Origin of the sequence: Ruegeria sp. PrR005 (assembly GCF_010500245.1) — a bacterium.
Taxonomy (GTDB): Bacteria; Pseudomonadota; Alphaproteobacteria; order Rhodobacterales; family Rhodobacteraceae; genus Ruegeria_B; species Ruegeria_B marisflavi.
The window spans coordinates 1-57671 of the sequence record NZ_JAAGOX010000002.1; the positions used below are offsets into that span (position 1 = coordinate 1).

The 57671-nt window shown below is 61.6% G+C and carries 50 protein-coding genes (1 of these 50 running past the window's edge); 17 read left to right on the forward strand and 33 right to left on the reverse strand.

The annotated features are described in order from the left end of the window. Positions 1-107: 107 nt before the first annotated feature. The gene (locus G0P99_RS00990) at positions 108-2198 is read right to left on the reverse strand and encodes a 4Fe-4S binding protein (RefSeq protein ID WP_164126876.1); all 2091 of its coding nucleotides are present in this window, start codon (positions 2196-2198) and stop codon (positions 108-110) included. A 125-nt stretch (positions 2199-2323) separates the two neighbouring features. Here G0P99_RS00990 and G0P99_RS00995 point away from each other — a divergent pair, with 125 nt between their 5' ends. After that, on the forward strand, positions 2324-2911 hold the full coding sequence (locus G0P99_RS00995; RefSeq protein ID WP_164126878.1) for a PQQ-dependent catabolism-associated CXXCW motif protein: 588 nt from the start codon (positions 2324-2326) through the stop codon (positions 2909-2911). Positions 2912-2917: 6 nt separating this feature from the next. On the opposite strand, the gene G0P99_RS01000 is transcribed toward G0P99_RS00995, so the two are convergent. From G0P99_RS01000 to G0P99_RS01015, 4 genes are all read right to left on the reverse strand, one after another. Continuing rightward, a complete protein-coding gene (locus G0P99_RS01000) occupies positions 2918-3871 on the reverse strand; it encodes a quinoprotein relay system zinc metallohydrolase 1 (protein WP_164126880.1) in 954 nt (317 codons plus the stop codon). Further along, a complete protein-coding gene (locus G0P99_RS01005) occupies positions 3871-4653 on the reverse strand; it encodes a quinoprotein dehydrogenase-associated SoxYZ-like carrier (RefSeq protein WP_164126882.1) in 783 nt (260 codons plus the stop codon). The genes G0P99_RS01000 and G0P99_RS01005 overlap by 1 nt, the downstream gene beginning before the upstream one ends. A 75-nt stretch (positions 4654-4728) precedes the next feature. Further along, positions 4729-7941 carry an efflux RND transporter permease subunit gene (locus G0P99_RS01010; RefSeq protein ID WP_164126884.1) on the reverse strand — a complete coding sequence of 1071 codons (3213 nt, stop codon included), beginning with the start codon at positions 7939-7941 and terminating at the stop codon, positions 4729-4731. Further along, positions 7934-8872 carry an efflux RND transporter periplasmic adaptor subunit gene (locus G0P99_RS01015; protein ID WP_370462676.1) on the reverse strand — a complete coding sequence of 313 codons (939 nt, stop codon included), beginning with the start codon at positions 8870-8872 and terminating at the stop codon, positions 7934-7936. Before G0P99_RS01015 ends, G0P99_RS01010 begins: the two co-directional genes overlap by 8 nt. Between G0P99_RS01015 and G0P99_RS25010 the strand changes: the two genes are divergently transcribed. Beyond that, positions 8775-9239 carry a hypothetical protein gene (locus G0P99_RS25010; RefSeq protein ID WP_370462678.1) on the forward strand — a complete coding sequence of 155 codons (465 nt, stop codon included), beginning with the start codon at positions 8775-8777 and terminating at the stop codon, positions 9237-9239. The genes G0P99_RS01015 and G0P99_RS25010 overlap by 98 nt on opposite strands. Here the strand turns inward: G0P99_RS25010 and G0P99_RS01020 are convergent. Next, positions 9159-10901 (reverse strand): GMC oxidoreductase, encoded by a 1743-nt coding sequence (locus G0P99_RS01020; RefSeq protein ID WP_164126888.1) that lies wholly within the window; start codon positions 10899-10901, stop codon positions 9159-9161. The genes G0P99_RS25010 and G0P99_RS01020 overlap by 81 nt on opposite strands. Positions 10902-11009: 108 nt before the next feature. Here G0P99_RS01020 and G0P99_RS01025 point away from each other — a divergent pair, with 108 nt between their 5' ends. Beyond that, the gene (locus G0P99_RS01025) at positions 11010-12140 is read left to right on the forward strand and encodes a DegT/DnrJ/EryC1/StrS aminotransferase family protein (protein ID WP_164126890.1); all 1131 of its coding nucleotides are present in this window, start codon (positions 11010-11012) and stop codon (positions 12138-12140) included. Here G0P99_RS01025 and G0P99_RS01030 read toward each other — a convergent pair. The 8 genes from G0P99_RS01030 to G0P99_RS01065 all read right to left on the reverse strand — a co-directional run bounded on the left by G0P99_RS01030 (position 12109) and on the right by G0P99_RS01065 (position 21882). Further along, on the reverse strand, positions 12109-12936 hold the full coding sequence (locus G0P99_RS01030) for a sulfotransferase family 2 domain-containing protein (RefSeq protein ID WP_164126892.1): 828 nt from the start codon (positions 12934-12936) through the stop codon (positions 12109-12111). The genes G0P99_RS01025 and G0P99_RS01030 overlap by 32 nt on opposite strands. 69 nt (positions 12937-13005) lie before the next feature. Beyond that, positions 13006-14301, reverse strand: a complete 1296-nt coding sequence (locus G0P99_RS01035; RefSeq protein ID WP_370462668.1) for a lipopolysaccharide biosynthesis protein — start codon at positions 14299-14301, stop codon at positions 13006-13008. After that, the gene (locus G0P99_RS01040; protein ID WP_239059637.1) at positions 14291-15313 is read right to left on the reverse strand and encodes a glycosyltransferase family 2 protein; all 1023 of its coding nucleotides are present in this window, start codon (positions 15311-15313) and stop codon (positions 14291-14293) included. The genes G0P99_RS01035 and G0P99_RS01040 overlap by 11 nt, the downstream gene beginning before the upstream one ends. After that, complete coding sequence (locus G0P99_RS24630; RefSeq protein WP_239059627.1) at positions 15195-16343, reverse strand: sugar-transfer associated ATP-grasp domain-containing protein; 1149 nt, start codon at positions 16341-16343, stop codon at positions 15195-15197. The genes G0P99_RS01040 and G0P99_RS24630 overlap by 119 nt, the downstream gene beginning before the upstream one ends. A 7-nt stretch (positions 16344-16350) precedes the next feature. Then, positions 16351-17598 carry a lipopolysaccharide biosynthesis protein gene (locus G0P99_RS01050; RefSeq protein WP_164126898.1) on the reverse strand — a complete coding sequence of 416 codons (1248 nt, stop codon included), beginning with the start codon at positions 17596-17598 and terminating at the stop codon, positions 16351-16353. A gap of 5 nt (positions 17599-17603) precedes the next feature. After that, the gene (locus G0P99_RS01055) at positions 17604-18875 is read right to left on the reverse strand and encodes an O-antigen ligase family protein (RefSeq protein WP_164126899.1); all 1272 of its coding nucleotides are present in this window, start codon (positions 18873-18875) and stop codon (positions 17604-17606) included. A gap of 74 nt (positions 18876-18949) precedes the next feature. Then, positions 18950-21148, reverse strand: a complete 2199-nt coding sequence (locus G0P99_RS01060) for a polysaccharide biosynthesis tyrosine autokinase (RefSeq protein ID WP_164126901.1) — start codon at positions 21146-21148, stop codon at positions 18950-18952. 47 nt (positions 21149-21195) lie between these two features. Next, on the reverse strand, positions 21196-21882 hold the full coding sequence (locus G0P99_RS01065) for a sugar transferase (protein WP_239059628.1): 687 nt from the start codon (positions 21880-21882) through the stop codon (positions 21196-21198). Positions 21883-22181: 299 nt separating this feature from the next. On the opposite strand from G0P99_RS01065, the gene G0P99_RS01070 reads away from it, so the two are divergent. Next, complete coding sequence (locus tag G0P99_RS01070; protein WP_164126904.1) at positions 22182-23276, forward strand: glycosyltransferase family 4 protein; 1095 nt, start codon at positions 22182-22184, stop codon at positions 23274-23276. Further along, positions 23269-24165: a sulfotransferase domain-containing protein gene (locus G0P99_RS01075; protein WP_164126906.1), complete on the forward strand. Its 897-nt coding sequence runs from the start codon at positions 23269-23271 to the stop codon at positions 24163-24165. The genes G0P99_RS01070 and G0P99_RS01075 overlap by 8 nt, the downstream gene beginning before the upstream one ends. Here G0P99_RS01075 and G0P99_RS01080 read toward each other — a convergent pair whose 3' ends face one another. Then, the gene (locus tag G0P99_RS01080) at positions 24166-25371 is read right to left on the reverse strand and encodes a glycosyltransferase family 4 protein (RefSeq protein WP_164126908.1); all 1206 of its coding nucleotides are present in this window, start codon (positions 25369-25371) and stop codon (positions 24166-24168) included. Positions 25372-25524: 153 nt separating this feature from the next. Between G0P99_RS01080 and G0P99_RS01085 the strand changes: the two genes are divergently transcribed. The 7 genes from G0P99_RS01085 to G0P99_RS01115 all read left to right on the forward strand — a co-directional run bounded on the left by G0P99_RS01085 (position 25525) and on the right by G0P99_RS01115 (position 34401). Next, positions 25525-26628 (forward strand): glycosyltransferase family 4 protein, encoded by a 1104-nt coding sequence (locus G0P99_RS01085; protein WP_164126910.1) that lies wholly within the window; start codon positions 25525-25527, stop codon positions 26626-26628. After that, positions 26625-28130 carry a hypothetical protein gene (locus G0P99_RS01090; RefSeq protein WP_164126912.1) on the forward strand — a complete coding sequence of 502 codons (1506 nt, stop codon included), beginning with the start codon at positions 26625-26627 and terminating at the stop codon, positions 28128-28130. Before G0P99_RS01085 ends, G0P99_RS01090 begins: the two co-directional genes overlap by 4 nt. A 157-nt stretch (positions 28131-28287) precedes the next feature. Continuing rightward, positions 28288-28890, forward strand: a complete 603-nt coding sequence (locus tag G0P99_RS01095; RefSeq protein WP_370462669.1) for a TetR/AcrR family transcriptional regulator — start codon at positions 28288-28290, stop codon at positions 28888-28890. Next, positions 28887-30485 (forward strand): acyl-CoA carboxylase subunit beta, encoded by a 1599-nt coding sequence (locus G0P99_RS01100; RefSeq protein ID WP_164126914.1) that lies wholly within the window; start codon positions 28887-28889, stop codon positions 30483-30485. The genes G0P99_RS01095 and G0P99_RS01100 overlap by 4 nt, the downstream gene beginning before the upstream one ends. A 9-nt stretch (positions 30486-30494) precedes the next feature. Next, on the forward strand, positions 30495-31286 hold the full coding sequence (locus tag G0P99_RS01105) for a crotonase/enoyl-CoA hydratase family protein (RefSeq protein WP_164126916.1): 792 nt from the start codon (positions 30495-30497) through the stop codon (positions 31284-31286). Then, complete coding sequence (locus G0P99_RS01110; protein WP_164126917.1) at positions 31283-33259, forward strand: biotin carboxylase N-terminal domain-containing protein; 1977 nt, start codon at positions 31283-31285, stop codon at positions 33257-33259. The genes G0P99_RS01105 and G0P99_RS01110 overlap by 4 nt, the downstream gene beginning before the upstream one ends. Next, positions 33256-34401, forward strand: coding sequence for an acyl-CoA dehydrogenase family protein (locus G0P99_RS01115; RefSeq protein ID WP_164126919.1), 1146 nt, complete (start codon positions 33256-33258; stop codon positions 34399-34401). The genes G0P99_RS01110 and G0P99_RS01115 overlap by 4 nt, the downstream gene beginning before the upstream one ends. 228 nt (positions 34402-34629) lie before the next feature. On the opposite strand, the gene G0P99_RS01120 is transcribed toward G0P99_RS01115, so the two are convergent. The 15 genes from G0P99_RS01120 to G0P99_RS01190 form a co-directional block, all read right to left on the reverse strand. Further along, positions 34630-35757: a mandelate racemase/muconate lactonizing enzyme family protein gene (locus G0P99_RS01120; RefSeq protein ID WP_164126921.1), complete on the reverse strand. Its 1128-nt coding sequence runs from the start codon at positions 35755-35757 to the stop codon at positions 34630-34632. Next, positions 35754-36359 carry a LysE family translocator gene (locus G0P99_RS01125; protein ID WP_164126923.1) on the reverse strand — a complete coding sequence of 202 codons (606 nt, stop codon included), beginning with the start codon at positions 36357-36359 and terminating at the stop codon, positions 35754-35756. The genes G0P99_RS01120 and G0P99_RS01125 overlap by 4 nt, the downstream gene beginning before the upstream one ends. Then, positions 36353-37351: a Gfo/Idh/MocA family protein gene (locus tag G0P99_RS01130; RefSeq protein WP_164126926.1), complete on the reverse strand. Its 999-nt coding sequence runs from the start codon at positions 37349-37351 to the stop codon at positions 36353-36355. Before G0P99_RS01130 ends, G0P99_RS01125 begins: the two co-directional genes overlap by 7 nt. Beyond that, on the reverse strand, positions 37344-38381 hold the full coding sequence (locus G0P99_RS01135) for a Gfo/Idh/MocA family protein (RefSeq protein ID WP_239059630.1): 1038 nt from the start codon (positions 38379-38381) through the stop codon (positions 37344-37346). Before G0P99_RS01135 ends, G0P99_RS01130 begins: the two co-directional genes overlap by 8 nt. Beyond that, positions 38378-39280 (reverse strand): sugar kinase, encoded by a 903-nt coding sequence (locus G0P99_RS01140; RefSeq protein ID WP_164126927.1) that lies wholly within the window; start codon positions 39278-39280, stop codon positions 38378-38380. Before G0P99_RS01140 ends, G0P99_RS01135 begins: the two co-directional genes overlap by 4 nt. Next, positions 39277-40170 carry a DMT family transporter gene (locus G0P99_RS01145; RefSeq protein ID WP_164126929.1) on the reverse strand — a complete coding sequence of 298 codons (894 nt, stop codon included), beginning with the start codon at positions 40168-40170 and terminating at the stop codon, positions 39277-39279. Before G0P99_RS01145 ends, G0P99_RS01140 begins: the two co-directional genes overlap by 4 nt. Before the next feature lie 3 nt (positions 40171-40173). Further along, on the reverse strand, positions 40174-41061 hold the full coding sequence (locus G0P99_RS01150; protein ID WP_164126931.1) for an NAD(P)-dependent oxidoreductase: 888 nt from the start codon (positions 41059-41061) through the stop codon (positions 40174-40176). 1 nt (position 41062) lies between these two features. After that, positions 41063-41956 carry a phytanoyl-CoA dioxygenase family protein gene (locus G0P99_RS01155; RefSeq protein WP_164126933.1) on the reverse strand — a complete coding sequence of 298 codons (894 nt, stop codon included), beginning with the start codon at positions 41954-41956 and terminating at the stop codon, positions 41063-41065. Then, on the reverse strand, positions 41956-42795 hold the full coding sequence (locus G0P99_RS01160) for a shikimate dehydrogenase (RefSeq protein WP_164126935.1): 840 nt from the start codon (positions 42793-42795) through the stop codon (positions 41956-41958). The genes G0P99_RS01155 and G0P99_RS01160 overlap by 1 nt, the downstream gene beginning before the upstream one ends. Further along, positions 42792-43793 carry a Gfo/Idh/MocA family protein gene (locus tag G0P99_RS01165; RefSeq protein ID WP_164126937.1) on the reverse strand — a complete coding sequence of 334 codons (1002 nt, stop codon included), beginning with the start codon at positions 43791-43793 and terminating at the stop codon, positions 42792-42794. The genes G0P99_RS01160 and G0P99_RS01165 overlap by 4 nt, the downstream gene beginning before the upstream one ends. Beyond that, positions 43790-45295, reverse strand: a complete 1506-nt coding sequence (locus G0P99_RS01170; protein WP_164126939.1) for a UxaA family hydrolase — start codon at positions 45293-45295, stop codon at positions 43790-43792. The genes G0P99_RS01165 and G0P99_RS01170 overlap by 4 nt, the downstream gene beginning before the upstream one ends. A 14-nt stretch (positions 45296-45309) precedes the next feature. Beyond that, positions 45310-46245: a phytanoyl-CoA dioxygenase family protein gene (locus G0P99_RS01175; RefSeq protein WP_164126941.1), complete on the reverse strand. Its 936-nt coding sequence runs from the start codon at positions 46243-46245 to the stop codon at positions 45310-45312. Between the two features lie 12 nt (positions 46246-46257). Further along, positions 46258-47880 carry a TRAP transporter large permease subunit gene (locus tag G0P99_RS01180; RefSeq protein WP_164126943.1) on the reverse strand — a complete coding sequence of 541 codons (1623 nt, stop codon included), beginning with the start codon at positions 47878-47880 and terminating at the stop codon, positions 46258-46260. Next, positions 47880-48725, reverse strand: coding sequence for a TRAP transporter small permease subunit (locus G0P99_RS01185; RefSeq protein ID WP_164126945.1), 846 nt, complete (start codon positions 48723-48725; stop codon positions 47880-47882). The genes G0P99_RS01180 and G0P99_RS01185 overlap by 1 nt, the downstream gene beginning before the upstream one ends. Before the next feature lie 92 nt (positions 48726-48817). Next, entirely contained in the window at positions 48818-49834 is a 1017-nt protein-coding gene (locus G0P99_RS01190; protein WP_164126947.1) for a TRAP transporter substrate-binding protein, read from the reverse strand. 269 nt (positions 49835-50103) lie between these two features. Here G0P99_RS01190 and G0P99_RS01195 point away from each other — a divergent pair, with 269 nt between their 5' ends. Continuing rightward, complete coding sequence (locus G0P99_RS01195; protein WP_164126949.1) at positions 50104-50742, forward strand: GntR family transcriptional regulator; 639 nt, start codon at positions 50104-50106, stop codon at positions 50740-50742. Here G0P99_RS01195 and denD read toward each other — a convergent pair. The 3 genes from denD to G0P99_RS01210 are packed head-to-tail and all read right to left on the reverse strand — an operon-like array spanning position 50739 to position 53363. Next, positions 50739-51710: a D-erythronate dehydrogenase gene (denD, locus tag G0P99_RS01200; RefSeq protein ID WP_164126951.1), complete on the reverse strand. Its 972-nt coding sequence runs from the start codon at positions 51708-51710 to the stop codon at positions 50739-50741. The two genes, G0P99_RS01195 and denD, sit on opposite strands and share 4 nt — an antisense overlap. Then, the gene (locus G0P99_RS01205; RefSeq protein WP_164126953.1) at positions 51707-52588 is read right to left on the reverse strand and encodes an NAD(P)-dependent oxidoreductase; all 882 of its coding nucleotides are present in this window, start codon (positions 52586-52588) and stop codon (positions 51707-51709) included. Before G0P99_RS01205 ends, denD begins: the two co-directional genes overlap by 4 nt. Before the next feature lie 13 nt (positions 52589-52601). Further along, positions 52602-53363 (reverse strand): SDR family oxidoreductase, encoded by a 762-nt coding sequence (locus tag G0P99_RS01210; protein ID WP_164126954.1) that lies wholly within the window; start codon positions 53361-53363, stop codon positions 52602-52604. Positions 53364-53458: 95 nt separating this feature from the next. Here G0P99_RS01210 and G0P99_RS01215 point away from each other — a divergent pair, with 95 nt between their 5' ends. The 4 genes in view from G0P99_RS01215 to G0P99_RS01230 are tightly spaced (at most 17 nt apart) and all read left to right on the forward strand, a layout consistent with a single transcriptional unit that may run on beyond the window. Then, the gene (locus G0P99_RS01215; RefSeq protein ID WP_164126956.1) at positions 53459-54490 is read left to right on the forward strand and encodes an L-idonate 5-dehydrogenase; all 1032 of its coding nucleotides are present in this window, start codon (positions 53459-53461) and stop codon (positions 54488-54490) included. Beyond that, positions 54487-55230, forward strand: coding sequence for an SDR family oxidoreductase (locus G0P99_RS01220; protein WP_164126958.1), 744 nt, complete (start codon positions 54487-54489; stop codon positions 55228-55230). Before G0P99_RS01215 ends, G0P99_RS01220 begins: the two co-directional genes overlap by 4 nt. A gap of 17 nt (positions 55231-55247) precedes the next feature. Further along, complete coding sequence (locus G0P99_RS01225; RefSeq protein ID WP_164126960.1) at positions 55248-57029, forward strand: IlvD/Edd family dehydratase; 1782 nt, start codon at positions 55248-55250, stop codon at positions 57027-57029. Between the two features lie 15 nt (positions 57030-57044). Continuing rightward, positions 57045-57671, forward strand: the 5' portion of a protein-coding gene (locus tag G0P99_RS01230; protein ID WP_164126962.1) for a fumarylacetoacetate hydrolase family protein. The gene runs 219 nt beyond the window's last position; only the first 627 of its 846 coding nucleotides appear in the window; its start codon is at positions 57045-57047; the stop codon falls past the right edge of the window.

The window sequence follows — 57671 nt, forward strand, 5'->3', positions numbered from 1 at the left end:
GCACGGCTCAAAACCATACCGCGCACACCTCGTCAACGTCATGACAAAACGCGCCGTAATAGCGGCGGCGTAAAGCGAGTGCACTTTGCAAACAGCCCCGCCACGGATCATCCCTGGCGGGGCTGACTTGTCTCCAAGGCGGACCGGATGCGGGTGTTTCCGCGCGACTTGAGGACAAGAGGAACACAGTGTTCGGTCGAGTCGTGGATGGTGACGCAATCGAGGCATTGGAAGCATTCGTCAAAGTCGATTTTTCCCGAGGGGCGGATTGCCCCATACTGGCATCGGACGCGGCACAACTGGCAGGGGCTGCCGCATTCCGGGCGTCGTGGTATCCAGTGGCGCAGCCGCAACAGCCCAGCGATTGCCATCAGAGCGCCCAGCGGGCAAAGGTATCGGCAAAAGCCCTTGAAGCTGATCATCCCGATCAGCACCAGCGATACAGCATAAGCCGTATAGGCCCACTCCCGCAGGAAATAAGTGGTGATCGCGGTCTTGAACGGTTCGATCTCTGCCGCGGTGTCGATCTGATCGGGGGCCAGAACCGCAACCAGGACAAGCCCGAGCAGCACAGCATATTTCAGCCATTTCATCCGTTTATCCCATTGGTCGGGCAGGTTCCACTGGCGCAGGCCAAGGCGGCGGCCCAGATGATGTGCAAACTCCTGGAGTGCACCGAACGGACACAGCCAGCCGCAGAACAAGCCACGTCCCCAGAGAAAGAAACCCAACAGGGCTGCCAACCAGATCACCAGTGAAAATGGATCGTATGCCAGAAAGGCAAGGCTGCCGCCTGTGGTTATCGTGTGCAAGGTCGCAAGGGGGGTTACGATCGACAGCTGCCCTTGTCCCCACCAGCCGATGAAGCCAAGCACAAAGGCGAGGACGCCCAGTCGGATCGGTGTGAACAGACGCAACCCGGCGAGCCAGCTTTGCCGGAACAGGAGGATGGGCAACAGGACTGCCAGAAACAGGAGCAGAACCAGAACATCAGGCAGTCTGTGTTCCAGGGCCGCGCGCCACGCCGGTTTGTTCCCGGGGCTTTGCGGTGTGATAAAGAAGCGTCCAGGCGTGCTGTGCTGTGCCGTGAATTCGGCGGACCCGATAACCGGGCGGAAGCTGCCATGCTCTCGCAGGACCTTGAGCGACAAGATCCATTCCGAAGCAGGATCAAACCCCAGGCGGCGATCCGCCCGAAGGATCATTGCGGCCCCCTGCGGCAACTCTGGAGCCAGCTCGACAAAAAGATCCGCATCCCGCAGGGCAACGGGTAAACCGCCCTGTTGGGCGGTCAACAGATCCGGTGCGGTGTTGCGAACAAAATCCTCATCCACCAGACCGTGGCGCGCGGTCTCGATCAAAAGGAGGGGTTCGTCATGTGGTGACAGTGTCAGAAAGTCACCGAGCTCTTGCAACGTCTGAGGAGACAACACGGCGGCGGCGATGGATCGAGGACCTATGTCAACGATCCAGAGGTCGATATAGTGGGCATCTGGCTCTGCCTTTGCCAGCGGATCGTCATCTGCCCAGAGGGTCTCTGAGAAGGCCGCTTGGACCTGTTCATTTGTCACCACGTGATGCGAAGCGATGCCCAGATTGACCAGCGCCACCCAGTCGAGGTCCTCCTGGTGTTCGGGATCGGGCCGCGATGGCTGTCCGATCTTCAGCCCCTGCATCTTGTCCCGCGCAACCGTAAGGGTGGCCGCCAAGATGCTCTCGTGCGCGATCCGGACCGAAGCGGTCGCCTTGGTCACACCGTCCAGGTAGACGAGTGAAGAGCTTTCGGACCCGCTGTTGCCATAGGGGGTTCCGACGACCATGGGGCTGGCGATGTTCAATCCCTTGTACTGCTCGAGAAAGGCTTTGAACGGCGCAACACCTAGGCCGGAAACGAAAATCGGTTCATTCTGTTCGATCAGGTCGACGTCGATGAAGTTTCCCGCGCGGTCCAGTTGCACCAACAGGTTGATAGGTGCACCCGAGAACCCGGGCAGGGGCGCCAATGGCTCGGTTTCGAAGACATAGCCCGCCTCGGCGCCATAGACATCGACCAGGCGATAGACCTCGGAACCGTCAAACTTTTCGCCCAGCAGCAGCGGAGGTTTGACAAAAGGTTCGATCTGCGCCGGGGACAGCAGATCCGCTCTGGCCGCCACCGAGAGGCAAATCGTGATCAGGCAGAAAAGCAACGCGCGCATGCCCGAAAGCTAGGCAAACCCGCGAACCGGCGACATTGGACAAAGGTCTAATCCGGTGCCTTGCATCTTGACAGGTCGTCCCGTCGGAACGCCAATCTGGGTCGGAAACACCGGAGGAACTGGCAATGCGCAGGATCGCTGCGGCAACCGGTCTTTTGCTCGCCTGGCTGACCGAAACCGCCGTGGCGGAGAGTTACGGCAGTATTCGCGAACGGCGGCCCGATCTGTTCCATCCCGAGTCCGGATACAGGATCGCCCGTCACCGGGCGCCTGTGCCGGATGACATTCCAATGCCTGTGCGCCGTGTTTCGGCCCTTTGGGCGAGGACGCTGCTGGACCGTGGGGCGCTGGCGCTGGATGTGTTTGGAGCTTCCCAATCCCGTTTCGACGAACTGGATGGCACCTGGCTGGTGTCCGAGCCGCGCATGAGCCTGCCTGGGGCGGTCTGGCTGCCCGAGGTAGGGCGGGGGGTGCTTGAACCAGTGATCGAACGCTACTTGCAACGGGAACTTGAGCGGGCGACCGTCGGCAAGAAGGCCCATGCCGTTGTTGTGTTCTGTGTGGCCGATTGCTGGATGAGCTGGAACGCGGCTCAGAGGATCGCGGCCCTGGGGTACTTGCAGGTTCATTGGTATCCGCACGGAACCGACGGTTGGGCGGACCTAGGCTGGCGGTTAGAGCCGGTTGAGCCGGTTCCTGTCTGGCTGGACTGACGCCGCTCAGTTCGCGCGTGGCAGGATCATCCGTTCAATCTCGGGATACAGATGGCTGACCGAACGGTGAAATTCTTGCGGCTGCGCCCCCATGGAAGCGAACTCGTCGGGGAGGGGCGTTTCCATGATTTCGATCATGTCTAGGCCCATGCCAGCCGCCGCGACCAGCCTGTCATTCAGCCAGGTCAGGTAGGCGCTGGTCTTACGGATCGCGATGCCGGCGCGGTCGAGCGGACCATGGCCGGGCAAGACCGCCGGTGCCTGTACCGCCGCAAGAGTTGTCAGAGCCTCTTGCCAGCGTGCCAGATCCGCATGTGGTGTTGTGGGCGCGCGGTCGAGAAACACCAGATCGCCCGTGATCAGCAGGCCGGTTTCGGCGTCGATCAAGGCAAGATCGCTGGCGGTATGGCCGCCAAGGGGCAGGGCGGCCAGGCGACGGCCGTCCACGACGATGTCGCCTGTTCCAATCTCGATGCTCGGGGGCACCGGTTCGGTTCCGCGCATCCAGTCGCCCAGCAGCCGATACATGTTGTCCGAAAACCCGTCGCCCTCGGTGCGGGCGGCGGCAATGGTGCCGCCAAGCGCCAGGATCGGTTTATCGGCAAAGACCTGGTTGCCAAAGTAATGGTCCGGATGGTGATGGGTGTTGATCACTGTCGACACGCCGCGCAGGTCCAGTTTGCGCAGTGCCAGATTCAGTGCTTCGCCGTATCGGCGGGATGACCCGCTGTCGATCAGGATCAGCCCGCTCTTACCTTGCAGGATGGCGCAATTGACGATGGCGCCGCCATTGTCGCGGGAAAAATACTCGGTCGCGCCCTTGATCATCCAGACCCCGGAGAGGATGGGAACTGGGCGCAGGTCGTAGCTGTGTCGCGCCTCTGCCCAGAGCGGCGAGGTCTGGGTGACATGCGCCACACCGCCCGCCAACAGTCCAAGCGCCGCCCGGCGGGTGGTCATCAGTTCACTTCCTCGTCGGTCAGAATGCCCTCGATCTCATTGCCATTGTTGTCGCGGCCGCGCACATGCAGCAGGGACGGCATGGTTTCGGGATCGAAATAAAGGGTAAAGGCAGGATCCTCGTTCACCGGTTCGCTCAACGCGATGCGGGCAACTTCATGGCCATCGTCGGTGCTGAACGTGAGATCGCGGATGATGAAGACTGGAATGCCATCGGCCAGCCCGGTGTCCATCGGGTGATCGACAATCACCCTGGCGCGCCCCGAGGAACTCCACAACCTGCCATGCATCTCGCCCAGCTTCTCCTCCCAGTCGTCCGAGGCATAGGCTTGGGCCGGTGCGCTGCACCCGCCGCCCGCCGCGTCGATCAGTGTGCCGCCGACGTGCCATCCATCTGTGCGTGTACGGACTGAGGCCCGGATTGCCGTGGCCTGGTCGATCTTGAACCGCAGGGCAAGCTTGGGTTCGGCCTCGCCGGGAAAGAAGCTCAGGATCTTGGGGATGGGGCCATAGTCGACCGATATCACGATCTCTTCGACGTCGCTCAGCGCGGTAGCATCCACCAGCAGCGGCACGTTGAACGCGTCCTCTGCCGTGTCCGGTGCGATGACGCGGACCCGGTCATCGAACTGGATTTTCGCCGGGTCGCCCAAGAGTGCCTCCTGGTGATAGTCCCACATGCCCGATGAGAAGGGATCGTCCAGTTGCACCTGTGGCGCACCAGAGACCGATCCGGCCATCAGGCCAATGGCGACGGCAAGTGCACTGCTGCGTGTGAACATCGGCTCCTCCTCCGTGCCGCATTGGGCCATGTGGGGCGGAGGAGGGCAATTGCACTTTGGTCTATGCCCGCGTGCTCAGGTCTTGAATACGCGGTAGATCGCCGGGATCACCAGCACCGTCAGCAAGGTCGAGCTGAGCAGGCCAAAGAGCAGCGACAGCGCCAGACCCTGAAAGATTGGGTCGGTCAGGATGACCGCGGCGCCGATCATCGCGGCAACTGCTGTCAGCAGGATCGGCTTAAACCGGATTGCACCCGCCTCGATCAGAGTCTCGATCTTGTCGAGCGCCGGGTCGGCGTGGCGGATGAAATCCACCAGCAGTATCGAGTTTCGCACGATGATGCCTGCAAGCGCGATGAACCCGATCATCGACGGCGCCGAGAAGGGCGCATTGAACAGCCAGTGCCCGGCGATGATGCCCAGAAAGGTCAGCGGTACCGGGGTCAGTACCACCAGCGGCAAGCGGAACGACCCGAACTGCGCCACCACCAGGATGTAGATGCCCAAAAGCGCCACGGCAAAGGCCGCACCCATGTCGCGGAAGGTGATCCAGGTCACCTCCCATTCGCCGTCCCAAAGAAGGGTGATCTTGCTTTCATCGTCGGGCTGACCGTTCAGGCGGATCTCGGGTTTCTCGCCTTCCGGCCACTCCATCTGCTCTAAAGCATCGGCAACGGCCAGCATGCCGTAAAGCGGTGCTTCGAATTCGCCCGCAAGCTCTGCCATCACCATTTCGGCGGCGCGCCCGTTGTGACGGAAGACCGGGAAGGAGGCATATTCCTCACGCATCTCGATCACGTTGCCTAGTTCGACAACACCGCGCGCACCCGGAAGCACATTGGCGGGCACCGGGGTGGAGAGGAAGCGCTCGTCGACGACGCGGTTGGCCTGGTCCCGTTCAACCCGGATCGGGATCGGATAGCGGCCTTCGCCCCGGTGCGAGTAACCGACAGTTTGACCGGCATTCAGGATTGCCAGCGTGGTGAAGACATCCTGTTCCTCGACCCCGAAGAAATCGAGCTGGTCAGTCGACACAGTGGCGCGCAGCCGACGCGGTTGGGTGCCGAAACTATCGTCGACATCGACGATATAGGGCACGGATTCGAACGCCTCGCGGATTCTGGTTGCCGCAGCACGGCGGCTGTCGCCATCGGGACCATAGATCTCGGCCAGCAGGGTCGCGATGACCGGCGGACCCGGCGGCGGTTCGACCGTCTTCAGGCTGGTGCCCGCAGGCACGTCAAGCTCTGCGATCCGTTGCCGGATCTCCAGCGCGATGTCGTGGCTGGTGCGGTTGCGTTCGCCCTTTGGTGCCAGATTGATCTGAACATCGCCCATTTCCGGCCGCGCGCGCAGATAATAGTGGCGCACAAGACCGTTGAAATTGAACGGCGCCGCATCGCCCGCGTGGGTCTGGGCCGAGATCACTTCGGGCAGTTGCAGAACTGCTGTCGCCACAGCCTGCGCCACGGCATCTGTTGCCTCGACCGAGGATCCCTCGGGCAGGTCTATAACCACCGAAAGCTCGGATTTGTTGTCGAACGGCAAGAGCTTGACCGTCACGTCACGGGTGTAAAGCGCGCCAAGCGAGCCAAAGGAGAGCCCCGCCGCCAGGAGCAGGAACAGCCCACTGCCGCCCTTGGTCCTCAAGAGCGGACGCGCCACGGCGCGATAGAGCCGCCCCAGCATCCCGCCATGTTCGGCATCATGTCCACCACCATGGCCATGGGCCGGGGCGCGACCGGCGATCTTGACCATCAGCCAAGGGGTGATGATCACTGCGACAAAGAAGGAAAAGATCATCGCGGCCGAGGCATTGGCCGGGATCGGGCTCATATAAGGTCCCATCAGCCCCGAGACGAAAAGCATCGGCAACAGGGCAGCAACCACGGTAAGGGTGGCAACGATGGTGGGGTTGCCCACCTCGGCCACGGCGCGGATCGCCTTTTGTGATCGGCTGGCCTCGTCCGGCATTGCCCAGTGGCGGGCAATGTTCTCGATCACCACGATAGCGTCATCGACCAGAATGCCGATGGAGAAGATCAGAGCAAAAAGCGACACCCGGTTCAGCGTGTAGCCCATGATCCAGGCAGCAAAGAGGGTCAACAGAATGGTGACAGGGATCACCACGGCGACAACGATGCTTTCCCGCCAGCCGATGGAAAACAGGACCAGAACCACAATGGACACCGTGGCAAGGCCCAGGTGAAACAACAACTCGTTGGCCTTTTCGTTGGCGGTCTCGCCATAGTCGCGGGTCACTGAAACCTCGACGCTGTCGGGGATCAGACTGTCTTCGAGCGCATGGACCTTGTGCAGGATTTCCTCGGCCACAATCACAGCGTTCGCGCCCGCCCGCTTGGCGATGGCCAGAGTGACCGCTGGGGTCCGTTCGATGGTGCCATCCGGGCCTCGGGTCACATTGGCGACAATCCGGTCCGAGGTATCGGGCACAAAGCTGACATCAGCGACATCGCGGACATAGACAGGCCGGTTGTCTCGGGTGGTCAGCAAAAGGTTGGCGATTTCAGCGGGCGCTTGCAGGGTTTCGCCAGCGACCAGCGCAATCTGTTCGCCGTTGTTGCGGATATAGCCGATCGCCAGCGCGCGGTTTGCGCCCTGCACCTTTCCTGCCAGTTGTTGCAGGGTGACACCGTAGAGCGCCAGCCGTTCGGGATCGGGGGCGATACGGATCGCCTCGGGGGCTTCGCCCACCAGATAGGTCAGTCCGACATCGGCAATCTTGGCCACCTGCACCTGCAATTCCCGTGCGATCCGGGTCAGGTCATTGGCGGCAATCCCGCTGGCGGGGTCCTTCGGGCTGAGCGTCAGCGAGACGATCGCCACGTCGTCGATCCCGCGCCCGACGATCAGCGGTTCGGGTATGCCGACAGGTATCCGGTCGATATTGGCGCGAACCTTGTCATGCACTCTCAGGATGGCGCTGTCGGCGGGGGTGCCGACAAGAAACCGGGCGGTGACCATCGCGTAGTCGTCGCTGGTCTGGGAGTAGACATGTTCGACCCCATTGATGCCTTTGACGATGGTTTCCATCGGTTCGGTCACCAGCTTGACCGCGTCCTCGGCCTTGAGCCCCGGGGCCTGAATGTGGATGTCGACCAGCGGCACCGAGATCTGCGGCTCTTCCTCGCGTGGCAGGCTGATCAGGGCGACCAAGCCCATTGCAAGGGCGGCCAGGATCATCAGCGGTGTCAGGGCCGAGCCTATGAAGGCCCGGGTCAGCCCGCCGGCAATGCCGAGCCCGGTTGGCGTCTTGGGATCACTCATGACCGATCACCAGCGTTTCGCCGACACTCAGGCCGGACAGGACTTCTACCATTCTGGTTCCGGCGAGATCGAACGGTTCACCGATCATCACGACCCTTTCGGATGCCGCGCCACTGGCCGAGGCCACGCGGACGAAATCGAGCCCCATCCGGGTTTCAACCGCATCCACCGGGACCGCTATCGTTTCGGTCTGGCCGACCGGCAGCCGCACCAATACCCGGCGCCCGATGAAATCCGCCGAGAGATTTGCCACTTCAACATCGGCAATAACCCGTCCGTTTTCGATTTGCGGATAAAGCCTTGCCAGGGTTCCGGTTTCGGCGCCATCAGCGCCACCAATCTGGATTTCGTCTCCTTCGTTGAGAAAATCGGCATGCCGTTCAGGAACCGCCAGACGCAAAAAGAAGCCGCCGCCACCAATGGCCGCGATCATCTCGCCAGGAAGAACGACGGAGCCAGCCGTTACCGGCACCGAGATCACGGTGCCCGAGATAGGGGCAAGGATCCGGCCTTCGTCCGTGCGTTGCAACAGGACATCCTTTTGCGCCTCGGTCGCGCCGATCCGCCCCTGGATCACTTCGACCTTGGTGCGCAGACCATCAACGTTTTGCTCGGTCGTCACCCCACGTTCCAGCAGGTTCAGACCGCGTGCGAGTTCTGCCTGGGCATTGGTCAGTTCCGAGTTCAGGGACATCAACTGCGCATCGATGGCGCGCAGTTCCAGTACCAGCTTTTCGTCCACGGTCGTGCCGATGTGCTGGCCTTGCGTGACCTGAGATCCTTCGTCCACCGATACCTCTTGTAGCGTCCCGCCGAGACGAGAGCGCGCAGGGATGTTGTTGCGCGGTTCCACCTTGGCAAATACCGCCTTCCATTCTGTTTTCGTCACCCGCTCTACAGTCGACTCGGCGGCTGCTGCGAATCCGGAAATGAACGCGAGAAGACAGGTCGCGGCAGCGAAGACGGTTCTTTTCATGGGGCACCTTTCGGGTCGCAGTCGAACAGGACCGCGGTTATCGCACGGCCTGACGCTCTATATATTCAATATTTTGATTGTGTTTGCAATGGTCTTTCCGCAGATTGATCGTTGGCGCGCCAATCTGCCGCTTTCATTTATTGAGGCGGGCGTATTTGGACAGGGCGTGATGCCAGATACTTTGCCGATAGGGGCAGGACGCAGAATGTTCGACAACTCGGCAGGTTTCGGACCGCACTGCCTAACAATGTCTGTTTTTAAGGTGTTCCGCCAGACGCAGCGACAGCGCCAACATGGTCAGGGTGGGGTTGGCATGGCCTGAGGTCGGAAAGACCGAGCCTCCGGCAATGAACAATCCCGAAACGCCGTGCACCTCACAGTTTCTATCGACGACACCGCTTGCCGGATCGTCGGACATCCTCGTCGTACCCAGAGAGTGGCCCAAGTCCATTACCGATGCCTCCTCCGGAGATCCTCGGCTGACCCAGGATGCGGGTTCCAAGGGCGGTAGCCCGACTGATTCAAAGCTTTCACACAGGTTTCTTCCAACCCTCAACAAGTTGCCGCGTGCGTCGGCGCCTGGCGCCCAGATCGCATGGGGCACCGGAAGCCCCAAGGGATCGCGCCGGTCTGACAGAACGATCCGGTTTTCGGGGCAGGGGGGCTGTTCTGTCGTTGCTTCGAAACGCAAACCCGCCAGTTTGACCGGCAGCCGTCCGTTGCTGAAATCGCGCGCCACCGTGTTGGGAAAAAACCGCAATGCTGCGTCGGTGAAAGCCCGGGCCACAGAGTCCGGCAGGTATCCGCGATCCAAGGCGCGCGTCACCGAGCCACGGGCCAGAAGCACCGGGTTTCGGAGCACCAGGGTTACATCGGACATGCGCGATTTGCTTTGTCGTCGCAGCAGGCGCCGAAGGGCGGAAAACGGGTCATCCGGCGTGCGTTCTTCGGTCACAAAAACGGCTGCGTTCAGGGCGTGCTCGGCCCTTTGGAAACGCTCGGTCAGAGCGACCCCGTACATGTGAACATGCGTGCGCCCATTCTCTCGATGTCCAAAAAGACCGAACCTTGCCGCCAGTTCCTTTGCGTGCCCTGGTGCGGCATGAGCAACTGTTGCCGTCGGATGGTCCATCAGATAGCGCCCGACCTGATCGCGGGTGTTGCCAACGCCGTTTGCATGCCTATCGCGAGACATCAAAAGCAAGCGGGCGTTTTCGATTGCACTTGCCGCCAGGATGCAGTTCGGGGCGTGCAAGGTGATCTTTCGTCCCATCAAGCTTTGAGCCTCGACACCGGTGATCGCCTGGCCGTTTTCCGAACAAAGCAGGTTTGTCACCGTCGCATTCAGTAGAACTCTGACATCCGGCGGCGGGTTGGCTCGAAAGTCGGCACCGAACCGCATCATGTCCGTTTGCTGGGTTCGAGAGCGCGCGAACTGCCAGAATATGGTACGAAAGACATCTCCTTCTATGCGGGGTGAAGGAATGCGGCGCCCCAGAATTTCCCAGACGCGTTCGTCAAAGATCGGCTGCCCTAGGTTCAGGAGTTTGACTGAAGCTTCGACAAACGGCTGCAACTCCTCTGCCGTCAACGGCCAGCCAGAATAGGGAACCCAATCGCGTTTCCGATAGTCCAGCGCATCCAGTGGTACCGACTTCCCGGCCCACGCCTGTGTCGAACCGCCCAGACCCCTGCAACGGACGCCATATGCCTGGTTTTCGCCCGACCAAAGACCTGTCAGGTTCGCATGGTAGCGATCCCGCATCGAAAACTCGGAACTGGACCAGCCATCCATCTCCACTCTGTTCAGGGCCTCATGATCGGCATCTTCGGTCCATCCACCACTTTCCAGCAGGATGATCCGTTTGCCCTGTCCCGACAAGGCGCGGGCAAGCGTCAATCCGCACGCGCCCCCGCCCACAATCAGAAAATCGGCGTGCAGCGCGATGCCGTCTTCGAGTTCATTGAGACTTTGAAATGGCATGGAAAATTTGCTTAGATGCCTCATGATGCGACAACGAGTGTCACATTAACCAAACCGCGCAGCAACCGGTTGTTGACCCAAGCGCCCGGTTTCCAGGATGGGTGTCGAATGTCTCGGCTAGGGGTGCGTGAATGGCTTGCGGTCGGTCAGGTTTTTGCCAATGGAACCTTGTTGCGGACGGATGACGGGCTGCACACTTGTCTGAACTTTGAAAAAGAACTGGCGGCCTACACCGGCGTGGAACAGGCGCTGGCCGTGAGCAGCGGTACCGCGGCCCTGATTTGCGCCTTGCAGGCTTGTGGAATCGGCCCCGGTGACGAGGTGCTGGTGCCCGCATACACTTGGATGGCAAGCGCGGGGGCTGTCCTGCTCGTCGGCGCGGTTCCCGTCCTGGTCGAAGTGGACGAGACATTGTCCATCGATCCTCTGGACCTCGTCGCGAAGCTTTCCCCGCGCAGCCGCGCTGTCATTCCTGTGCATATGCTCAACCGCCCATGTGACATGGAGCGTATCATTGCCATCGCGCACCAATACGGGTTGAAGGTGATCGAAGATGCCTGTCAGGCAGTGGGTATCCGGTACAAGGGCCGCTATTGTGGCAGTATCGGAGATATCGGCACCTTCAGCTTCAATCAGCACAAGAACATGACCTGTGGTGAAGGCGGAGCGGTCTTGTCCAACACCGGCGGTCTGATGGCGCGGGCGCGCAATGCACATGACATGGGCATCGGGTTTCGGACCGCGGGGGTGCCAGATCCCAATGCCATCTTTCTGGGCAGCAATTATCGTATCAGTGAAATCCAGGGGGCGATACTGCGGGTGCAGTTAAAAAAGCTTCCCCGTCGTCTGAACAAGACCCGATCTCGGATAGCCGTACTGACGGACGCGTTGAGAAAGGCGGGATATCCGATTGCCCCTCACAACGACCCCGACGAGGTTGCGGGGTTGGTCCTGACATTCGACACCGAGGCAGAAGCGATCAAATTCGCGGCGCGCCGAGGGGCAAGGCGGATCTTTGACAACTCGAAACATGTCTATACCGAGTGGGGGCCGATCCTGAACAGACGAATGTCACATCCGGGGTTTTCGCCCTGGGAGTGGATTGGCGGGTCGAACGGCCCGGCGCCTGACAGTTGTCCGAAGTCATTGGACCTGCTGCGGCGCAGTTGCGCGGTAAACGCCATGCCGGACGCCCCACTGCCGCTTGTCAGGTACCTGGCGCGCAAGCTGGCTGCGTGAGCCTTTTTCCGTCGGGACCGAACACCCCGTTCCAAACCGCGATATCCGGGGCGCAAACGTCGCGGATCTTTTCCATCTGCTCCGGGCTCAGATCTTTGGTTGAGACGTTTTTGGCGCCGCCCGGGGCCTTGTTCTCGTGACCGATCTTCACACGAACGCCTAAATTGGAATGGATATCCTTTGCAAATCCTTCAAGATCGTCCAGCCGCCCGATGACGTCAAACGCCGCCAGATTGGATATGGCCATATTCACGGCCTCGGATGTACGGATATCGGCCGAGGTTGGAAGATCGGCGAACATCTCGACATACTCTGCCCCCATTCGCCATGCGCGCTCGGAGGTGAGGAATTCGTCGAAGCTCTCCTCAATGTAACCATGTGAACCGGGGCGGCCGCTGCTCCAATTGTAGTGAGAGATGAAACGGGCCACCGGTTCGCGCAGAATGGTTATGAATTTGTATGTCTGGTGAAACTCGCGATAGGCGGCCCGTGAAAAGGGAACGTGCAGAGAAACGCACCGCACATCGTCATAGAGCAGATACAGCATCATCTGTTTTCGCAGATTGATCACGTCGATCAACATCTGTTCGGTATCGGTGCGCCCGGAAAAGGCCTTGAATGCCCTGAAGCTGGGCTCTGGTTTGACCGTCGCCTGGCTGGTCAGGTAGCGCATACGCAACGCGCGCCCGACCGAAGTTCCTCCGCATTTGGGAACGTGGTGAAAGACGAACCGTTGCTTCGAGAACCTGTCAAGAAACCTCGAGTTCATTTGCCGAGCGTGATTGATCAGGTCCATATCAGAATTTGCTCCCCATAGCGCTTCGACTGCCCGAACACGGATTTCCCGGGATTTCGCCTCTTTTGCTCATTGAAGGCTCACCGGTCGAAAAACGTGCGTCTTGACCGCGCGAACCAGCATGAACAAAAACACGACAAAGGCGGCACACATACCAATGGCAACCCCCGAAAGGCCCGCGAGCATCCCGCCAAGAACGCAGGCCGACAGCATTACCGCCAACGACACTATGCGCATTTGCAACACTATCGCAAATGCACGCCCGGCCATCAGGCTCATTTGGAGGACCAGAGTGGACGCGCGCAGTATTCCGGCAAGAACGCAAATTGCCAATAGCGTCCCAAGACCTGCGTAATCCGGTCCGAATACGGATTGGACCAGCCAATCGCCAATCAGGATCGACACTCCGAAACCGGCAACTCCTGCCAGTGCAAGACCCGCAAAGAGGCGGATGAATGTCCTTAGCAACGCATCGTTGCGCGAGGCTGTGATATATTCGCGGAAACGGGCGACCAGTGACTCGACCGCCGCCATTGTCACCGTAGTAATTGCCTGCATGGCATAGGCTACGGCCGTGAAATGCCCAAGCGCCGTTGTTCCCAGAAGCCATGCAATCACATACCTGGGCATGTTGCCCTGCAATGCGGACAGCAATCCATTTGCTGCCAGCGGGATCGACTCTCTGGCCAGCCTGAAGACCCTGTCTGACCGGTGCGGGCTGTCATCTTGTTTTTTCCGCGAAAGAACCGTCGCAAACCGCAGATCGAGCAGCAAGGCGACTGCCGACCAGACAAGGAATTGGGCCAGAAACGCCGAAGTGGCCGGCAAGCCCGAAACCAGAAGCGCGACAAACAGCACTGTCCCGGCAATACTGCGCAATACGACCGAACCCGCAACGAGGTTCATCCGGTCATATCGCTGGAAAACCCCGTAGCAGAGTTCAGACAGGCACTCGGCGGATTTTGTCGCCGCCAGGATGAGCAGGATCAGAAGTTGGCTGCCGGTGAACGAGACCAGACCGATGGCCGAAACCAATGCCAGCCCAACCGCCAGCGAGACCGACAGGAGAAACAGAAAATCGTTGAAGGCATAGTCCGATTGCTGCGAAGAGGCGACATTGACCCGCATACCGAGACCAAAGAAGAAGAAGACAGGTATCACGATTGCTGACGCGAGCCCGAACATGCCGACTTCGGTGACTGTCGCGAACCGGGTCAGCCCGATCAGCGTTACGAACTGGCAGGCGACATAAATCAGTTGCGCTGAAACCCCCCAGCCCATCAAGGCGCGAATACGCATTCGGGAACTGCCCTGGGTCCGCTCCACTGCCTGATCCGTCATCGGTGCATCCATTTCATTCCTCATTTTGGAATTCCAGGATACGGGTAGGGGAGGACCGTTTTCTGGCCAGATCGATGAGAGCGATCACGTTCCCGCGTAAACGACCGCGGCGATCGACCCACGGCGCCGGCAGAATTGATCCGCCGAGGTTGGCCAGAAAGTTTCGTGTCATCAAACGAACGGCATGTCGCCAGCCAAGGGTTCCCTTGCGACACAGATAGACCGGGTTGGCGATCTGGGAGTATCCGAGCATTTTGCCCTTGGTGCGGCCGACCTTGGTTCCCAGATGCACCCCTACCAGCGTATCGGCGCGGACAACCCGCCCGCGACGCGCAACCCGCCGCGAGAAATCAAGATCTTCGAGCCAACCATACAGGGGCAGGGTTTCGTCGAACATTTCCGCCGGTTCGCCGGAAACCGGCATACGCAGTGCCATGTTGCAGCCATAGGCCGATCTGACGTCGCTGGTCGCGTTGTTCCCAATCTCGATGCTGGCGCTGCCAAGGATGCGCAAGCCTTCGGAGAAATCCAATCCTGGCCCTCGGGCCCCATCGGCAATCACACGTCCCGTGGCCAGAACCAAATCGCTGTGTTCGGTGAACAACTGGCGCAAGGCTGTCAGGAAGCCATCGACGATCAGGAAATCATCGTCCAGGAACAAGACGATATCCCGGCCCACCTCTTGTTTCAGGATCGCGTTCCGCTGCGCGCAGGAGCCTTTTTTCGAACGGATGACCTCGATCTGAAAGGGTACCGCGGTGAATGTCGAGGGATCAACATCGCTGGCATCCGAGATCGAGAGGACGACGCGGTCCGGTGCATCGGACAGGGACGCCAGATGTTGGATCAGCTGAGCGGCCACCTGAGGTCGGTTTGCCGTTGCAACACCAACCGTGATCGTCGGCGATGACACTATCCTACCCTCTTTCATCGCCGACCCGTTGTCTTCCGATCCGCGAGGCTTCGCATCTTGGCACCTCGCCAGCTGTGGTGGATGTGCGTTCTTGTTCTCCTGTTTTATCCTTTTGGGCGACAGATGTGCCAAGATGAAGCCTGTCCCAGCCGAGGCCGGTGAAACAGGGGCCTTGGGTCGGTTCGGCGAAACTGACAACGCCACCTTCCCATTCCAGCAGGCGAACGTTTTCGTTCTGGTCAATGGCCAGGTCCCAGCATACGAACCGGGGAAGGGGCAGCCTTGAATGAAGCTCCCGAACCAATCTTGCTGCCTGGGCAATTCCGGGGACCTCGAACCCATTGAGTGCAGCTTTGGTGTCAGGATGCACATCAGTCGGTTGCCAGTTGGACAGGTAGCCGCGCACGTCTGTTGCGCCAGAGGTCCAATTCACCGCCACCCGCACCTGGTTGTGTGCGACGACATTCTGCTGACCCGAGCGTCCGATTTTCAGATAACAGCATCGGATTTCAGGCGGGCCTGTCTGCGGCAGGACAGTCCCAAGACGCAATGTGGCAAGGGACGTCACGCCGAACCGCCCAAACGCCTCATGCGGCTGGATCACCGGCTGGAACAGGCCATTGCCCAGTGCACGCAGGCGGGCCTCGTCCAGGTCGGCAAAATCGAGTGTCTGGATGCCCTTTCCAAAGCCCGAGCGATCCGCCTTGAAGACGACAAGGCCCGAAACACGCTCCTGCGCTTGCCTGAGCGTCAAAGCCGTATAGTCCCGCCCTAAAAGGCGCCCGTTGAGCGTGTACAAGACATCGGGCAGGGCAGGGTGATCGAAAAACAGGGCGTTGGTCGCACCATGCCAGGCAAGATGATGTGAAATCCCGTTCACACGCGGCATGACCTCTTCGAGGTAGTAGCTGTCGGGCAACCACCCATCGCAATAGGCCCCTGACACAGTTGCATAGAGTTCCAGCCACAGCGCATGCCGGACGTTGCCCAGCCGCTCTTGTGCATCCTCTCGCGCCAACCGTTTGACAGCCACAGAAGAGATTTCGCCATGATCCGCCAGGACCCTGAGCGCATTCCTGGCCTCTTGCTGCTTCAGCATCCGCAATCGCATCTGCCGGGCTTGGTCGAGTGCAGTCTTGGCGAAACGTTTCATGAGGTACCTAGACCTTTGACCGTTTTACAAGAACGCGGCATACGATCAGCGTTGCGAGAAGATAGAAGAGGTTCGAAATCCCAAAGGACATGGCGGCGCCGATTGCACCATATTGGGGGATCAGGGCGAAGGCCGCGACAACACCGGCCAGAAACATCGACAGCGCGATGTAAACCCGAGCTTGGAATGCCTGAGCTGCGGTTACGACAGTCACCAGCGGTGACGCGATCAGGGCCAGTGCCGAGGCCGCCACGATGAGCGTGAGCAACTCGCGCTCGGCATAGTCCGCGCCAAAGACAAGTTCGATCACGGGTCTACCGAAAACCCAGGCTATCGCCACAGCGATGCCTCCAAAACCAGCAGAGACAAATGTCAGTTTCCGGGCCAACAACCAGAAGTGATCGTGTCGGCCCTCCCTGAAGTACCGTCGCAGGCGCGCGGCTGATGCGCTGCCCAATGTATTGGCCAGCATCGACAAGGCGGTGTGCGCATAGGCCAGCGCCCCGAACACCCCAACGGCCGCCAAGCCGGCTTGGCGTTCCAGAACAAGGGTTGGAACGCTTGCAGACGCACGGGCCAGCCACAATGCCACTCCGATGGGCAGTATCCACCATGCCAGCAGTATCAGACGCCGGGGGTCCGACCGGGTCAGTTCTGCCAGGGCAGTGCGCGCCCCAAGACGCGTGAGCAGGCGCAAGTCGACGATGTAGTAGGTCAGGAACCAGGCCGCCGCTTCGCAAAAAAGTGCAAGCGGCAGATTATGCCACAGCCAAAAAGCGACCCCATAGGCAATCAACCCCAAGGTACCCCGGGCGAAAATCGACCAGGCCACATAATCAAGTCGCTCGTCACGCTGAAAGATGCCGTGGTTCAGACTGGACTGCGCGCCAAAGAACTTTACGAGGGCAAACGCGAGGACGGAGGCGTGTATCAGCCCGCCATCCAGTTCATAGGTGGAAAACACGACACCAGCGGACAGGACGATGGCCAGAAAGCCGCCCATCACGCGGAGCGCCACATAGTCTGACCGGTTGAAGCGGTCGAGATCGTCCACCGTATGAACGTCGCGCATCCCCATCGAGGTCAGGAAAAACAGCGGTGTGACGATCGCCGAGGCCAGTGTCAGTGCGCCCACATCCTCCACCTGTCCCATGCGCGCGGTCAGGGCGATCACGGCAAACTGTGTGACGGCATAGTAACCTCGTCCAAGTGCGGAGTAGGCTACATTCCGGCGCAGTGAGGGGGGATTGGCCATTGAGGTCATGTCACAGCGACATTGATGCCGGATGGCGATTTGGAGCGTTGGGACGTAGAGCGTTGGGCCAGCCGGTTAGCGGTCACGATGCCAAAGAACGCGCTCAAGGCGATCCACTCGCCAAAGCCCGGGTGCCCGGCGTCACCGGCCACCCAAACTCTGAAAAAGGGAAGCATGGGAAGAACGGCCACCCATTCGGCCCGGAGCGGTAAAACCCATTGCGCCGGTCGAACGACGATCGTCGCCACAAATCGAAGCCAGGATACGATCATCAGCAGATAGGTGGATACGACAAGTAGGAACGGCACCAAACCCGCGTGCAGCCAGGCCCCCAGGAAAAGATTATGGACGAGTTGGCCGTTTATCTCGATCAGGCCCGACCCTCGCAGTGGATTGCGTTCGATATGCGCCAGGGCCCAGCCGTATTGCGTAAGGCGACCTTCGGTCGAATTGTCGTTGAAGGACAGTCTGGATTCCAACTCGTCCATCGCGGCTGACCCGGCGGAGAGCAAAAGGATCAGAACGATGGCCAGAACCAGGATGGCGAATGACTTGACATAGAACTCTCCCGGATTGCGGACGCCTTCGCGCAGCAGCCTTATCCAGGCCGCAATCGGGATCCCCAAGGCCGAGATCATGAGCACCGACCGGGTGTTGAAAATCACCAGAACACCCAGCAGGAACACGGTCAGGGCAATGCCGACAAAATCCGGTCTGGTACTCGTGTGCCCTGATCTGAGCAAGATAAGGGCCGTGAACATGCAGACGGCGACGATGTTTTTCTCAGAGGCGGGAACTTCGACGCCGGCAGGGGCCACCGTTTGGAAAATCTCCCGCAGGAAATGATAGAAGATGTAATCCAGATCTCCGGTTGTCGCAAAGCGGGTTATCGCGCTGACCCAGCTTACGCCGATCTGGCGTGCCAGGTACTCGGTCACCAGGAAGAAGAGAACGATCGCCAGCACACCGCCTCGGCGCAGAATGCGATTGTCGGCTTTGGCTGCGACCAGACCCAAAGCAAAGGTCATTCCGCAAATCACAAAGAAGACCTGCCGCAACACGATTCCCTTGGACGGCGCGCCGGCCAGGTTGATCGACAGCAGAGCGAGGTAAATCATGTAAACGATCAGCCACGGAAACACCGCTGGCAACAACCCGCTGAGCCCCGCCGCAAAACGGTTGGGGAAGCCGCACAATACGATCCCCAACACGATGGCAGCGACATAGGGAACTTTCAGTTGAAAACCCGCGGCGGATGCGACCTGTATCCAGGTCAATGACAAGGTAGCCAATAGAACCGTGGTTGCCCAAAGCAACATCCGGGGCGTTGTTGCCCTGGGTGTTGCGGAGTTCATGCCCTTCGCCCCCAATCCGCAATCGAGGTGACTTTGCCCGCGCGCGTCTTCTTGGCCGTGGCATGCGGACGGTCATACAAGCGATAGGTCTCGCCCAGCCAGGGATCATCGTCCAACTCGCTGAAATTCATCACAACGCCCACGATTTTCCGGCGGGACAGGCGGGTCAAGGCCCGCTCCGCGGCTGCGAACTCGGTCTGCCCCCAGCGCACGACGAACACCACCTTGTCGCTGTTCTGGGACAGGATGGCCGAGTCGGCAGCATTGGCTGCCGGAGGGCCGTCGATGATGATCATGTCATAGTCGCGGCGGGCTTGATCCAGAAACTCTCCCAGTCTGGGCGATTCCAGGGCATTGATCGGCATGTCCGTGAGGATACCGGCGGGCAAGACGTCCAGGACGCCATCGCTGCCGCTCGCGCCCGACTTCCACTCGCTGCCCTGCAAGATGTCGGCCAGACCAACTTCGTCTTCCAGACCGAATTGTGCCGAGAGACCCGCGCGGCGAAGATCACCGTCAATGAGGAGAATGCGCTGACCCGCAACATTGCCCGAAGTCGCCATGGCCGCCGCGATGGAGCTCTTTCCCTCTTGCGGGGTCGTGGAGGCAAGGCAAATGACTGGTGCCAAACTATCCGCCGAGCGATTATTGCGAAGGGAATAGCGCAGCGCCGCAATTCTCTCTGTATACGGGGCAAGCGGCTCCTGCTCGATGATGTCGGGAATCCGCTGTGTTTTGGTCAGCTTGGGCAGCTGAACAAGCACCTTGAGGCCCAAAACGCTTTCGACCTGTGCCGAAGTCTTGAACGTTGTGTCCAGCGCTTCGCGAGCCAGACCCAAAAGAATGCCAGCGATATTTCCCAGCAGGAAGCTGAGGATCACGAAGACTTTTACCGGGGGATACACCGGTTCGAGCGGCACGGTTGCGGAGGTTACCACCTGAGTACCGCTGGTGGTGAAAGATGTGATCTCCTCGGCAAGACCCGCATTGTTCAGGTAGCGCTCATATCTGATCCGATAGGCTTCGGCCACGCGCTCCAGCTGTTGCAGATCAACGTTGTTGCGAATCTCGATGGTTGATTGTCCACCAGCCAGGCTGAGTGCGTTGGTCAGAAGCTGCACACGGTTCTCGGCGGTCTCGACCTCGTTGGCAAGAACACTGATCATGCGTTCTAACTGTGCGTCGACCTGTCTTTCAATGGCGGCCTTTTGTTCACGTACCTGTTGCAGTCGCGAATTATTGCTCCCCGATGTCGCGCTCAGATCCCTTTCCCGCAATTCGATTTCCAGAAGCTGAAGTCGCAGTTCCGTCAGGATTTCCGAGTTCTGGACCTCTGGAAGGTTGAGTATATCACCATCCTGTTGCTGCAAGGTCCGCGCCCGGTCCAGTGCCGCCTGCTTCATCGCCAGATTGGCATTGGCTGCGACCAATTCGGCATTCAGCTCGGTCATTTGTTGATTGCTGAGGGTTGCTCCACCTGCCTCGCCAATCAACCCGTGTTTGACCCGGAAATCGGTAACGGCCTTTTCCGCGCGGGATACTTCGTGGCGGAGTTCTTCGGCCCGGGCATCAATCCACTTGCTGATCTGCCTCGCGTCCTCGCGTCGCTGATCCAGACGTAATTCGACATATGTCGCTGCCACTGCCTCTGCCACACGACGCGACAGAGAGGGAGAGTTCGCACGTACATCAATAGTGATTACGTTCGTGTCGCCCTCGCGGCTGACGGTCAGGGCCTCTGACAGCTTGTTCTTGGCGTTGAGGGTCGGACGATCCGGTGCGCCCTCGGGCAATGCTTTTTCTTTCTCGTCCCTGGCCAGCAACACTGATTTCAGTGCTCGGATGCCTTTCGTCAAAAGCCCGGGTGGCTGCGACTGGAAAAAGGGCTCCGATGTCAAGCCAGCGTCCCGCACGACCTTGATCAACGTGTCATCCGCTTCGATCAGCAGAATCTGGCTGTCGACGTAACTGGTCCCGGTCGTGGGAAAGGTGGGATTTTCCGCTTCGATCGGGTTGGTTGCGGGCCGTTCGATCAACAACTGGGCGGAACTTTTGTACAACCGTTCCATTCGCTGGACGGCAAGGATCATGAGCGAAGCGCAAACAAATCCCAAGACCAAAATGCGAACGGCATGTCGCCTCAAAAAGGCAAAAGATTGCCGAAATATATCGGCCAGCGACACTTCGCCGTTCATGGACCCATCCCTTTGCTTGCGGGTCGTGTTGTTTGCGTTGTCTTCGTTCATCGACCACGACACTGAAAAATCACCAAGCCGGTCTTGAGCATCAAACCCAGATCTCCAAGCAAGCTTAGCTTGTAAAAATAGGTTGCGTCCATCATCACGCGCTCTTCATACGAGACTCTGCCGCGCCCGTTTACCTGCCACAGCCCGGTAACGCCGGGGCGCAGCGCAAGGTATTTGGGCAAGTGAGATCCATAGCGCACAAGCTCTTCGTCGGTCACCGGCCGTGGGCCGACAAAGCTCATATCGCCTCGAATCACGTTCAGCAGCTGCGGCAGCTCGTCCAGACTGGTGCGGCGCAGGAATCGGCCAATGGGCGTGATTCTTGGATCTTTGGAAAGCTTGTGATGTTCTTCCCATTCCTTTCGCGCGCTTGGATTGCTGGTCAGATGCTCCTTGAGCGCCGCGTCAGCATCCACGCGCATTGTTCTGAATTTCAGGCATTTGAACCGCTGGTGGCCCTTGCCCACACGTTCATGGGCGAACACCGGAGGCCCGCCATCCAGCATCGTAATGACCATGAGAACAAGCATGATCGGTAAACTCGCTACCAGCACCAAAACACCTAAAGCCACATCAAAAGACCGCTTTCCGAAACTCCGGTAGAACCCTGTTAACTCCGGAAGTACGATGGCCTCCATATACCGTTGATCGGCCAGCGATAGCTGAACCCTACCTAGTTTCATTCGGAGCCCCCCAGCCCAGATAACCCTACGAAACTTGAAGGTATCATTTTTATATGGTTTTTCGCATAAATTGAGGCAGTCAATGAAATTCCGATATGGAAACAGTCTGTTTCTGTTGATGAATGGTGAACAGTTAAGGGCTGATCTGCTGAATTTTCCGGCATTCGGGAACACTGCTTCTGAGCGAGACAATTATGGTTAACCGAACAACCGGGAATCATCGGGCAGACAATGCGGACGGGTCTGGCAGTGCGCGTGTCTCGGGCACCGCTGGAAATTCAAGCCAGACGACAAGGATCTTGAATGTCTGCGAAACCGCACAGGGCGGCGTAGGCCGCTACCAGGACCTGTTGCAAGCACTTGAGCCTTTCGGGTTTTCGCTTTCGGTCCTTTTGCCGGAAGCCGACAAGGGTATCCTGCGGGACTCCAGCCGCGCCGCCACGTTTCAGAGAAGCCGGCGGGGGCCGGTGGCGATGTGGAACCTGCTGCGCGCATTTTGGCTGCAAAGACGGCAATTGCGCCCCGATCTCTATTTCTTTCACAGCACATTCTCGCTGCTGCCTTTGATGGTCCTGCGTCTGGCTGGGGACAGGACGCCCGCGGTGTATTGCGCACATTGCTGGGCTGCGAGCACGCTGCAAGCAGACGGGTGGAAGGCGCGCGTTGTTCGGTTTGTCGAGGGTAACCTGTGCGGACTTGCCGATCTCGTTGTCAATGTCTCGGCCTCGGATGCCGAAACCGCAGGAAAGCTCGGATATCGTGGCCATCATGTGGTTGTCGAAAACGCCGTGGGTCCACCTGACCCGGCCGCTCGCTCTGACCTGTTCGATCGCCCTGCGTCGAGCCGCGTGAACCTGTTGTTCGTCGGCAGGTTCGACCATCAAAAAGGGCTGGATCTGCTCTTGTCGGCCTATGATCTTGCACGCTCTAGAAACAGTGATTTGCATTTGCACCTGGTCGGGGGTGCGGTGCGAGGGTCTGAGATGCCTGAGTTGGGCGAAGGTGTTAGCTATCACGGTTGGGTCGGGCCGGATGAGATCGACAGTTATTATCGGTCTGCCGATGCCCTTGTCGTTCCTTCCCGCTGGGAAGGATTGCCGCTGGTGGTTCCAGAAGGCTACAGAAACGGCACTCCGGTGATGGTCGCGCGGCGCAGTGGCATGGAAAAGCTTGTGGACGAGGGCAAGAATGGCTGGTCCTTCCCGCTGGAAGTTACGGCGCTGGCGGATCTTCTGTCGAAAGTGGGCCGCTATGAATTGGCCAAAATGAGACCTGCCGCTGAAAAAACGTACCAAGATCGCTTTTCTCAGGAACGTTTTGCTGCGGAGATGGCAGAGAACCTGCATGCGCTCTTGAGAAGAAAGCGGAGTAAGGGGACCGATAGCAATGAATGAACGCTTGCCAGGTCTGATCATTGCCGGAGTACCCAAAGCAGGGACATCCTCGATCTTTGACTGGCTCGACGATCATCCAAAGACCCAAGGGTCGGTTCCGAAAGAAACCTGTTTCTTCATGGATCCCGACAGTCACGCCTTTCGCCCTGATTTCAATTTTGGCCTCGGCCTAACGCACTATCCCAAGGCGTTCGCCAAAACCGATGACCCTGGTTGCCTTCTGTTCGAAGCGACACCTGCGTATATCTACAGCCGTACAGCCCTGGCCGAGATCCCAAGGCTGGAAAGTGCGCCGAAATGCCTGTTTGTCTTAAGGGAACCGGCATCGCAGATACGGTCCGTCTATCACTATTTCAGTAACAACTGGGCCTACATCCCGTCCGAGATGAGCTTTGCCGACTTTTTGGAGGCTTCGGAATGCGGCAGCCACGATTTCGGTGGTAACGAATTGGCTCGCCATGCCCTGGACTGCGCTGATTACCTACCGTGGCTTCAACGGTGGCGCGACCGGCTCGGCTGCGACCGGATCAAGGTCTGCCTGTTCGAAGATCTGAAACGCGATCCCTTGGCGTTCATGTCGGGGATTGCAGCCTGGTGTGGCATCGACCCACGTTTCTACGACGACTATGCATTCGAAGCGAGCAACGAAAGTTACAACGTGGTCAATCGCCGCCTTCACAGTCTGAACATGGCGATCAGGGATCGCCTCCCCAAAGGGCGCGCATATGAATTCGCGCGGGGTGTTTACCGGCGTTTCAACACGCGCCCTGCGGTAAAGGACAAGACTGACGACGCATTCCTTCGATTGCGGGAAAAGTTCGAGGTCACTTATGATCCGCTCGAAAGGGAATTCGGGTTGGATTTGTCTGCCTGGCGGGAACGGGGGTAATCAACGCCGCCGCTGTAGCATTTCCTCGTATATCGAGAGCAGCCGGGACAAGTGATTTTCCGGGGATACCAGACGTTCCAAATCGGAAGACTCGAAGTCACCGATCGATTGGACCAATCTGAGACTCTCGGCCAGTGTTTCGATGTCTCTCTTATCGTGCAGAATACCATTTACGCCGTGTCTCACCACTTCGGAGGCAGCCGTCCAGCTGCCACAGACAACCGGAATACCGCGAAGCAGCGCCTCGATGGGGACAAGAGGCTGACATTCGTACCACTGACTGGGAAACACCAGCGCGCGCGCTCTTTCCAGGCATCTCTGTACCTCTTCGGGTGAAACCCATCCGGTGATTTCCGCTTGCGGATATGCTTCTCGGATGCTCTCCTCCTCTGGACCGTCACCCACAAAGAGCGCCGGGACACCTGCCATTTTCGCGGCTTTGGCAAACGACAATCCGCCTTTTTCAGGGGACAGTCGCCCGACAAAGACGAATGTGTCGTTGCTGGCAGAAGTAATCTTTGCACCACCTGTTGCCACCGGATTCGGCAGAGCGTGCAGGTTCACATCATCCGCAAGGTAGGGCCGCATCGCTCGCAGTTGGGTTTCAGAGATATAGGCGACATCGTGCAAATGGCGGGGAATGCGTCCAGGGCCCTTTGCAATTGCCGAGCGGGCAACGCGCCAGACCTTGTGGCTCACATGTCGGGAATCGCAATTCCTGGTCAGGCAGGCAGTGGCGAGCGGTTTTCGTGTGCAGATCTCATTGGCGCGGTAGTCGTAGAATCCGCCATTCGGACATGCCAGAAAATACTCGTGCATTGTGTAGAGCACAGGCAGCCGGCCATCGGTCAATGCCCGGCCGACAGACGGTGACAGCGCTTTTGCCCAACCATGACAGTGCAAAACCGTCGTGGCCGGGTCATGTCTTTGAATTTCCTGTCGGAGTGCTCTTAGAGCCTGGGAGTTCCACAAGCCGGTGGCCATCGCGTTGATGCGGCTGGGATTGTCGGCCAGCGTTTTCTGATCCAGGCAAACGGTCCGGATGTTCGGATGCTCAAGAAGAGAGCTGACCGGCCCGGATGCGGCAAAGAAACTGACCTGAATACCGGCATCGGCCAGCAGGCGCGCGCTGTCGATCGCGACCTTCGCCTGACCGCCGTTGACTTCGGCAAAATCTCCGACAATGAGCACGTTCCGCAAAGGCATCCGTTTCTCCCCGGGTCAGGTTGCTCAACAGCCTAGGGCTGGAAATATATTTGATTCAACGATATTTTTTCCAACAAGTATGATCGTCCGCGCTAAGCCTGCGGTACTTCGGGCATGGTTGCAACGCTCCAAGTACATGAAGGAAGCCGTGTATTGGCCCCGCATATTTTATTCATTGCCAACGAAGTTCTGGGCTGGTCCAGCTACGCAGAGCAATGCTCAAGTGCCTTGATGGCGCGGGATGATATCCGGGCTACGGTCTTGCGGCGTAAACTGCCGCGGTACAAGACAATGCTGATGCGCCGGCACGCCGATGGAGAGTTGGCTCGTAAATTGCGACCGCTTGATCCCATCTCGGCGCACGCCGGTTTTCTCGGACAGGACATTCGAATCGCAATTCAAAAACACAAGCCGGATCTGGTTCACGTCGCGGCTCACTGGCCGGCAGGGGCACTTCCGATTGGGGCGGATGCCCCGGCCATGAGCGTTGCACTGGATTGTACACGGGCGGCAATCGGCCGGGATCTGCCTTTGCCGGGGTGGAGCACCAAGGAGTGCAGGACCGAAGCGGCCTTGCTTGCGCGGGCAGATCATGTGTTTTGCATGAGCGGTTGGGCCGCCCAATCGGTTGTCCGGGATTATGGAGTGGCGGCCGAACGCGTGACTGTTCAGGTGCCTTCACTGAGCCCGGACCACTGGCCGAAACAGGTTCCGGCAACCGATCGGCTGCCTCAGATCCTGTTTGTCGGCAACGATCTCTCCCGCAAGGGTGCCCATAGGTTGGCCGGTTGGGTCAATGGGCCGCTGAAGGGTCTTTGTCATCTGCACATTGTCAGCAAGGCGCCTGATCCGGGCCTTGCGGGTCCGGCTGTCACCTATCATGGGCGTGTACCGCATGACCGGTTGATGTCGGACATCTTTCCGCAGATGGACATATTCTGCCTGCCAACGCGGCTCGACATGTCTCCGCATGTGTTGGTCGAGGCGGCTGCGGCCGGGCTTCCTGCTGTGGCTTCCCGGATCTGCGGTACACTTGATCTTGTAAGAGACAAAGAAACGGGGGTGTTGTTGGACCCCGACGACGACGAGGGCTTTGTTCTTGCGCTAAAACAATTGATCGCGGACCCTGCACTGCGGCAGAAAATGGCCTTGGAAGCCCGCGCCTTGGCCCGAAGAACTTTCGATAGCCAGGTGAACTTTGATCGAATGATCGACATCCTGGTCGAGGTGGTACGGAATCGGGGCGTGATGCGGTGACGGAACTGGATGCAGCCTTAACAGATGTGGATCGGTCCGAGCTTGATGGGCGGATCGACGGCTTCTTGCTGAACCGCCTGGATCCCGGTGCCGACCGTTTCAAGCTTTGCCAATTCGTTCCCGTCCCGACCTGGAACCGTTTCGATCTGGGGTTCAAGCTTCTGTATCTCGATTCTCTTGCGGGTTTGCCTTCGGAGTTTTCCGAGCGGATTTACCTGTCTCACATCTCGGCGTTTTCTTTAGGAGACATGAAGGAACCTGGAAGTCTCGACAAAAGCGGGGCGCAACGGTTCATCGGCGATTTTCAGACGATCTATCGCAGCTTTGCCGCCGACGGGTTCGATCCAGACCAGAGCCTGATCCCGCTTGCAAGGGACGGTAGTCCCCTGAACGGAGGCCATCGTTTGGCCAGCGCAATGGCGCTGGGCAAACCGGTTGTCGGGGTGGAAACCGGGCTTGATCCGATGGTTTTCGATCACGTGTATTTTCGGACACGTGGTATGCCGCAGGCCGATCTCTGTGCCGCCGCGACACGGATGGTCGCCGCAATGCCCGATGCGGCGGTTGCGCTGATCTGGCCCGCCGCAAAGGGAAAAGACGCCGAGGTGGAGCGGCTTGTCGGCCCGCTTGTGTTCAAACATGAGGTCACCTTGGGCGCAAACGGGGCTCACAATCTGCTGGCAAGGATCTATCGAGGTGAGCCGTGGCTTGGCGATCCCGACGACAACTATCCGGGCATCGAACGCAAGTTGGTGAAGTGCTTTTCCAATCCCGGTCCGGTGCGGATGATGATTTTCGATGCTCCGCCAAGCGTCGATCGCGTTGCGCTGAAAGAAAGGATCAGGGCTATCTTTGGCATCGGAAAGGACTCGGTGCATATCACCGACACGCATGCAGAAGCGATCGAAGCAAGCCGTCTTCTTCTCAATCGCAATTCGGTGCATTTTCTGAACAACGCCCATCCGATGGCGTTCGCGGCGACCCGCAAGATGGCAGGGGCGCTGGTCGATGCCATGGCACGGGCAGGAATGCCGCCTGATGTGTTGGCCGGCGATACCGGATTGGTGATCGGCGCATACGGCTTGCGCCCCCCCGGCGACATTGACGTGATTGCAGACAAACCGCTGACCGGTGGCATGGCGGATATCGCCGAACAGCATACCGGGCGTTACCGCGACTGTTCCATCGGCGATCTATTACAGGATCCGGCTCTGCATTTTTATTACTTCGATTTGAAATTCATCAGCTTGAGGCAGGTGTATGTGCTGAAGTCCAATCGCGCCGCAGGACGGGATGTGGATGATCTTGCGCTGATCGAACCTTTGCTGGAGTCTTCTGGGAATACAGATGCTTTCGAGAAGATCTTGAAGTTTCGAATACTGAAACTGCGGGTCCGGCGGCAGTTGATCAGGTTACTGTTTCGCATTGGCATAGGCGATCAGATGCGCCGCATCTATCGCGCCGTTAAATCCGGGCCAAAAGGTTCGGGCGAGGGTAGATAGGCCACTTCATCAACACTGACCGTTTTGCGAACCGTTCAGCCAACCCGACTGACCGGACAATTCCTGTACCTTCACGGCTGGGCTGGCGGGAGGCGATGAAAATTGACAGGTATCGAGAATCAACCTAACGTTTGTTAGAGATCAGTGGAATAAAACTGTGGAAGATACCTCATCAAGACAAACGCGGGACAGGATTCTGCATACGGCAGCCGAGCTTTTCGGGCAGCAGGGCTACTCGGGGGTTTCGATGCGCCGCATCGCCGATGCCTGTGAGATGAAGGCAGGCAGTCTCTACTATCACTTCGGATCAAAGGACGAGATCCTGAGCGAGGTGCTGAACCTGGGCATCAGCAAGGTCATGGCGGCGGTTTCGCAAGCGCTGGATGAACTGCCCGATACCGCGACTGCGCCCGAGAAGTTGCGTGCGGCACTGGCTGGGCACTTGCGCGCTCTGCTGGAATACAGTGTCTTCACCTCTGCCAACGTGCGCATCTTTGGTCAGGTTCCCGAAGTGGTACGGCAGGCAAATCTTGACGCGCGACGCGCCTATGAAACCCTGTGGGACGAGTTGCTGGCAGGCTTTCACGCGGGGGGAGCGCTACGGGCCGATGTTGATCCGCGCAGCTTACGCCTGATGGTGATCGGGGCATTGAACGCGACACTGGAATGGTTCGATCCCGCGCGCGGCGATGTCGATGGGCTGGCGGCGCGCTATGCGGATGTCTTGTCGCATGGGGTTTTCCGGAGAGAAGGTGAATGAGCGTGTTCAAATCTTCGGTCGAAGCGAAGAGCCCGGAATTCGCCGCCAACAGCGCGGTGAACGACGCGCTGGACGCAATGTTGGGCAAACGATTGCAAGACGCGATGGCGGGCGGGGCCGAGCGATTGCGCCAGCGGCACAAGGCGCGTGGCAAGCTTTTGGTCCGCGACCGGATCGACCGGGTGCTGGACCCCGGAACGGCATTTCTGGAACTGTCGCCTCTGGCCGCCTGGGGGCAATACGGCGGCGAGGTCAATGCCGCCGGGATCGTTACCGGCATCGGCATGGTGCATGGCCGCCCTGTCGCGATCATCGCCAATGATGCAACCGTCAAAGGGGGCAGCTTCTTTCACGAGACGATCCGCAAACATCTGCGCGCACAGGAGATCGCCGAGGCGAATGGCCTGCCATGCCTCTATCTTGTCGATTGCGGCGGCGCCTATCTGCCCGAGCAGGACCGGGTGTTCCCGGATCGGGACCATTTCGGCAATGCCTTTTACCGGCAATGCCGGATGTCGGCGCAGGGACTGCCGCAGATCTCGGTCGTGTTTGGCGGCTGCACGGCAGGGGGTGCGTACATCCCGGCGCTGTCCGACCAGGTGATTATGGTGCGCGGCAATGCGCGCATCCATCTGGGCGGCCCCTCCATCGTCAAGGTGGCGATCAACGAAGAGGTAGATGGCGAGACGCTGGGCGGGGCCGAGATGCACACGCGGGTCTCGGGCGTGTCCGATCACCTGGCCGAGACCGAAGACGAGGCGCTGGCGCTGGCAAGGCGGTTGTTGCGCGACGTGGATACCGGCCGGTGTCCCGTAGCTACGGCCGCGGTGCTGCCACCGCGCCACCCCGCCGAAGAGATCGCGGGGGTGATCAGCGCAGATCCCAAGCGGCCCTATGATGTGCGCGAGCTGCTGCTGCGGCTGGTCGATGACAGCGCGTTTCAGGAGTTCAAGCCGGATTGGGGCGATACGCTCGTCTGTGCAACCGCGCGCATTCACGGAATGACGGTGGGTATCCTGGGTAACAACGGCGCGTTGCAATCGGACAGTTCGCGCAAAGCCGCGCATTTCATCACACTGTGCGACCAGCGCGGCATTCCCTTGCTGTTTCTCCAGAACATCACCGGCTTCATGGTGGGAACCGAGGCCGAGCGCGGCGGCATCGCCAAGGATAGCGCCAAAATGGTCTATGCGATGGCGACCGCGCGGGTGCCGCGCCTGACCGTGATCGTCGGCGGATCCTATGGGGCGGGAAACTACGGCATGTGCGGGCGCGGGTTCCGGCCCGATTTCCTGTTCTCCTGGCCAACGGCGCGGATCGCCACCATGTCGGCGGACATCGCGACCAATGTATTGCTGGAACTGCGTCGCGGCAACCTTCGGCAGGACCCGCCGACTGAGGCGGAACTGAGCGAGATCGAAACGCGCACGAGGGCCCAATATGCCGAGCAGAGCGATCCTTATTACGCGACCTCGCGCCTGTGGGACGATGGGATCATCACGCCCGGCCAGACCCGTGCGGTGCTGGCAATGTGCCTCTGGCTGGTTCTGGGCCGACCCGGCCCGCGTGGTCATACCCCTGTTTTCCGTATGTGAGGTGGCTTCGTGAGCTATGACACCCTGACCCTGTCGGTCAATGCGCGCGGCGTTGCGACCCTCACCCTGAACCGGCCCGAGCGGCACAACGCGCTGAACCGTGCCATGATCGACGAGTTGCATCATGCCGCACTGACGCTGGGCGCGGATGCTACGGTGCGGGTCGTGGTGCTGACCGGCGCGGGGCGCAGTTTCTGCGCCGGCGGCGATATCGGCTGGTTCCGTGACACGCTGGCGCTGGACCGGCAGGGGCGCGTTGCCGAAAGCAGGGCGCTGGCCGAAATGCTGCACGCGCTCGACCAACTGCCCAAGCCGCTGATCGGCCGCATCAACGGCGCGGCCTACGGCGGCGGGACAGGGATGATCGCGGTCTGCGATCTGGCGGTTTGCGACCCTACGGCGCGGTTTGGCCTGACAGAGGTCCGGCTGGGGCTGATCCCGGCCAATATCTCGCCCTATGTGGTGGCGCGCATCGGGGCGGCCCGGGCGCGGTCGGTGATGCTGTCGGGTGCGCTCTTTGGGGCTGAGCGTGCGCACGACATCGGATTGGTCGACCAGATCGCGCCTGAAGCAGGGCTGGAGGCGGCCGTAGAGGCGGTGGTGGCCGAACATCTGCAAGCTTCGGCCAGCGCGGTGGCCGCCACAAAGCGGCTGATCGCCTTTGTAGAGAGCCACGACATCGAGGCCGCCAAGACCTATACCGCCGAAGCCCTGGCCGACGCCTGGGAGACGCCGGATGGGCGGGCGGGGATTGCCGCCTTTCTCGACAAGCGGCTGCCGCCGTGGAGGTCGGACACATGACCATCCGCCGTCTTCTGATCGCCAACCGGGGCGAGATCGCCTGCCGGATCATCCGCACCGCCCGACGGATGGGGATCGGGACCGTGGCGGTCTATTCCGATGCCGACCGCGACACGCCCCATGTGCGGGCGGCAGATGCGGCATATCACATCGGCCCACCCGAGGCGGCGCAAAGCTATCTGGACGCGGCGCGGCTTATCGCGGCGGCACGGCGTGCAGGGGCCGATGCGGTGCATCCGGGATACGGGTTCCTGTCCGAGAACGCCAATTTTGCCGCCACCTGCGCCGAAGCCGGGTTGGCGTTCGTGGGACCGCCGGCAGAGGTGATCCGCGCCATGGGATCGAAGATCGAGGCGCGGCGCCTGGCGGCGGTGTCCGGGGTACCCGTGGTTGCAGGGCACGATGCAGCGGATCCATCGGATGCCGAACTTGGTGTTGCGGCCGACCGGATCGGCTTCCCGCTGCTGGTCAAGGCCAGCGCCGGGGGCGGCGGACGCGGCATGCGCATTGTCCGCGAGCGCGCGCAACTGCCAGCGGCGCTGGCGGCTGCACGGGCCGAGGCGCAAGCGGGGTTTGGCGATGCGACGTTGTTCCTGGAGCGTTTCTTGACGCAAGCGCGCCATGTCGAGGTGCAGGTACTGGCCGATACTCAGGGCACAGTGCTGCATCTCTTCGACCGCGATTGTTCATTGCAGCGCAACCATCAGAAGGTGATCGAGGAAGCTCCGGCGCCAGGGTTGTCCGACGCGCTGCGCCGGTCGATGCATGAGGCAGCGGTGAAACTGGCACGCTCTATCGGTTATGTAAACGCGGGCACGGTCGAGTTTCTGGTGGACCCGGCCAAGGACTCGTTTCATTTCCTTGAGATGAACACCCGGCTTCAGGTCGAACATCCGGTAACCGAGATGGTAACCGGGCTTGACCTGGTGGAATGGCAGTTGCGTATCGCCGGGGGCGAGGCGCTGCCGTTCTCGCAGAGTGACATTGTCTGTGCCGGCGCGGCTGTTGAGGCGCGCATCGCCGCCGAAGATCCGGCCGCGGGATATCGCCCCGAGACGGGGCGGATCGCCCGGTTCGATCCAGCCCCGGGCTGCCGTACCGATACCGGTATCGAGGAGGGGAGCATCGTGTCGCACCACTACGATTCGATGCTGGCAAAAGTCATCGCGCAGGGACCGGACCGAGGCACTGCGCTGGCGCGGTTGGAACACGGCCTTGCGGGTATGCAGGTGGGCGGTGTGGTCACCAATATCGGCTTTCTGTCAGACCTTTGCCGCGCCGAAGCTTTTGCCCGGTCTGATCATCATACCGGAACCATCGCCGAACTCTTCCCCGAAGGCTGGTCCGCACCCGAGGCTGGCCCGTGGCACAAGGCGGTAGCGGCCATGGCGCGGATCCTGTCCGACCATCCTGCTCGGTCTACTCCGTTCGAGACGCTTGGCGCATGGCGGCTGCTGCCCGGGGGTGGGGCGGTCTGTTACATCGAGCGATCGGCGGTTGAGGTGAAGCAATCCGGTTCCCGGTGGGCTGTCACTTTGCCGGAGGGCGAGACATTTGGCTTCGATCACGTCGCCCTCGACAGCGGCCGGCTGATTTTCGAGGCGGATGGCATGCGGCACAATATCGGCGTCTTGGTCGACGAGGCTGGCGTGACGATGATGACACCCGTCGGTCGGTTCTCGGTGGCTGTCCTGCCGGGCGAAGGCGCATTGCTCGACCGCCTGGCACCGGGGGATGAAACCGGCACCGAGATCCGCGCGCCTATGCCAGGCCTTGTTGTCGAGGTGTTGCACCCCGAAGGCTCCCGCCTGAAGCGGGGAGAACCGGTCGTGGTGCTGGAGGCGATGAAACTGATGCAGACCCTGAACGCGCCATGTGACGGGGTGCTGGACAGCCTGTCCTGCATCCCCGGCGAGACGGTTGAGAAACACGCGCTATTGGCCGCCATGACCCCGGAGGAGGAGAACCCATGACCCGACACCTGTTTCTGGAACCCGAGCATGAGTTGCTGCGCGACCAGGTCCGCCGATTTGTCGCCGAGCGGGTGCATCCCGAGGCCGACCGGTGGGAGGACGAAGGTGCCGTTCCCCGCGAGATATTGCACGACATGGGCGACCTGGGGTTTCTCGGTATCCGCTATCCCGAGGAATATGGCGGCAGCGCCATGGATACCCGCGCCACGGCTGTTCTGGCCGAGGAACTGGGGCGGTCGACCTATTCGGGTTTTGCCATCACGGTGCTGGTGCATACCGATATGGCCTCGGTCCATCTGTTCAACGCGGGCTCGGCGGAGCAGCGGGCTGTGTGGATGCCGGACATCATTGCCGGGCGCAAGATCGTCGCCGTCGCCGTGACCGAGCCCGACGCCGGGTCGGACGTGAAAGGCATCCGCACCAGCGCGCGGCGGGAGGGGGACTCCTATGTCCTCAACGGGTCCAAGATGTTCATTACCAACGGGGTGCACGCGGACCTCTACTGTGTGGCGGCCAAGACAGACTCCGGCGGACCGGCCAGCCAGTCGGTGACCATCTTTCTGGTTGAGAAGGGCACGCCGGGCTTTGCCGTGTCGCGGGCGCTGGACAAGCACGGCTGGCGGTCTTCCGACACGGCCGAGTTGTCGTTTGCCGAGTGCCGGGTGCCCGCCGCCAATGTTCTGGGCGAAGAGGGGCGCGGGTTCTATTCGATCATGAAAAATTTCCAGAACGAGCGGATCGTGCTGGGGGCAATGGCGATGGGCGAGGCGCAGGCGGCGCTGGATCTGACGCTCGACTATGTCAAGACGCGGCAGGCATTCGGCGAACCGCTCTGGTCGAAACAGGCGATCCGGCAGCGGCTGGCGATGCTGTCGGCACGGGTCGCCGCCGCGCGCCAGTTCGTCTATGCCACCGCCGCCCGCGACGCGGCGGGCGAGGACGTGGTGCGGGAGGTCTCGATGCTCAAGGCGCTGTGTGGAGAGCTGGTAAACGAGGTGATGTACGACTGCGTCCAGTTCCACGGCGGTATGGGTTACATGCGCGAAAGCACCATTGAGCGGATGGCGCGCGATGCGCGCGTTCAATCCATCGGCGGCGGTGCGACCGAAGTGATGCTGGAAGAGGTGGCCAAGCGGATATGAGGACAGGCGAGCGCGACGGCGTGTTCCAATGACCTGTACCGCGCTGTGGGGAGAGGTTTTGGCGTCTTGCGTGTCCAAGACTGTCAATTTCGCGCCGGCGCGGTAAGCTACGTTGCTCTGGTTGGCCGTATCCGAAGTTCATATCGTTGAGCCGCTCGTATTGCGCCAGCAACCGGGTGTCGGTTTTCAGCTTCAGTGATGTGAGTTTCGAGTTCAGGGGACCAGATGTCATCCGCGATAGGCCGCGAGGCTATCGCGGTCTATCTCGATGCCCAGCCCGGGGCCGTCCGGCACGGTTAGGATGCCCTCCACAGCCTCCAGAGGCCGGGTCAGGACCGCCTGACGGAACGGCATCTCGGTCCGGTCGAATTCGAGCATAGGGAAAAACGGTTCAGGTCGGGGCGGGTTCGGCGGCAAGGCGGAGATATAGTGCAGCGAGGCTGCCAGTTGAACTCCGGTACCCCAGACATGTGGTACCAGGCGTATCCCGTGCAGTGTGCACATGTCGGCGATACGGCGGCCTTCGGTAAATCCGCCAGTGCCGCAGATGTCGGGTTGCAGGATGTCGACGCAGCGGCGTTCGACGGGATCCTTCATGCCCCATCGCCCATGCCATGTCTCGCCCCCCGCGACCGGGATCGGCTGGCCGTTGCGGACATCGGCATAGGCGTCGAGTTGTTCGGGCAGGACGGGTTCTTCGAACCAGTCGATGTCATAGGGTTCGGCCAGACGGCCCAGCCGGATCGCCTCGATCATGTCATAGCCGTGGTTGGCGTCGATCATCAGGCGCATCTCGGGGCCTATGGCGTCCCGGCAGGCGGCAATAACCTCGAGATCCTCGTCCACGTCGAAACCAATCTTGATCTTTGCGGCTTTGAACCCTTCTGCCTTGTAGCCCGCAACCTCGGCGGCGATATCCGCTACACGGTCGCGGCCAGGTTTGCGGAACCCACCGGTCGCATAGGCGGTCACCTGTTCGCGGAACCGCCCGCCCAACAGGGTCGAGACAGGCGCGTTCCAGGCCTTGCCCCTGATATCCCACAGCGCAATGTCGATGCCCGACAGCGCAGTGATCGTCAGACCGCGCTGCCCCTGATCGCGGAAGGCGTGATAGACCTCGATCCAACGTTTCTCGGTCTCCAGCGGGTTTTGCCCGATCAGCAGCGGGGTCATGCCCTGCACTACGGCGGCGTTCAGCCGGGCAGGGCCAAGGCATTCGCCCCAGCCGGTCAGCCCGGCGTCGGTGGACACCTCGACCAGCAGATGGGAGCGCCGGTCGAAACCCGACGAGGCGCTTTCGAAACGCTGGTCCAGCTTGTGGTCGAGCAGGTGGGTGGTGATTGCGGTGATCTTCATGGCCGTATCCCGGTGAATTGATAGGCGAGTGCCAGCGCCACAACGATCAACATCGAAACGCTCATTCCGATGTTGATGGCCCGGTGGGCGCGATGGCCGAGGTCGAGTCGGCGCAAGGTGATGCCCAGCCAGAGCCACAGGAAGTGGATGGGAATCCAGATCGCGTTGACGATCAGGAACTTGAGCAGGGTTTCCGCCAATAAACTGCCTCCGCCGAAGGCAAAGCCGGAAAACAGCGTTGTGTTCACGGCATAGGCCTTGGGGTTGATCATTTGCAGCGCGATCCCGTCCAGAATGCCGGGCGGGCGGGCGGCCTCGATAAATGCAATCCGGCTTCCCGCTGTGGCGATCCGCAGCGCGAGGTACAAAAGATATGCAGTCGAGGCCACGAACAGCAGGGTGCGGATGCGTGGATCGGCCAGCAGGACGGCGGCGAGGCCCGAGACCACCGCCAGCGCCACCATGTTGGTGCCGATGAAAAGACCCAGCACATAGCGCGTGCCGGGCCGCGCGCCGAAGGCCGAACCGACACCGGCGGTAGAGAGCACGCCGGGTCCAGGTGTGATGATCAGGAAAAAGACGGCGGCGGCGAAGATCAGCATTCAGCCATCCCCTGTGCCTGAATGGCTAGATCGCAGACGGTAAACACGCGTTCCTGTGGCATGGCGGTTTCCGTCCGGTGACGGATGTCATGCGCGAGTGCGGTGAAGAAAGGCAGCCCGGCGTCGGACGCCTGCTGCTTCTCGCAGACCTCGCCGTTAACAAGGATCAGGTGGTCGGTCCCCGAGGTGCCACCCGGATCGACATACTTGCGCAACTCGATCGTGCCTGTGGTTCCGGTCACAAAAAGCCGCCCGTCACCCCAATTGGGCAGCGCGTCGGGCGTGTACCAGTCGACCCGGATATAGCCGCGTGCGCGCCCGGCCTGGAGGACGATTTCGCCAAAGTCCTGAAAGCCCGGTTCGCGAAAACAGGCGGCATGGGCCATGACCACCTCTGCTGTCTCCTGTCCAGTCAGGGCCAGAAACTGCTCGATCTGGTGTGAGCCGATGTCGGCCAGAATGCCGCCGTTGCGGTCACGGTCCCAGAACCAGTCTGGCCGGGTGGCGGCGTTCAGGCGATGCGGGCCTAGGCCAACGGTACCGATCACCTCACCAATCGCACCCTGTGCGATCAACTCCAGCGCGCGGGTCATCGCGGGCACTTCGAACCGTTCCGAGAAATCCACTGCCCAGATGCGCCCGCTCTCGTCAACCGTCCGGCGCAGTTCGGCCACGTCGAGCGCATGCAATGCGCCGGGTTTGTCACTGAGCACATCCTTGCCCGCCCGCATCGCCTGAATGGAAAAGCCCGCGCGATCAGATGGAACGGCGGCGGTCAGGATCAAGTCGATTTCGGGGTCGTCGATCAGATCTTCGGCCCGGTCCCGCCGCGGCGCGTCGGGAAAACGCGCCACAAACCCATCCAGAGTGTTCGGCGTGCCGTCGGTCTGCCAACCCGACAGCACGCAACCCGCCGCCTGCATGTGTTCGGTCATCGTATAGATATGACGGTGGTCGATGCCCACGACGCCCATCCGGATCGGTTCAGCCATCGGCCACCTCCTGCCGTTGCCCGGTTCTGGCCGAGCGTTCGATTGCCGCGATCAGCGCCTGAACCGGCAGGGCCGAGCGCGCAGTGATCGCGGGTTGCCTGCGATTGCGCAGGGCGTCTGCGAAATCGGCGATCACCGCGCGGTGCCAGTCGTGTGAGAAGGCCATCGGATCGGCGCCGCCGCCGGTGGCCGATAACGTGCCGATCTCTTCCGGCGGGTGCCCGTGCCGGTGTATGATCAGTCGGCTCGCAGCCAGACGCGCCGACCCAGCCGTACCGTTCAGGATGATCTCCTCAGCGCCGCCGGGATAGTGTGTGACCGAGGCCATGACCGAGCCCACCGCGCCCGAGCGGAAGCGCAAGGCGGCGGCGGCAAAATCCTCGGCTTCCATTTGATGCAGGGGCGAGGTGGCCGTAATGGCTTGTACATCCGCCACCTGGCCGCAGAATTGCACCATCAGATCCAGACTGTGGATCGCTTGCGTGATCAACACACCGCCACCGTCGCGGGCATAGCTGCCGCGCCCAGGCGCATCATAATAGCTCTGGTCACGCCACCATGGCACGCGCAGTTCGACAGTAGCGATCTCGCCCAGATCACCCTGTGCGAGACGGGTTTGCAGCACCAGCGACGCAGGGCGCATCCGGTGTTGCAGCAGCACACCCAGGGGCAGGTTCGCCACCTCGCAGGTTTCCACCAACGCGCGGGCCTCCTCCAGCGTGCGGGCCAGCGGTTTCTCGGTCAGGACCGGCAGACCGTGGCGCGCAAGCATTGAGATATAGGGTGCGCGGGCATCCGGCGGCGTGGCGAGGATAGCAAAGTCGAGGGTCGGGTCGGCGGCGATATCGTCTAACGAGTCCAAGACCCGTGGCCCGCCATGGCGACCGGCAAAGGCGCATGCCCGCTCGGAATTGCGAGAGTAGACAGCGGCAAGGCGGACGTCCCCGCCGGTGGCGGCAACGGCATCGGCGTGCAGGTCCGCGACCATTCCCAGACCTATCAGAACCGCATTCAACGGTTTGCCGGTCATACGTCTTCTCGTGGCAATATGGCGCCCCGGTGGCCGATCACCCGGAGCGCCAGCCCATGCCCCGCGCGCATCGCGGTGTCCTGATCGCGCCCGTCCAGCCGGGCGGCCAGATAGCCTGCGTTGAAACTGTCACCTGCGGCCGTGCTGTCGACGACGTCTGTCGCGGGATCGACCGCAAGCGGCGGTGCGCCGTTCAGCGGCAGGGGGCCGCGGGCGCCGCGCTTTAGGACGCCCTCGCCAAGTCCGTATGCGCGCAGGCGCGCAAGCACTGCCGCCTCGTCAGGATCGGCAAACAGCGCCATCTCGTCGTCGAGGCTCGGCAGGCCGATATCGGCAAGTCGCCAGGCGTCGGTCACGGTTTCCTGGGCGGTGCCCTGGTCTGACCAAAGGGCAGGGCGATAGTTGCTGTCAAAGGCGACGCGGCCGCCTGCATCGCGGTAATGCCTGAGCCAACCCATCAAGCGCGCTCGCCCCGCCGGAGGCAGAATGGCCAGTGAAATCGCCGACAAGTAAACCAGATCGAACCCGGAAAGATCGCTTTCCTCCAGCCCCGGGGGCTCCATCAGCCGCCGCGCAGCCGAATTGTCGCGCCAATAGGTGAAGCTGCGCTCGCCCTTTTCGTCGGTGCTGATGGCATAAAGGCCCGGCACGCGTGTATCGCTGCGCCGGATCAGGGTGGTATCTAGCCCTTCGGCGCGCATCATCGCGATCATCCGTTCCGACAGCACGTCGCGCCCCAGCTTGGTGCAATAGGCCACGTTAAGGGCGGGTGCGGTGCGCTTGAGGTAGATTGCGGTGTTCAGCGTGTCACCGGCAAATCCCAGACCGGCTGTATCTGGCCGGTCGGGCGACAGCGAGATCTCGACCATCGCCTCGCCAATACACAGAACGGATGTCATGTCGCGCCTCCCGGTCGGTTCTCTCGCCACCAGATGATCAGCCCCGACACCACGATAATGCCAGCGCCCACCAGAGTCATCCCATCGGGCAGGGCGCCGAATAGCAACCAGCCCGCGCCTGCCATGTAGACGAGGTAACTGTAGGAAAACGGCATCAAGAGACTCACGTCGGCATAGCGGTGGGCACGGGCAAAAATCTCGTGTCCGGTCCAGGCGAAGGCGCCAATGGCCAGATAGAGCGCCCAGGTGAGCGCACCCGAGATCGGCTGCCAGGACCAGATCGCCAGGGGAAGCAGCACCAGTGTCCCCATCGCACCGGCCCAGATCTGCATGACCTGGGTCGCCACCTCGCCCGAAAGTTTGCGAGTGATGATGGAAAACAGCGCCAAGGCGGTGGCGTTATAGACAATCAGCGCCGAGGCCCAGTGAAACCCGGCTCCGAACGGGCGCACCACGCACAGCACGCCGACAAAGCCCAGACCGATGGCGAACCAGCGCCATGGCCCGATCTTCTCGCCCAAGAGTGGCACTGCAAGCGCAGATACGATGATCGGGGACGAAAACATTATGGCGGCGGTCATGGTCAGGGACAGGTAGCGCAGTGCAACGAAGTTGCTGATCGTCGACGTAACAAGAAGAACCGCACGCAACAGCAGGAGACGGATCTGGCGCGGGGTCAGCCGGGTGCCGCGAAATGCCCGGTGGCGCATCGAGATGACCGACAGGATCAGCGCCACACCGTAGCGGGCAAAGGCCAGCTGGAACGCGCCCAGCCCGCCCAGGACCAGCCATTTGACCGAACTGTCTGTGCAGGCGAACATGAACCAAGCCGCCAGCATCATCACCATGCCCAGCCCCGCGCGGTCCTGCCGTCCTGCCAGTGCTTCCATGATCTAGCCGCCGAACCGGGCGGCGTAGAACTCGACCATCTGCGGGACCAGATCGTCGCCGCGTCCTTCGTCGATCGCCTCGGCCAGTGCGCGGCGGGCGCAGGCCGACATCAGGCTCTCGGCGTTCATGTCCTGCGCCATTTGCGCGTAATAGCCGACGTCCTTTGATGCATTGCGGATGGAAAAGGCCAGTTTCTGCGCGTCGCCGTCGATGGCATAGGCCTTGACGAAATCCATCATCCCCGAATGCAGGGGGCCCGCACTCATCACGTCATAAAGCGCCTGCCGGGGTACCTCCGCCTTGTCGGCCATGGCAAAGGCCTCGCTCATCGCGTTGGCGGTGGTCATGGCGAAGAAGTTGTTGATCAGCTTGATCGTATGGCCGGTGCCGAGCGGCCCGAGGTGGAAGACATTTTCGCCCAGGTCGTCCAGCACCGGGCGGACCTTGTCAAAGGCGGCCCTGTCGCCCGCGCCCATGATGTTGAGCTTACCCTCGCGCCCGTGGCTGGGGGTGCGGCCCAGCGGTGCGTCGAGCAACGTACAGCCATCGGCGGCGACCTGTTCACCCAGCATCCGGGTGGAGCCGGGCAGGGAGGTTCCGAAGTCGATCACCACCGTGCCGGGTCTCAATCCCGCGATGACGCCATCGGTCCCTTGCATCCGCGCTTCGACCTGCTGGGATGTGCCCATGCAGAGCATCACGATATCGCTTGCGCGGGCCAGTTGGGCGGGAGAGGCGGCTTCGACCGCACCGCGCGCGGTGGCCTCTTCGATACCGCTGCGGTCGCGGTTGCCAAGCACTGAGACGGCATAGCCGCAGTCCTGAAGCCGTGCCACCATGGCACGCCCCATCAGCCCCAGCCCGATGAATCCGATTGTCGGTTTTGCCATCTTATCCCTCCGTTATCCTGTCAAAGGCGCGGGCGGTCAGCCCGGCCTGTATCTCGTAGATGCTGCCCGCCACTGGCGGGGGTGGCAGCGGAATTCGGACCGGCACAGGTGCCAGTCTTGGCGTGATCGTGGGCCGACCGCACAGCATCCGGCTGTTGTAGTCATCGAGACTGTCGAAACGGGTCATTGACCCCATAACAGGAAAGGCGTCGGCGGCCATGATTTCGTAGAACAGCATGCGCCGGTCCCGGGTCGAACGGTTGAGCGCGGAGCCATGCACTGCCCGTGCGTGGTGGATGGAGATCGAACCCGCCGGTCCCGTCAGTGTCACCGCGTCACGCGCGTCGAGACCGCAGGCTGCAAGGTCCATCGCGCCGACAAAGTGGCCACCCGCATGATGGTCGTGGATCGGGCCTTGGTGGCTGCCGGGAAAGACCATGAGCGGGCCGTTGTCCGCAGCCATGTCGTCGATCAGAACACCCACGGCCAGCACATCGTCATTGGTATGAGGGTAAAAGGCCCAGTCCTGATGCCATTCGACCGCCGCGCCAAAACCTGCCGACTTCATATTGAGCTTGGTGGTATGCAGGCGCAGGTCGGATCCAATCAGGTCGCGCACAGGGGCAAGAATCGTATCGGAATAGAGCAGGTCTCGCATCACCGGGCTGATTTTGTGGGGCAGCTTGATGCGGCGCAGGCGCGGAGCGTCGGGGCGGTGGCTGTCCTCCAGATCAAGCCGGTCGTTCGAGGATGTCATCCCGCGCGCCTCGTCCGTGAACCGGGCAATCTCGGCGCGGATCGCGGCCATGACCGGCGGCGGCACCTGGTTTTCCAACACGATATAGCCGGTGTCGCGATAGTGGGCGATCTGTGCAGGCGACAGGACTTCGGGCATCAGGCGATCTCCTTGGGTCGGAGCGGATCCAGCAATGCGGCCAGCGCGGGGTCGGCGGCATGGCCTGACAGCGCGGCGAAACTGCCGATAGCCATGAAGCGGAAAAGGTCGAAGCCTGTCAGGCAGATGAGGCCGGAAGTTGCAGCGTTTTGCAAAAACGGGGTTTCAGCGGGTGTGTAAACCGCGTCAAAGGCCCATTCCTGCTTGTCGGTCCAGTCCGGCGAAAAGGCGCTGCGCGTGTCGGTCCCCATTCCGAGCGCCGTGGCGTTGACCAATCCGTGTGCTGCGCGTGAGGCTTGCTGTGCCGCATCCATGGCGACTGCGCGGGCCGGGGAGCCAAGTAGGTCGGCCAGCGTCGAGGCGCGGCCCGGTATTGGGTCCCAAAGCGCCACGTCCTCGGCCCCCAGTGCGATCAGCGCACCGCCAAGCGCTCCGGCAACGCCACCCGCGCCTGCCATGGCGACACGGCCTGGGCGGCGGGTGCCGAAGGTGTTGCGCCAGGCGCCCAGGAAGCCGGTGAAATCGGTGTTGTGGCCGGACAGGGTCGGGCCAAAGGTCAGGAGGTTGCAGGCTCCCAGATGCGCCACATCGGGCAACATCGCCGCGCCCGCCCAGCGGGCGGCGTCGGTCTTGTACGGATGGGTGACAGAAACCCCGGTCCAACCGGTGTCGCGGCAGCGGGCAAGGGTTGCGGGCAGGTCGAAATCCGGCAAACCCTCGGTGTCGATCAGGGTGTAATCGACTGTCAGACCATTTTCCTGCCCCAGCAGGGCCAGCGCCGCACCAAACCGCGAGCGGGACAGACCCGCCCCGATCAGGCCGCAGCGCAGGGCGGTCATTGTCGGACCCCGGCGGGCAGGGTGGCATCCTCGATCCGGAGGGTGACGTCAAGCGCGCGCAACCCGTCCTCGGCACTGACCCGGGGTTCGGCGCGGTCTGCGATCACCTCAGCAAAATGTTCCAGTTGCCGGATCAGCGGCACGCCTTCGGCGACGTCAAGCACTTGGGGTTCCGGTTTGTCATGCCAGCTTTGCGCGCCGGTCCAGGCGGTGAGCGATGGGAACTCGATCGCGCCCGCCGTGCAGGCGATGCGCAGGCTGTCTTGCGCGCTATGCGGAATGGCGGGGCTTTCGCCGGTTCCGGCCTCGAACCCCCATGGCGTCGGCGTGGTGTCCGCAAAAGCGATGGTGACGATCACACCCGAGGCGAAACGCAAAACCGCACCGCCGTGTTCGGTGCGCGCAGCACCCCGGACGGGGTTGCCGCCAAGGCCCACGACCTCGGCCACCGGGCCGAAAAGCCAGCACAGCGTATCGACATCGTGGATCAGGTTCTGCTTGACGGGGGCACCGTTCATCCCCGCGCGCCAGCCAATGTCGAAGTAATCGTCGGGCTTGCGCATGTACCACATGAGCGAAGCCCCCACAGGCTGTCCAAGTTGGCCGCTGGCGATCACCTCTTTCAGCTTTTCCACGCGCGGGTGATGGCGGCGGTGATGACCCACCAGTACCTTGCGACCCGTGTTGCGCGCGGTGTCGATGATGGATTGCGCGGCTTCGCGGGTCTCGGCCAACGGCTTCTCGACCAGCACGTCCCAGCCCCGGCGCATAGCGGCGATGGCCAGCGGCGCATGGGTCTCGGTCGGTGTGGCGATGACAAGCCCGTCGGCCTTGGCATCGACTGCGTCGATATCCGCCCAGCCCGGCGCGGTGTCATGGGCGCGGCGGGCCGGGTCGGGGTCGATGATCCCGGCCAGGGTCAGGTCCGGATGGGCCTCGATATGGGCCATGTGCCGGTGGCCGATCAGACCGGTGCCTGCGATAAGTAGACGGGTCACATCACCGCTCCGATTTGCCAGGGGACGAATTCGTAGTCGCCCAGACCCTGCGCCTCTGACTTGGACATCTCGCCCGAGGCCACGCGCAGAAACATCTCGTAGATCTCGCGCCCCTTGCTTTCGACCGTGGCCGCGCCCGACAGGATCAGGCCAGTGTCGACGTCCATATCCTCGGGCATTCGTTCGTAGAGCGTGCTGTTGGTGGCAACCTTGATGGTGGGTGCGGGTTTCGAGCCAAAGGCCGAGCCGCGCCCGGTGGTGAAACAGACAAGGTTGCAGCCGCCCGCGATCTGGCCGGTGACGCTGGCCGGGTCGTAGCCGGGGCTATCCATAAAGGTGAAGCCACGCGCGGTAACGGGCTCGGCATACTTGTAGACACCGTTCAGCGGTGTGGTGCCGCCCTTGGCGGCCGCCCCCAGCGATTTTTCCAGGATCGTGGTCAGCCCGCCCTTCTTGTTGCCGGGGCTGGGATTGTTGTCCATCGAGCCGCGATTTCGGGCGGTGTAATCCTCCCACCAGCGGATCAGGCCCACCAGTTTCTCTCCCGTCGTACGGTCGGCGGCACGCCGCGTCAGCAGATGTTCCGCACCATAGATCTCGGGCGTTTCCGCCAGCACCCCGGTGCCGCCCTGTGCCACCAGCAGGTCGCAGGCATAGCCCAGCGCCGGGTTGGCGGTGATGCCCGACCAGGCGTCCGAGCCGCCGCATTGCAGCGCAACCTTCAGTTCGGACGCGGGGCAGGGGGTGCGTAGGGCCATATTGGCGATGGGCAGCATGGCGCGCACCTTCGCGATGCCGGTTTCGATGGTACGGCGCAACCCGGCCACGTTCTGGATGTTCATGGTTTGGAAAAGCGGTCCCTGCTTCAGGCCATATGCCTCGAGCAGCCAGTCGATCTGGTTCATCTCACAGCCAAGACCCACCATCAGCACGCCCGCGTGGTTGGGGTGGCGGGCATAGCCCCACATCACCCTTTGCAGGGCCTCGAACCCGTCGCCCGAGCCCGCCATGCCGCAGCCGGTGCCGTGGACGAAGGCCACGACACCATCGACATTGGGATAGGCGGCCAGTTCCTCGGGCCCGAAGGCGTCGGCGATGCGCCGGGCGGCGGTGGCCGAGCAGTTCACCGAGGTCACCACGGCGATATAGTTGCGGGTGCCGACCGTTCCGTTTTCGCGCCGGTACCCCATGAACGTGTCCGGGGTGGCTGCCGGCGCGACCGGACGCAGATCGGTGCCGTATTCATAGGCCACATCCGTGTTGCGGAACTCGACATTGTGGGTGTGCACATGATCGCCCGGCGCGATGTCGGTGGCGGCATAGCCGATCAGCTGGGCGTATTTGCGCACCTCGGCGCCCTTCGGCATCGGGCGCATGGCGACCTTGTGGCCCGTAGGGATCTGCGTGAGAACAGTGATCCCTTCGATCTGGGTATCGGCCTCCAGCGGGCGGGTGGCGGTAACGACCGTGTCAGAGGGATCAAGGCGGACATAGGGCTTCATTTGGAACTGCTCTTTCAGGCGCAGAGCGGGCTGTCGCCCTGCCAGCGGTGGATTTGGATATGTGGTTCGGTGGCCAGCCGCGCGCGGGCCTCCACCCACATCTGCCGCCAGCGCCGCCAATCGCGCAGTTGGGTATCTGGCGCTGTACAGCTGCGGGCAACAAACGCGGGGAAATGGCTGCGCCCGGTCGGCTGGCCGCTGCGCGAGTAACGCAGGTCAAAGCTCCAGCGAATGCCGTCGGTAAGATTGGGCAGCGAGGCATGCGGGATCAACGGATCGAGCACAATGACGCCCCCTGCCGAAACCGGCACGGGCAGGGCCTGTTCGGGGTCGATCAGGCCGGGAGCGATGGCTGTTTGGCGCATCGGGCAATGGGTGAGCATCCGGTCGGCGGCGCGCGGCAGCACCTGAAGACAGCCGTTTTCGGGCGTCGCATCCGTGACCGCGATCCAGATCGTGACCATGTCGGTCTGGTCCGCCTCGGCGTGGGCCACGGCGCGGTCCTGGTGCCAGTCCGTGCCGCCCACATGGGCGCGCAATTCGTCGCGGGCCAGGTCGCGGGCGGGCGGCTTGATGCGCACGTGCTGGATCGGGCAGGAGGTGATCTCGGCCCCGATCAGCGCCTCGACCAGGTCCAGCAGGCGCGGCGCGGTGACCATGTCGAACACCGCCGGGCCGAAATGCATGGGCGTATCTGTGCGGATCCGGTCGCCGGGCAAGGAGATGTCCATCGGCTGGAACCAGTCGAGCCCCAGCGCATAGGTGGCTTTGATCTGCTCGGCAAAGTCCAGTTCACCGAACCGCTGCGACAGGTTCCAGTCCTGCAGAAGCCTGTCCATGATCGCCTGATACTCGGCGCGCACCGGGTCCAGCACATCTGGTCCCAGAACATTTTCCACGATCAGAAATCCGTTGCGGCGGAAATCGGCGATTTCAGCAGCGCTCAACATCCCGCGACTCCTCTAGAGCAGAAGCTCGATGATCGGTGGCCAGATGAGCAGCACACTCAGCGCCAGGATCTGGATGCCGATGAAGGGAAGGAACCCTTTGAAGATGTCGGTCAGCGAAATATGCGGTGGTGCCACCGATTTCAGGTAGAAGGCGGCCGGGCCAAAGGGTGGAGAAAGGAAACTGACCTGCATGTTCATACAGAACAACACTCCGAACCAGATCGACACGTTGCGCGGATTGAGTTCGCCGATCAGGCCGATATCCTCGACCGGCAGACGCTGAACGATGGGGAGGAACACCGGGATGATCAACAGCACGATGCCGACCCAGTCCATGAACGCGCCCATGAAGAGCAGGATCAGCATCATGACCAGCAGAATCAGCATGCTGGGCATCTCGGAGCCCACGATCATGTCGGCCACAAAGCGGGGGCCGCCGGCGATGGTGTAAGCGCCAGCCAATGCCGCCGCCCCAATGGTGACCCAGATGATGGTGCCCGTCGATTTCAACGTGCGCATCAGGCTTTCCCAGACCAGGTCGAACGAGGCTTCTCCCCGGAAGATCGCCAGCACCAGTACCGCCAGCGCGCCCATACCGGCAGCCTCGGTGATGCCGGTAATGCCGCCATAGATCGAGCCGAGCACCACGCCGATCACCACGATGGGGGGTACCAGGCCCTTGCCCATCGCCCAGCCGGTCGCGGTGCGGGCGCGACCGAAGACGAGAAAGATCAGCACCAGCATCAGCACAGCGGTACCGCCGAACCAGGGCAGGTAGTCGGCGGTGCCATAGGTGATCGGATCGCCCGTCTGGACGGCGTTCTGGCCGGAGAGTTCAAAGAACAGTGCCCGCAGGAACAATGCGGTCGAAAAGCCCGCTATCAGTACCGACAGGAACGCGCCGAACAGCATGGATTTCTCCAGTCCCTGCGGTTCGCCCGGGACGGGGTCGGGCAGGGGCGCATGGTCGGGGTTCAGTTGAGTGCGGATGATGATGTAGAGGATGATGAGCGAGGCCAGCATGAAACCGGGGATAAAGGCCGCAGTGAACAGCGCCTTGATCGAGGTTTCGGTGATCAGCCCGTAGATGATCAGCACGATCGAGGGCGGGATCATGGTGCCCAGCGAACCCGAGGCGCAGATCGTGCCGATGGCAAGGTTTTGGTTATAGCCGAGCCGCAGCATCTGCGGCAGCGCGATCAGGCCCAACAGCACCACCTCACCGCCGATGATACCGGACATCGCGGCCATGATCACCGCCATGATCGAGGTGACGATGGCGATGCCGCCGCGGGTGCGGTTCAGCCAGACGTTCAGGCTGTCATACATCGATTTGGCGATGCCCGACCGTTCCAGCAGTGCCGCCATGAAGATGAAGAGCGGGATGGATATGAGCACGTAATCCGTTAACAGCCCGTATATTTTCTGGGCCAGAATATTGAGTGGACCAGAGCCGGGGCGGCCAGTGAGAATGCCGTCGCCAAAGGTCCAGGGTGCCCAGAGAAGCTCTGGCTCGAACTTCATCACCAGTACCAGCACCGCAAGGATGGCCGAGGCCATGCCAAGCGGCATGCCGATGGCAAGCAGTACGATCAGGCCCATCATGAGGACCAGTGAAATGGTTCCGATATCCATCAGTTGTTCCCCACCTGGCGTTTCAGGGCCTCAAGCTCTTCGGCGTCGATATCGTCGGCGGCAGTGTGAATGACCGCTTCGGCATTCCAGTCGCTGACGAGGTTGATGATGGCCTGCACCGCGACGAGGACGACAACGACCAGCACCATCGGCTTGATCGTGGCGGGTATCGGCGGATCGAACGCTGTGCCGAAGGTCTCCCACCGATAGAGCTTGTCCAGCGCCTCGCCATATCCCCCGTAGACAAGGAAAAAGGCAAAGGTCACGATCAGCACGGTCGATATCGTGTCACAGACCCGTTGCAGGGATCGGGGCAACATATCGTACAGCAGGAAAATGCGGATATGGCTTCGCTGCTGCATCGCATAGAGACCGGCGCAAAGAAACACGAATCCCGCAAGCCAGAGCGACAGCTCATTGGCCCAGAGGGTGGCCGCGTTCAGCACGTAGCGAACGAAGACCTCGTAAAGCATGACGCAGCAGAGCACCACGATCAGCATCATGGTGACGCGGCCAACAAAGACCGACAGCCGGTCGAGCGGGCCCCAGGCCTCGAACTCCATCGGCGCGCGACGCACGGTGAGAACGCCAGCGACAAGGGTCACCGGCAGCAATAGCAGAGCCAGCCAGTCGAAAATGTCGGCGAACCCGCCGAACAGGCCGGGCATGTCGGGCGTGACATCGTTGCGTTTGAAAAGGGCGCTCAGCTTGTCGAACTGCGATGGATCCTGCGGTGGCAGGAAGTCCAGAATGAAGGCGGGCAGATGCCAGGCCAGCCAGCCCGCGCAGACGATGAACGCCAAGGGTACCAGCCATTCCACGAGACTGCCGGATCGTTGCTGCATCCGAACCTCCGCGATTGAGATTTTCTGGGATGACCGGCGGGACCCGGTACGCGGCGGGCAGGGGCGGGGTCAAAAGACCCCGCCCGCAAGCGTTATTGCTGCACCAGACCCAATTGGGTCAGATAGGCAAGGTGGCTGTCTACCAGTGCCTTGGCTTCCGGCGTGTCGGCGAATTCCGGCCAGGTGGCCTGTGCCGCGTTGCGGAACTTTTGCAGCTCGTCCGGTGCCCATTCGCTCAGCGTCACGCCATCGGCGCGCAGTTTCGCGGCCGCTTCGGCGTTGGCCTTTTCAAAGGTCAGCGCGGTGCGCAGCGCCAGGGCCTCCATCGCGACCTTCATGATCTTCTGGTGATGCGCGGGCATAGCGTCGAACACTGTCTTGTTGCAGGCCAGATGGTCGGACGGCATCGAGTGGAAGCCCGGGAAGTTGGCGTATTTCACGATGTCGTAAAGACCAAGACCGACGTTGTTGGCCAGGCCCGACGCATCGGCGCCATCGATGATCCCGGTCTCAAGCGCGGTGAAGATCTCGGTAAAGTCCATCACGATCGGCTTGGCGCCCAGTTTCTCGAAGATCTTGGTCTCCATGCCCGGGGGCGAGCGGAATTTCCAGTCCTTGAAGTCGTCGACTTTGGTGATGGGTTTCGACGAGGCAAAGCTCTCCTGTCCGTAAACCCACCAGCCGATCAGCTCCATTCCGTACTTGTTGTAGAGCGGTGCCGCTGCTTCGAGACCGCCGCCGAAATACAGCCAGCTGAGCTGCTGATAGGGGGTCGAATAGCCGCCCATGATGTCGCCGACGAACTGGAAGGCCGAGTTCTTGCCAGTCTGATAACCGCCGCCGGTCATGTCGCAGTCGAGAATGCCGGTGGCTGCCGCGTCGAATGTCTCGACCGATTTCACCACCGAAGACGAGTAGAACATCTCGACTTCGATCTCACCGTTGGACATGGCCTGGATGTCTTCGACATAGCGGGCCGCCAGTTTGCCCGACACCGTTTCCGGCGCATAGTGGGTCTGGATGCGCAGCTTGGTCGTATCGGCCGATGCAGCACCCGCGAACAGCGCCAAGGTACTGGCGGCCACGGCCGCCATGCGAATGAGTTTCATGTTTCTCCTCCCGTTGCACGAATAGACCCCACCGGGCGCGTTTTTTGTCTTCGCCGAGGGGTGTCGCACCGCAAAGCCTAGCAATCGTGCGCCCTCATGCCAACAATAATTTCGGAAATCTGAAAAATTTTGAAAATCCTTGAAACTTCCAATAATGCGGCGCATCATGATTTGAGGTTGCAAACGGGCCGGGACAGGGCGCGCAGATGCAGTTAGATACAGCCGAACGACACACAAACGGATCCGGGGCATCCGGCATGAATCAGAAAATGAAGATAGAAACGGCTGATATTTACGATGATCTGCATCGCAAGCTGATGACGGCGGTCATCAAGCCGGGCGAGCGCCTCAAGCCCGCGGATCTTCAGGGATTATATGGAGTTTCCGCCAATACGGTGCGTGATGTTCTCATGCGCCTTTTGCCCACCGGGCTGGTCGAATTTGAGGAACAACGCGGCTTTCGGGCCTCGCCCTCCTCCTCCGAGCGGCGCAGCGATGTGACACGGTTCCGAATCCTGCTGGAGCATGAGGGCGCAGAGCGATCCATTCGGATGGGCGGGCTGGAATGGGAGGCGTCTCTGTCCGCAGCGCATCACAAGCTGAGCCATATCGAAAGTCAGATCGCCCATGTCACGGACGTGTCGCCCTACATGGACGTCTGGTCCGATGCCGAGATCGGGTTTCACACCACGCTTATCGCTGCCTGTGGGTCTCCCATATTGATGGAGACCTATGACCGGATCTATACGCTGTTCCGACAGCAGGTCGTCGGCGCCGAGCGGGATTTTGGTGCGAACTACTTCGAGGCCATCATCAGAGAGCACAAGGCGATCGTCGACGCGGCGCTGGCCCGGGATGTCAATCGGTGCAAGGCGGCGATCGTCGATCACTTGGCCAGATCGCTCTAGCCCCGATGCAGATCGTCCTCCAGATAGATGCGGATGATCTCGGCAAAGTCGCTTTCGGCGGCGAATCCCAGTTTCCGGGCGCGAGCGGCGTCAAAGTCGCGTGGCCAGCCCTGGACGATGCGCTGGACGGTCTCATCCGGTTCCGACCGGATCAGCGACACGACGTTGTTTCCAGCGATGGCGCGCAGCGCCTCGATCTGCTCGGCGACGGTGCAGGAGACACCCGGCATGCTGAGCGCGCGGCGGTCTTGCAACCGATCCAGATCCATGGTGGACGCATGGCGCAGGAAGCCTACGGCCGCGCGCGGCGATGCGTGCCAGTGACGCACTGTGTCGGGCACGGGCAGGATCGCTTCCAGCCCGTTCAACGGTTCGCGGATGATGCCCGAGAAAAAGGACGAGGCGGCCTTGTTCGCCTTGCCGGGGCGCACGCAGATGGTCGGCAGGCGGATCGAGATGCCGTCGACAAATCCCTTGCGCGAGAAATCGGTCAGCATCAATTCGTTGCACGCCTTCTGCGCGCCATAGGACGTCAGCGGCGCGCTGAGGAACTCGTCGCCGATCTTGTCGGGATAGGGTCCGCCAAACACCGCGATGGACGAGGTAAAGACAAAGCGGGGGCGATAGCTGCCGCCCGAGGCCAGGTGTTCGGCGCGCAGAGCTTCGAGCAGGGTCCAGAAGCTTTGCATATTGGTGAGCCAGCCCAGCTCGAAATCGGCCTCGGCCTCTCCCGAAACGATGGAAGCGAGGTGAAAGATCACTTTTGGCCGCGCGGCGGCGAGACGACGCATGGCAAGCGGGTCGGTGACCGAGCCGCGAATCTGCTGCCCCGGCGCACCGGTTTCGGGGAAACCGATATCGAACAGGGTGACGGGCGCGCCTTCATGTCCTGTCAGGCCGTGATCGGCAAGAGAATGGGCCAGTTTCTGCCCGACCATTCCCCCGCCACCAAGGATCAGAATACTCATCTGCCGGTCTCCAACTGGTTGAGGTCACAAAGCTCCATGAACAGAGCGGAGTGGTCAAGTTCTCCACCGGCCATCTCGTCGCGCAGCCGAACAAAGCGGCGCCGGGTTTCCTGGGTCGCGGGCAGGGTCAGGCCCAGGCTTGCGGCCTCGCCCAGTACATTGTCGAGATCCTTGATCTGGAGCCGGGTAAACCCGCCCGGCGCGAAATCCCGCGCGCTCATGCGGGCGCCGTGCTGTTGCAGGATGGTGCTGTCAGCGAACCCGCCTTTGAGCGCGTCGCGCACCGCCGCCGGATCGGCGCCGCCACGTTCCAAGAGCAGCATTGCCTCGGCCACGGCCGAAATCGAGATGGCGACCACCGCCTGGTTGGCAAGCTTGGCCAATTGGCCCGATCCGCTGGGGCCGACCAGTACCGGGCGGCCCATAGCGTCCAGCGCCGGGAGTGCGCGGTCGAAGGTATCCGCCGCGCCACCCGCCATGATGGCCAGCGTACCTGCCTCGGCCCCGCGTGTCCCGCCCGAAACGGGCGCGTCCAGATGGGCGACGCCCAGCGGTGCAAGACCGCGCGCATGGGCGCGGGATTCCTCGGGCTTGGCCGAGGACATGTCCACCCAGATCGAGCCGGGGGACAGAGCCTGCCGCAGGGCCGGGTCCGACAGGATCGCCTCGGTCGCAGGCCCATCGGCCAGCATCGAGATCACCAGGTCCACCCCAGCCACAACCCGGTCAGGCGAGGCAGCGACCGTGGCGCCGTCTGCTGCCAGCGCCTCGGCCTTTGCGATAGTCCGGTTCCAGACGGTGACGGTATGGCCTGCCTTCAACAGGTTGCGCACCATATGCGCGCCCATCAGACCGGTGCCCAGAAAACCTATCTGCATCTCTCGTCCTCCCCTACAACGACGCGGTTATGCCGCCATCGACAAACAGCGTGTGGCCGTTCACGAATGTGGCGGCGTCCGAGGACAGAAAAACCGCCGCGCCCACCAGCTCCTCGACATTGCCCCAGCGACCCGCAGGGGTGCGCTTGGCCAGCCATTCGGAAAAGGCCGGATCATCGACCAGTGCCTGATTGAGCGGTGTCTTGAAGTACCCTGGCGCGATGGCGTTGACCTGAAGCCCGTGTTTTGCCCAATCGGTCGCCATGCCCCGCGTCAGGTTGCGGATTGCACCCTTGGTAGCGGTATAGGGGGCGATACCCGGACGGGCGAGTTCGCTTTGCACCGAGGCGATGTTGACAATGCGCCCGCGACCGCGCGCGATCATGTGGCGGGCAACCGCCTGGCCGACCAGAAAGGCGCTTTTGACATTGGTGGAGAACAGGGCATCCCACCGCTCTTCGGGAAAATCCTCAAGCGCCGCGCGGTGCTGCATCCCGGCGTTGTTGATCAGGATGTCAAGCGGAGCCTCGGCCTCGATACCTGCAATGGCGGCGGTCACGGCGTCACTGTCGGTGACGTCAAAAGCGGCGGTTGCCACCTCATGCCCTTCGGCGTTCAGGGTTTTGGCGGCCTCGTCCAGACGCGTCGCGTTGCGTGCGTTCAGCACGACCGAGGCGCCGTGCTGCGCCAGCCCGCGCGCCAATGCCAGGCCGATACCCATGCTGGAACCCGTGATCAAGGCCCGGCGACCCGTAAGATCGAACAATCCGCTCATTCCGCTTCCTCCCCTGTTCGGCGTCACTCTAGGAGCGTGTTTGCGGAAACACTAGTCCGCCCGTCGCCGACTGGGCGGGCAAGGGAGTATCTGCAATGAGAGCCGTCGTTCTGCATGCCCCGCACGATCTGCGGGTCGAAACCCGCGCCGTGCCGGGACCGATTGAGGGGATGGTTCATGTGCGTATCGAAGCCGGAGGAATCTGCGGCTCGGACCTGCACTATTATCAGCATGGCGGGTTCGGCACGGTGCGGATGATCGAACCGATGATCCTGGGTCATGAGGTGGCAGGCCGGGTCCTGTCGGCCCCGGGCGATGGGGGTCTGAAGGAGGGCGATCTTGTCGCCGTCTCGCCCAGCCGCAATTGTGGCACCTGTCAGTATTGCCGCGCGGGGCTGGAGATGCATTGCGAAAACATGCGGTTCTACGGCTCGGCGATGCCGGTGCCGCATATCCAGGGCGCCTTCCGGGACGAGATACTGGCTCGGCCCGATCAGTGTCACAAGCTGCCCGCCCATGTTCCGCCGACCCACGCAGCCTGTGCCGAGCCGCTGGCGGTGGTGCTGCACGCGCTGGAACGTGCCGGGCAGCTTGAAGGTCGCCGGGTGCTGGTCACCGGCTGTGGCCCGATCGGCGCGCTGGTGTTGCTGGCGGCAAAGGCGGCGGGAGCGGCCGAGGTGGTGGTGACCGATGTGATGGACGTAGCTCTGGAACGTGCCCGCTTGATGGGCTCCGACCGCGCGATGGACGCCACGCAACCCGGTTGGAACGCCGAGTTTGCCAGCGGCAAAGGGTATTTCGACGTGATGTTCGAGGCGACAGGCGTTGCCAGCGCCTTCAACGACGGATTGGCCTGCCTACGCCCACGCGGGGTGATGGTGATGCTGGGCCTCGGCGGCGAAATCGGCTTCAACCGGAACCTAGCCATCGCGCGCGAAATCGACCTGCGCGGTTCCTTCCGGTTCCACCATGCCTTTGGCGACGCGGTCGCGGCTATCGCCAGTGGCCGGATCGACGTGACACCGATCCTCAGCGGCAGCTTTCCTTTGTCAAAGGCGCGCGAAGCCTTTGACCTGGCCGGCGACCGTACCCAATCAATGAAAGTGCATCTGGATTTTTCGACATGACACAAAGACTAGCAGGCAAGACGGCGCTGGTGACAGCCGCCGGACAGGGGATCGGACGGGCTACGGCGCTGGCTATGGCCGCCGAGGGCGCAAAGGTGTTGGCGACCGATATCAACACCGAAATGCTTGCGGCGCTGAAATCGGACGCGGCGGGAGATCTGGAGGTGATGCGGCTCGACGTGCGCGATAATGCGCAGGTGGCCGAGATCGTCAGTGGAGCGAACCCCGACATCCTGTTCAACTGTGCGGGCTTCGTGCATCACGGCACCATCCTGGATGCTACGGATGAGGATTGGGATTTTGCCTTTGACCTCAACGTGCGATCGATGTTCCGCACGATGAGGGCGGCGCTGCCGGGGATGCTGGCACGCGGCAACGGGTCCATCATCAACATGTCTTCGGCGGCCTCGTCTATCATCGGTGCGCCGAACCGGTTCGTCTACGGCGCCACCAAGGCGGCGGTCATTGGAATGACCAAAGCGGTGGCCAAGGATTACATCACCCAAGGCGTGCGGTGTAACGCGATCTGCCCGGGAACGGTGGAAAGCCCCTCGCTGCATGACCGGCTGCGCGCCACGGGTGACTACGAGGCGGCGATGAAGGCGTTCGTCGCACGCCAGCCCATGGGCCGGATCGGCAAGGCCGAGGAGATTGCCGCGCTTGCGGTCTATCTCGCCTCGGATGAAAGTGCGTTCACGACGGGGCAGGCGCATATCATCGACGGCGGCTGGGCCGGTTGAACGGGGAGAGGAAAGACATGACAAAACGGCGTCTGCGTTCGCAATTCTGGTTCGACAACCCGGACAATCGCGAGATGACCGCGCTCTATCTCGAGCGCTATCTGAACTACGGGCTGACGCGGGAGGAGTTGCAGTCGGGCAAGCCGATCATCGCCATCGCACAGACAGGATCCGATTTGAGCCCCTGCAACCGGCACCATGTGGAACTGTCCAAGCGAGTACGTGACGGTATCATATCGGCGGGTGGCACGGTGATCGAGGTGCCGGTGCACCCGATCCAGGAGACCGGCAAGCGGCCCACGGCGATGCTGGACCGCAACCTGGCCTACCTCAGCCTGGTGGAAACGCTTTTCGGCTATCCGCTGGACGGGGTAGTGCTAAATATTGGTTGCGACAAGACCACACCGGCGCTCTTGATGGCGGCGGCGACGGTGAACATCCCAGCCATCGCCTTTTCGGTGGGGCCGATGCTGAACGGCTGGTTCAGGGGCGAACGCACCGGTTCGGGTACCATCGTCTGGAAGGCGCGCGAGCTGCTGGCGGCGGGCGAAATCGACGATGCGGGCTTCATGGAGCTGGTAGCCTCCTCGGCGCCTTCGGTGGGGTACTGCAACACGATGGGAACCGCCAGCACGATGAACAGCCTGGCCGAGGCGCTGGGCATGCAGCTGCCCGGTTCTGCTGCGATCCCCGCGCCTTATCGTGAACGCGGGCAGATGGCCTATGAGACCGGGCGGCGGATCGTCGAGATGGTCCACGAGGACTTGAAACCGTCCGATATCATGACCCGGGCGGCCTTCGAGAACGCAATCGTGGTGAACTCGGCGATTGGCGGGTCTACCAACGCGCCGATCCACCTGAACGGCATTGCCCGACATCTGGGTGTCGCGCTGGACAATGACGACTGGCAAAGGTTGGGTCACAAGGTGCCGCTGCTGGTCAACCTTCAGCCGGCGGGCGAATACCTGGCCGAAGATTACCACCGCGCGGGCGGAGTGCCGGCGGTGGTGGGCGAATTGCTGGCCGAGGGGATGCTGCCGCATCCCGGTGCCGTCACGGTGAACGGGCGGGGCATCGGCGAGAATTGCGAGGGCCGCCGCAGCGAGAACCCGGCGGTGATCAAGTCCGTTGCCGCGCCGATGAAACGCGACGCAGGGTTCATCAACCTCAAGGGCAATCTGTTTGACAGCGCGATCATGAAGACCAGCGTGATCAGCCCGGAGTTCCAGCAGCGGTATCTGGACAATCCCGACGATCCGAACGCCTTTGAAGGCAGGGCCATCGTGTTCGACGGCCCTGAGGACTTTCACGCCCGGATCGACGACGAAAGCCTGGCCATCGACGCCCACTGTGTCCTGATCATGCGCGGGTCCGGTCCCATCGGCTATCCCGGCGGGGCCGAGGTGGTGAACATGCGGCCGCCCTCCTACCTGCTGAAACAGGGGATCCACGCGCTGCCCTGCATCGGCGATGGGCGGCAGTCGGGCACCTCAGGATCTCCCTCGATCCTGAACGCCTCTCCCGAGGCGGCAGAGGGCGGCGGGCTGGCTCTGGTGCGTACCGGCGACAGGCTGCGCATCGATCTGAACGCCTGCACCGCCAACATGCTGGTCAGCGACGAGGAACTGGCAGCGCGCCGTGCCGCGCTGCCCGACCATCCCTTTACCCCGCCCAGCCAGTCGCCCTGGCAGGAGATTTTCCGCGAGCGGGTACGCCCGTTCTCGGAGGGGATGACATTGCGCGGGGCCGACGCCTATCGCGACATCGGAAACAGCGCGCTGCCGCGCGACAATCACTGAGAAGGACAAGACGACATGAAACTTCTGCGATACGGGCCAGTCGGCGCTGAAAAGCCCGGGCTGCTGGACGCCGACGGAAACATCCGGGACCTGAGCGCATATGTGGCCGACATCAGTGGTGCGATGCTGGACGATGTGAGCCTGGGCCGCCTGCGCGCGCTGGATCCGAGCAGCCTGCCATTGGTATCTGGAAACCCACGGCTGGGCGCTTGTGTCACCGGGTTCACCAAGTTCATGTGCATCGGACTCAACTACTCGGACCATGCCGACGAGATGAACTTGCCTTACCCCGAGCATCCTGTCCTTTTCATAAAGGCCAATTCGGCCGTTGTCGGACCCAATGACGACGTGGTGATGCCGCGCGGCTCGACCACGACCGACTGGGAGTGCGAATTGGGCGTGGTGATCGGCAAGGCCGCAAAGTACGTCAGCGAAGAAGATGCGCTGGATCATGTCGCGGGCTATTGCATCTGCAATGATGTGTCCGAGCGGACCTTTCAGAACAAGCTGAGCGGGCAATGGACCAAGGGCAAAAGCTGCGACACCTTCGGGCCTACCGGACCCTGGCTGGTGACCCGCGACGAGATCGCCGATCCGCAGGCGCTGGGCATGTCACTGGAGGTGAACGGCAAACGGATGCAA

Excerpts from the sequence above, each read along its gene's own strand:
- G0P99_RS01050 (WP_164126898.1), bottom strand. The coding sequence starts at position 17,598 with ATGGCCAATCCCCCCTCACTGCGCCGGAATGTAGCCTACTCCGCACTT.
- G0P99_RS01155 (WP_164126933.1), bottom strand. The coding sequence starts at position 41,956 with ATGCCCGAAGTCCTGTCGCCTGCACAGATCGCCCACTATCGCGACACC.
- G0P99_RS01075 (WP_164126906.1), top strand. The coding sequence starts at position 23,269 with ATGAATGAACGCTTGCCAGGTCTGATCATTGCCGGAGTACCCAAAGCA.
- G0P99_RS25010 (WP_370462678.1), top strand. The coding sequence starts at position 8,775 with ATGTTGTTGCGCGGTTCCACCTTGGCAAATACCGCCTTCCATTCTGTT.
- G0P99_RS00990 (WP_164126876.1), bottom strand. The coding sequence starts at position 2,198 with ATGCGCGCGTTGCTTTTCTGCCTGATCACGATTTGCCTCTCGGTGGCG.
- G0P99_RS01100 (WP_164126914.1), top strand. The coding sequence starts at position 28,887 with ATGAGCGTGTTCAAATCTTCGGTCGAAGCGAAGAGCCCGGAATTCGCC.
- G0P99_RS01150 (WP_164126931.1), bottom strand. The coding sequence starts at position 41,061 with ATGGCAAAACCGACAATCGGATTCATCGGGCTGGGGCTGATGGGGCGT.
- G0P99_RS01125 (WP_164126923.1), bottom strand. The coding sequence starts at position 36,359 with ATGCTGATCTTCGCCGCCGCCGTCTTTTTCCTGATCATCACACCTGGA.
- G0P99_RS01030 (WP_164126892.1), bottom strand. The coding sequence starts at position 12,936 with ATGGACCTGATCAATCACGCTCGGCAAATGAACTCGAGGTTTCTTGAC.
- G0P99_RS01140 (WP_164126927.1), bottom strand. The coding sequence starts at position 39,280 with ATGACATCCGTTCTGTGTATTGGCGAGGCGATGGTCGAGATCTCGCTG.
- G0P99_RS01080 (WP_164126908.1), bottom strand. The coding sequence starts at position 25,371 with ATGCCTTTGCGGAACGTGCTCATTGTCGGAGATTTTGCCGAAGTCAAC.
- G0P99_RS01195 (WP_164126949.1), top strand. The coding sequence starts at position 50,104 with ATGAAGATAGAAACGGCTGATATTTACGATGATCTGCATCGCAAGCTG.
- G0P99_RS01130 (WP_164126926.1), bottom strand. The coding sequence starts at position 37,351 with ATGGCTGAACCGATCCGGATGGGCGTCGTGGGCATCGACCACCGTCAT.
- G0P99_RS01185 (WP_164126945.1), bottom strand. The coding sequence starts at position 48,725 with ATGCAGCAACGATCCGGCAGTCTCGTGGAATGGCTGGTACCCTTGGCG.
- G0P99_RS01180 (WP_164126943.1), bottom strand. The coding sequence starts at position 47,880 with ATGGATATCGGAACCATTTCACTGGTCCTCATGATGGGCCTGATCGTA.
- G0P99_RS01160 (WP_164126935.1), bottom strand. The coding sequence starts at position 42,795 with ATGACCGCCCTGCGCTGCGGCCTGATCGGGGCGGGTCTGTCCCGCTCG.
- G0P99_RS01065 (WP_239059628.1), bottom strand. The coding sequence starts at position 21,882 with ATGAAACTAGGTAGGGTTCAGCTATCGCTGGCCGATCAACGGTATATG.
- G0P99_RS01010 (WP_164126884.1), bottom strand. The coding sequence starts at position 7,941 with ATGAGTGATCCCAAGACGCCAACCGGGCTCGGCATTGCCGGCGGGCTG.
- G0P99_RS01210 (WP_164126954.1), bottom strand. The coding sequence starts at position 53,363 with ATGAGCGGATTGTTCGATCTTACGGGTCGCCGGGCCTTGATCACGGGT.
- G0P99_RS01020 (WP_164126888.1), bottom strand. The coding sequence starts at position 10,901 with ATGCCATTTCAAAGTCTCAATGAACTCGAAGACGGCATCGCGCTGCAC.
- G0P99_RS01005 (WP_164126882.1), bottom strand. The coding sequence starts at position 4,653 with ATGTTCACACGCAGCAGTGCACTTGCCGTCGCCATTGGCCTGATGGCC.
- G0P99_RS01110 (WP_164126917.1), top strand. The coding sequence starts at position 31,283 with ATGACCATCCGCCGTCTTCTGATCGCCAACCGGGGCGAGATCGCCTGC.
- G0P99_RS00995 (WP_164126878.1), top strand. The coding sequence starts at position 2,324 with ATGCGCAGGATCGCTGCGGCAACCGGTCTTTTGCTCGCCTGGCTGACC.
- G0P99_RS01175 (WP_164126941.1), bottom strand. The coding sequence starts at position 46,245 with ATGTTGAGCGCTGCTGAAATCGCCGATTTCCGCCGCAACGGATTTCTG.
- G0P99_RS01035 (WP_370462668.1), bottom strand. The coding sequence starts at position 14,301 with ATGAGGAATGAAATGGATGCACCGATGACGGATCAGGCAGTGGAGCGG.
- G0P99_RS01000 (WP_164126880.1), bottom strand. The coding sequence starts at position 3,871 with ATGACCACCCGCCGGGCGGCGCTTGGACTGTTGGCGGGCGGTGTGGCG.
- G0P99_RS01135 (WP_239059630.1), bottom strand. The coding sequence starts at position 38,381 with ATGACCGGCAAACCGTTGAATGCGGTTCTGATAGGTCTGGGAATGGTC.
- G0P99_RS01025 (WP_164126890.1), top strand. The coding sequence starts at position 11,010 with ATGTCTCGGCTAGGGGTGCGTGAATGGCTTGCGGTCGGTCAGGTTTTT.
- denD (WP_164126951.1), bottom strand. The coding sequence starts at position 51,710 with ATGAGTATTCTGATCCTTGGTGGCGGGGGAATGGTCGGGCAGAAACTG.
- G0P99_RS01120 (WP_164126921.1), bottom strand. The coding sequence starts at position 35,757 with ATGAAGATCACCGCAATCACCACCCACCTGCTCGACCACAAGCTGGAC.
- G0P99_RS01220 (WP_164126958.1), top strand. The coding sequence starts at position 54,487 with ATGACACAAAGACTAGCAGGCAAGACGGCGCTGGTGACAGCCGCCGGA.
- G0P99_RS24630 (WP_239059627.1), bottom strand. The coding sequence starts at position 16,343 with ATGAAACGTTTCGCCAAGACTGCACTCGACCAAGCCCGGCAGATGCGA.
- G0P99_RS01060 (WP_164126901.1), bottom strand. The coding sequence starts at position 21,148 with ATGAACGGCGAAGTGTCGCTGGCCGATATATTTCGGCAATCTTTTGCC.
- G0P99_RS01170 (WP_164126939.1), bottom strand. The coding sequence starts at position 45,295 with ATGAAGCCCTATGTCCGCCTTGATCCCTCTGACACGGTCGTTACCGCC.
- G0P99_RS01145 (WP_164126929.1), bottom strand. The coding sequence starts at position 40,170 with ATGGAAGCACTGGCAGGACGGCAGGACCGCGCGGGGCTGGGCATGGTG.
- G0P99_RS01215 (WP_164126956.1), top strand. The coding sequence starts at position 53,459 with ATGAGAGCCGTCGTTCTGCATGCCCCGCACGATCTGCGGGTCGAAACC.
- G0P99_RS01190 (WP_164126947.1), bottom strand. The coding sequence starts at position 49,834 with ATGAAACTCATTCGCATGGCGGCCGTGGCCGCCAGTACCTTGGCGCTG.
- G0P99_RS01225 (WP_164126960.1), top strand. The coding sequence starts at position 55,248 with ATGACAAAACGGCGTCTGCGTTCGCAATTCTGGTTCGACAACCCGGAC.
- G0P99_RS01205 (WP_164126953.1), bottom strand. The coding sequence starts at position 52,588 with ATGCAGATAGGTTTTCTGGGCACCGGTCTGATGGGCGCGCATATGGTG.
- G0P99_RS01115 (WP_164126919.1), top strand. The coding sequence starts at position 33,256 with ATGACCCGACACCTGTTTCTGGAACCCGAGCATGAGTTGCTGCGCGAC.